The 52491-nt window shown below is 70.6% G+C and carries 42 protein-coding genes and 1 pseudogene; 29 read left to right on the top strand and 14 right to left on the bottom strand.

Going from position 1 to position 52491, the window contains the following annotated elements:
* From P3G67_RS33810 to P3G67_RS33795, 4 genes and pseudogenes are all read left to right on the top strand, one after another.
* Positions 1–133, top strand: a pseudogene (locus P3G67_RS33810) (flavodoxin-dependent (E)-4-hydroxy-3-methylbut-2-enyl-diphosphate synthase); the annotation flags it as partial.
* 62 nt (positions 134–195) lie between these two features.
* Positions 196–1041: a GNAT family N-acetyltransferase gene (locus P3G67_RS33805; RefSeq protein ID WP_276096913.1), complete on the top strand. Its 846-nt coding sequence runs from the start codon at positions 196–198 to the stop codon at positions 1039–1041.
* Positions 1042–1286: 245 nt separating this feature from the next.
* A complete protein-coding gene (locus P3G67_RS33800; protein ID WP_276096912.1) occupies positions 1287–1823 on the top strand; it encodes a GNAT family N-acetyltransferase in 537 nt (178 codons plus the stop codon).
* A gap of 96 nt (positions 1824–1919) precedes the next feature.
* Positions 1920–3593 (top strand): proline--tRNA ligase, encoded by a 1674-nt coding sequence (locus P3G67_RS33795; RefSeq protein ID WP_276096911.1) that lies wholly within the window; start codon positions 1920–1922, stop codon positions 3591–3593.
* Between the two features lie 3 nt (positions 3594–3596).
* Here the strand turns inward: P3G67_RS33795 and P3G67_RS33790 are convergent, their stop codons facing one another.
* Genes P3G67_RS33790 through P3G67_RS33780 form a run of 3 tightly spaced genes read right to left on the bottom strand, consistent with a single transcriptional unit; the run spans position 3597 to position 5564 of the window.
* Positions 3597–4520, bottom strand: a complete 924-nt coding sequence (locus tag P3G67_RS33790; RefSeq protein ID WP_276096910.1) for an aminoglycoside phosphotransferase family protein — start codon at positions 4518–4520, stop codon at positions 3597–3599.
* Positions 4521–4561: 41 nt separating this feature from the next.
* Complete coding sequence (locus P3G67_RS33785) at positions 4562–5044, bottom strand: ferritin-like domain-containing protein (RefSeq protein WP_276096909.1); 483 nt, start codon at positions 5042–5044, stop codon at positions 4562–4564.
* A 31-nt stretch (positions 5045–5075) separates the two neighbouring features.
* Positions 5076–5564: a hypothetical protein gene (locus P3G67_RS33780; RefSeq protein ID WP_269859485.1), complete on the bottom strand. Its 489-nt coding sequence runs from the start codon at positions 5562–5564 to the stop codon at positions 5076–5078.
* Positions 5565–5802: 238 nt separating this feature from the next.
* Here P3G67_RS33780 and rimP point away from each other — a divergent pair, with 238 nt between their 5' ends.
* From rimP to P3G67_RS33735, 9 genes are all read left to right on the top strand, one after another.
* Positions 5803–6366: a ribosome maturation factor RimP gene (gene rimP / locus P3G67_RS33775; protein ID WP_276096908.1), complete on the top strand. Its 564-nt coding sequence runs from the start codon at positions 5803–5805 to the stop codon at positions 6364–6366.
* 2 nt (positions 6367–6368) lie between these two features.
* A complete protein-coding gene (gene nusA, locus P3G67_RS33770) occupies positions 6369–7373 on the top strand; it encodes a transcription termination factor NusA (RefSeq protein ID WP_276096907.1) in 1005 nt (334 codons plus the stop codon).
* A gap of 85 nt (positions 7374–7458) precedes the next feature.
* The gene (locus tag P3G67_RS33765; protein ID WP_276096906.1) at positions 7459–7746 is read left to right on the top strand and encodes a YlxR family protein; all 288 of its coding nucleotides are present in this window, start codon (positions 7459–7461) and stop codon (positions 7744–7746) included.
* A gap of 163 nt (positions 7747–7909) precedes the next feature.
* Positions 7910–10936, top strand: coding sequence for a translation initiation factor IF-2 (gene infB / locus P3G67_RS33760; RefSeq protein WP_276096905.1), 3027 nt, complete (start codon positions 7910–7912; stop codon positions 10934–10936).
* 177 nt (positions 10937–11113) lie between these two features.
* Positions 11114–11407, top strand: a complete 294-nt coding sequence (locus P3G67_RS33755) for a DUF503 domain-containing protein (RefSeq protein WP_269859480.1) — start codon at positions 11114–11116, stop codon at positions 11405–11407.
* Positions 11408–11442: 35 nt separating this feature from the next.
* Positions 11443–11892 carry a 30S ribosome-binding factor RbfA gene (gene rbfA, locus P3G67_RS33750; protein ID WP_269859479.1) on the top strand — a complete coding sequence of 150 codons (450 nt, stop codon included), beginning with the start codon at positions 11443–11445 and terminating at the stop codon, positions 11890–11892.
* Between the two features lie 20 nt (positions 11893–11912).
* Positions 11913–12800: a tRNA pseudouridine(55) synthase TruB gene (gene truB, locus P3G67_RS33745; RefSeq protein ID WP_276096915.1), complete on the top strand. Its 888-nt coding sequence runs from the start codon at positions 11913–11915 to the stop codon at positions 12798–12800.
* Between the two features lie 221 nt (positions 12801–13021).
* Positions 13022–16462, top strand: coding sequence for a S1 family peptidase (locus tag P3G67_RS33740; protein WP_276096904.1), 3441 nt, complete (start codon positions 13022–13024; stop codon positions 16460–16462).
* A 318-nt stretch (positions 16463–16780) separates the two neighbouring features.
* A complete protein-coding gene (locus P3G67_RS33735; RefSeq protein ID WP_269859477.1) occupies positions 16781–17722 on the top strand; it encodes a bifunctional riboflavin kinase/FAD synthetase in 942 nt (313 codons plus the stop codon).
* Positions 17723–17781: 59 nt separating this feature from the next.
* On the opposite strand, the gene P3G67_RS33730 is transcribed toward P3G67_RS33735, so the two are convergent.
* The 3 genes from P3G67_RS33730 to eccE form a co-directional block, all read right to left on the bottom strand.
* The gene (locus tag P3G67_RS33730; protein WP_276096903.1) at positions 17782–20361 is read right to left on the bottom strand and encodes an SCO5717 family growth-regulating ATPase; all 2580 of its coding nucleotides are present in this window, start codon (positions 20359–20361) and stop codon (positions 17782–17784) included.
* Positions 20362–20684: 323 nt separating this feature from the next.
* Positions 20685–21446: a hypothetical protein gene (locus P3G67_RS33725; protein WP_391858407.1), complete on the bottom strand. Its 762-nt coding sequence runs from the start codon at positions 21444–21446 to the stop codon at positions 20685–20687.
* Positions 21446–22792, bottom strand: coding sequence for a type VII secretion protein EccE (gene eccE, locus P3G67_RS33720; protein ID WP_276096902.1), 1347 nt, complete (start codon positions 22790–22792; stop codon positions 21446–21448). The genes P3G67_RS33725 and eccE overlap by 1 nt, the downstream gene beginning before the upstream one ends.
* Positions 22793–23068: 276 nt before the next feature.
* Between eccE and eccB the strand changes: the two genes are divergently transcribed.
* Both eccB and mycP read left to right on the top strand, forming a co-directional pair.
* Entirely contained in the window at positions 23069–24631 is a 1563-nt protein-coding gene (eccB, locus tag P3G67_RS33715) for a type VII secretion protein EccB (protein ID WP_276096901.1), read from the top strand.
* A 35-nt stretch (positions 24632–24666) separates the two neighbouring features.
* Positions 24667–25851, top strand: a complete 1185-nt coding sequence (mycP, locus tag P3G67_RS33710) for a type VII secretion-associated serine protease mycosin (protein WP_276096900.1) — start codon at positions 24667–24669, stop codon at positions 25849–25851.
* Positions 25852–25881: 30 nt separating this feature from the next.
* On the opposite strand, the gene P3G67_RS33705 is transcribed toward mycP, so the two are convergent.
* Together P3G67_RS33705 and P3G67_RS33700 are read right to left on the bottom strand one after the other, a co-directional pair.
* On the bottom strand, positions 25882–27009 hold the full coding sequence (locus P3G67_RS33705; RefSeq protein WP_276096899.1) for a hypothetical protein: 1128 nt from the start codon (positions 27007–27009) through the stop codon (positions 25882–25884).
* Between the two features lie 65 nt (positions 27010–27074).
* Positions 27075–28619 (bottom strand): beta-N-acetylhexosaminidase, encoded by a 1545-nt coding sequence (locus tag P3G67_RS33700; protein ID WP_276096898.1) that lies wholly within the window; start codon positions 28617–28619, stop codon positions 27075–27077.
* 415 nt (positions 28620–29034) lie between these two features.
* Between P3G67_RS33700 and P3G67_RS33695 the strand changes: the two genes are divergently transcribed.
* The 5 genes from P3G67_RS33695 (at position 29035) to P3G67_RS33675 (ending at position 32989) form a co-directional block, all read left to right on the top strand.
* On the top strand, positions 29035–29463 hold the full coding sequence (locus P3G67_RS33695; protein WP_276096897.1) for a DUF2563 family protein: 429 nt from the start codon (positions 29035–29037) through the stop codon (positions 29461–29463).
* A 14-nt stretch (positions 29464–29477) separates the two neighbouring features.
* On the top strand, positions 29478–30896 hold the full coding sequence (locus tag P3G67_RS33690; RefSeq protein ID WP_276096896.1) for a WXG100 family type VII secretion target: 1419 nt from the start codon (positions 29478–29480) through the stop codon (positions 30894–30896).
* Between the two features lie 40 nt (positions 30897–30936).
* Complete coding sequence (locus tag P3G67_RS33685) at positions 30937–32127, top strand: S8 family serine peptidase (RefSeq protein WP_276096895.1); 1191 nt, start codon at positions 30937–30939, stop codon at positions 32125–32127.
* Between the two features lie 155 nt (positions 32128–32282).
* The gene (locus tag P3G67_RS33680) at positions 32283–32618 is read left to right on the top strand and encodes a WXG100 family type VII secretion target (RefSeq protein WP_269859468.1); all 336 of its coding nucleotides are present in this window, start codon (positions 32283–32285) and stop codon (positions 32616–32618) included.
* A gap of 71 nt (positions 32619–32689) precedes the next feature.
* Positions 32690–32989 (top strand): WXG100 family type VII secretion target, encoded by a 300-nt coding sequence (locus P3G67_RS33675; protein WP_276096894.1) that lies wholly within the window; start codon positions 32690–32692, stop codon positions 32987–32989.
* A gap of 86 nt (positions 32990–33075) precedes the next feature.
* On the opposite strand, the gene P3G67_RS33670 is transcribed toward P3G67_RS33675, so the two are convergent.
* The 4 genes from P3G67_RS33670 to eccCa form a co-directional block, all read right to left on the bottom strand.
* Positions 33076–33543, bottom strand: coding sequence for a hypothetical protein (locus P3G67_RS33670; protein ID WP_276096893.1), 468 nt, complete (start codon positions 33541–33543; stop codon positions 33076–33078).
* Positions 33544–33697: 154 nt separating this feature from the next.
* A complete protein-coding gene (locus P3G67_RS33665) occupies positions 33698–35914 on the bottom strand; it encodes a DUF6571 family protein (RefSeq protein ID WP_276096892.1) in 2217 nt (738 codons plus the stop codon).
* A gap of 8 nt (positions 35915–35922) precedes the next feature.
* A complete protein-coding gene (locus P3G67_RS33660; RefSeq protein ID WP_276096891.1) occupies positions 35923–36312 on the bottom strand; it encodes a hypothetical protein in 390 nt (129 codons plus the stop codon).
* An 89-nt stretch (positions 36313–36401) separates the two neighbouring features.
* Complete coding sequence (gene eccCa / locus P3G67_RS33655) at positions 36402–40355, bottom strand: type VII secretion protein EccCa (protein WP_276096890.1); 3954 nt, start codon at positions 40353–40355, stop codon at positions 36402–36404.
* A 167-nt stretch (positions 40356–40522) separates the two neighbouring features.
* Here eccCa and eccD point away from each other — a divergent pair, with 167 nt between their 5' ends.
* From eccD to P3G67_RS33625, 6 genes are all read left to right on the top strand, one after another.
* Positions 40523–41965, top strand: a complete 1443-nt coding sequence (eccD, locus tag P3G67_RS33650; RefSeq protein WP_269859462.1) for a type VII secretion integral membrane protein EccD — start codon at positions 40523–40525, stop codon at positions 41963–41965.
* 121 nt (positions 41966–42086) lie between these two features.
* Positions 42087–42374: a 30S ribosomal protein S15 gene (gene rpsO, locus P3G67_RS33645; RefSeq protein ID WP_269859461.1), complete on the top strand. Its 288-nt coding sequence runs from the start codon at positions 42087–42089 to the stop codon at positions 42372–42374.
* Between the two features lie 392 nt (positions 42375–42766).
* Positions 42767–44989: a polyribonucleotide nucleotidyltransferase gene (locus P3G67_RS33640; RefSeq protein WP_276096889.1), complete on the top strand. Its 2223-nt coding sequence runs from the start codon at positions 42767–42769 to the stop codon at positions 44987–44989.
* The gene (locus tag P3G67_RS33635; RefSeq protein WP_276096888.1) at positions 44986–46368 is read left to right on the top strand and encodes a M16 family metallopeptidase; all 1383 of its coding nucleotides are present in this window, start codon (positions 44986–44988) and stop codon (positions 46366–46368) included. Before P3G67_RS33640 ends, P3G67_RS33635 begins: the two co-directional genes overlap by 4 nt.
* Positions 46369–46412: 44 nt before the next feature.
* Positions 46413–47168, top strand: a complete 756-nt coding sequence (gene dapB / locus P3G67_RS33630) for a 4-hydroxy-tetrahydrodipicolinate reductase (RefSeq protein WP_269859458.1) — start codon at positions 46413–46415, stop codon at positions 47166–47168.
* 5 nt (positions 47169–47173) lie between these two features.
* A complete protein-coding gene (locus P3G67_RS33625; protein ID WP_276096887.1) occupies positions 47174–47626 on the top strand; it encodes a hypothetical protein in 453 nt (150 codons plus the stop codon).
* Positions 47627–47673: 47 nt separating this feature from the next.
* On the opposite strand, the gene P3G67_RS33620 is transcribed toward P3G67_RS33625, so the two are convergent.
* Both P3G67_RS33620 and P3G67_RS33615 read right to left on the bottom strand, forming a co-directional pair.
* Entirely contained in the window at positions 47674–48237 is a 564-nt protein-coding gene (locus P3G67_RS33620; protein ID WP_276096886.1) for a hypothetical protein, read from the bottom strand.
* Positions 48238–48374: 137 nt separating this feature from the next.
* Positions 48375–48617 carry a hypothetical protein gene (locus tag P3G67_RS33615; protein ID WP_276096885.1) on the bottom strand — a complete coding sequence of 81 codons (243 nt, stop codon included), beginning with the start codon at positions 48615–48617 and terminating at the stop codon, positions 48375–48377.
* Positions 48618–48790: 173 nt separating this feature from the next.
* Between P3G67_RS33615 and thyX the strand changes: the two genes are divergently transcribed.
* The 3 genes from thyX to P3G67_RS33600 all read left to right on the top strand — a co-directional run bounded on the left by thyX (position 48791) and on the right by P3G67_RS33600 (position 52439).
* Complete coding sequence (gene thyX, locus P3G67_RS33610; RefSeq protein WP_269859454.1) at positions 48791–49528, top strand: FAD-dependent thymidylate synthase; 738 nt, start codon at positions 48791–48793, stop codon at positions 49526–49528.
* Between the two features lie 224 nt (positions 49529–49752).
* A complete protein-coding gene (dapA, locus tag P3G67_RS33605; protein ID WP_276096884.1) occupies positions 49753–50652 on the top strand; it encodes a 4-hydroxy-tetrahydrodipicolinate synthase in 900 nt (299 codons plus the stop codon).
* Positions 50653–50753: 101 nt separating this feature from the next.
* Positions 50754–52439, top strand: a complete 1686-nt coding sequence (locus P3G67_RS33600; RefSeq protein ID WP_269859452.1) for a ribonuclease J — start codon at positions 50754–50756, stop codon at positions 52437–52439.
* Positions 52440–52491: the final 52 nt, after the last annotated feature.

Here is a 52491-nt window from a genome sequence, read left to right as displayed (position 1 = left end):
GAAGGGTGAGGTGATCAAGACGGTTCCGGAGTCGAAGATCGTGGAGACCCTGATCGAGGAGGCGATGAAGCTCGCCGCGCTGATGGAGGCCGAGGGCGTGCCCTCCGGCGAACCCGCCGTCACCGTCTCCTGACACCTCAGTCGCAGCCGCACGGTAAAGTGCGGAGATCAGCCCCGTACTGGTGAGGCGCCCACGTGTTGACGACGACCACCACCAAGGTCCTGGAACCGGCCGAACTCGACGCGGCGCTGGCCGTTCTGGAGCGGGAGCCGGTCGTCAACGCCTTCGTCGCCGCCCGCGTACGCGTCGCCGGTCTGGACCCCTGGCGGCTCGGCGGCGAGATGTGGGGCTGGTACACCGGTGGACGCCTTGAGTCGCTGTGCTACGCCGGGGCGAACCTGGTGCCGATCTGCGCGGGCCCGGAGGCGGTGCGTGCCTTCGCCGAACGGGCCCGGCGCAGCGGACGCCGCTGTTCCTCCATCGTCGGGCCGGCCGAGTCCACCGCCGAACTGTGGTCGCTGCTGGAGCCCAGCTGGGGCCCGGCCCGCGAGGTCCGCGCCCACCAGCCGCTGATGGTCACCCGCTCGCTGCCCGCCGACGTGCCTCCCGACCCCCTGGTGCGGCGGGTCCGGCGGGACGAGCTGGACCTGATCATGCCCGCCTGCGTCGCCATGTTCACCGAGGAGGTCGGTGTCTCCCCGCTGGCGGGCGACGGCGGGCTGCTCTACCAGGCCCGGGTCGCCGAACTCGTCACCTCCGGGCGGGCGTTCGCCCGCATCGAGGACGGCCGGGTGGTGTTCAAGGCGGAGATCGGCGCGGTCACCCAGCACGCCTGCCAGATCCAGGGCGTCTGGGTGGCCCCCGAGTACCGCGGCCGCGGACTGTCGGAGACCGGTATGTCCGCGGTGCTGCACTACGCGCTGCGCGATGTCGCCCCGGTCGCCAGCCTCTACGTCAACGACTTCAACGCCGCCGCCCGGGCCGCCTACCGCCGCGTCGGGTTCGCCGAGGTCGGCTCGTTCATGAGCGTGCTGTTCTGACTTTTTTGTGTTCGCTCACGTCCTTTTTGTGTTCGCTCGCCTCCGGGCGCTTGTACCCGGTCTCGACACTCCTCGTCGAGCGGTCGCTTCGCTCCCTCCTCCTCGTCGCTTTCGAGACTGGCGCGCCCTTTGGCTCGCTCACCTCGCGGAAGCGGGGTGCCCCGGCGCGTTCCATCACGGGCGGGGCGGGCAGCAAGGCTCAGGCGCCGTGGTTGCCGCGGCCGTGCCGCTAGTACGCTCCGGTCATGGACGACGTGGCGGTGGGGCCGCTTGATCTGGCGAGCAGGGTGGACGACGCACTCGCGGTGCAGGCACTCGCGTTCGGGCTCACCGACGATGAGATCGCGGTCCGCCGCCAGATCGTGCTGCGCCACCTGACCCTGCCGGGAGTCCGGGCACTGGGCGCCACCACCGCCGACGGCCGCCTGGTGGGCTTCGTCTACGGGATGCCCAACGACCGCGGCCACTGGTGGTCCACCGTCGTGGAACCGTATCTGCGCAGAGGCGGCCACGACGACTGGCTGGACGACTCGTTCGTCATCGTGGAACTCCACGTCCTGCCCGCCTACCAGGGCGTCGGCATCGGCCGCCGGCTGATCACGGAGATCACCGCCCCGGTACCGCAGCCGCGCACGATACTGTCCGCGCTGGACCTGGACAGCCCCGCCCGCCGTTTCTACCGCGGCCTCGGCTACCGCGACCTGGCGCACCCGGTGCACTTCCCGAGCGCCAGGACCCCGTACACGGTGATGGGCGCGATGCTGCCGCTGCGCGGACGCTGAGCCGCGAAAACCCGTACGGCACCGGCCGCGCCGCGCAGTATCGTCGGCCGCGGCACACTGACAGCGTCCGTACGGAGAGCCACCATGGTCCTGCGCATGTCCCGAATGCTCCTCAAGACACTGCGCGACGCCCCGGCCGACGCCGAGACCGCCAGCCACAAGCTGCTGGTGCGCGCCGGATACGTGCGCCGTACGTCGGCGGGTGTGTGGACCTGGCTGCCGCTGGGCAAGCGGGTGTTGGACAACGTCTCCCGGGTGGTGCGCGAGGAGATGGACGCCATCGGCGGCCAGGAGGTGCTGCTCCCGGCGCTGCTGCCGCGCGAGCCCTACGAGACCACCGGCCGCGCCGACGAGTACGGCGACCTGCTGTTCCGGCTCAGCGACCGCAAGGGCGCGCAGTACGTACTCGGCCCCACCCACGAGGAGATCTTCACCCAGGTGGTGAAGGACCAGGCCACGTCCTACAAGGACCTGCCGGTGATCCTCTACCAGATCCAGACCAAGTACCGGGACGAGGCCAGGCCCCGGTCGGGCGTGCTGCGCGGCCGTGAGTTCCAGATGAAGGACGCCTACTCCTTCGACACCGACGACGAGGGCCTGGCCGCCTCCTACCGGCTGCACCGCGAGGCGTATGTGCGGATCTTCGAGCGGCTCGGCTTCGACTACCGGATCGTCTCGGCCGTCTCCGGTGCCATGGGGGGCTCGGCCTCCGAGGAGTTCCTGGCTCCCGCGGCGGCGGGCGAGGACACCTTCGTGGACTGCCCCAAGTGCGACTACGCGGCCAACACGGAGGCGGTCACCGCCGTCGTCCCGCCCGTCCCCGACGTCGAGCACCCGCCGGTCGAGGAACTGGACACCCCCGACACCCCCACCATCGAGACGCTCGCCGCACACCTGGGCGTGCCCGCCTCGGCGACGCTGAAGAACCTGCTGGTCAAGATCGACGGAGAGGTCACCGCGATCGGAGTTCCCGGCGACCGCGAGGTGGACCTCGGCAAGCTCGCCGAGCAACTGGCCCCCGCCACCGTCGAGTTGGTGACCGCCGAGGACTTCGAGGGGCGCCCGGAACTCGTCCGCGGCTACATCGGGCCGCAGGACCGCGCCTTTCCGTACCTCGCCGATCCGCGGATCGCCGAGGGCACCGCGTGGATCACCGGCGCCAACAAGCCGGGGCGGCACGCCCGCAACGTGGTGTGCGGCCGGGACTTCACCGTCGACCGCTACCTGGACGTGGTCGTGGTGGAGCCGGGCGACCCGTGCCCCAAGTGCGGCGCGGGCCTGGAGATCGGCCGGGCCATCGAGATCGGGCACATCTTCCAACTCGGCCGCAAGTACACCGACGCGTTCACCCTGGACGTCCTCGGCAAGGAGGGCAAGCCGGTCCGGGTCACCATGGGCAGCTACGGCATCGGCATCTCGCGGGCGGTGGCGGCGCTGGCCGAGCAGACCTCGGACGAGCACGGGCTGTGCTGGCCGCGCGAGGTGGCACCGGCCGATGTGCACATCGTCGCCGCGGGCAAGGCCGCCCAGACCGAACTCGCCCTGCAACTGGCCGACCGGCTGCACGCCGCCGGTGTCCGGGTGCTGGTGGACGACCGCACCGCGGTCTCGCCCGGGGTGAAGTTCACCGACGCCGAACTGATCGGGGTGCCCACCATCTTGGTGGCGGGCCGCCGGGCGGCCGAGGGCGTGGTCGAGCTGAAGGACCGCCGCACCGGCGAGCGCGAAGAGGTGTCCGTGGCCGAGGCGTTGGACCGGCTGACCGGCTGACGCCTACAGCCAGCTGGCGAACTCCAGCAGCAGTTCGCCGCCCTCCCGGTCACCGACCGACAGGCTCCACATCCCGGCCTCGACCGCCCGGAAGAACGACCAGTCCCGCAGCCGGTCCCGGTCCACGTCCAGCGCCTCGGCCAGCTTTCCCAGCCGCCGACGCGCCGCGGACCGGGCCGCGGGCGCCGCGGCCAGGGTGTCCAGTCGGTCCCGTACCAGCCAGGCCAGGTCGTAACCGGGGTCGCCGACCAGTGGCTTGGGGTCGATGGCCAGCCACGGCAGCCGGTCGGCGGCGAGCACGTTGCCGTGGTGGAAGTCGCCGTGCAGCAGCACCGGTTCCGGCGGATCGGCCAGCAGCCGGTCGCGCAGCTCCAGCGCCTCGTCGACCAGCGGGCGGGCGTCCGCCGCCCACGGCCGCTCGGCGCGCTCTCGCAACTTACCGGCCAGGCGAGCCGTGTGCTCGGCGACCGAGGTGAACGGATGGCCGGCGGCCGGCACCCACAGTCTGCGCAGCACTCCGGCGGCCTCCAGCATCGCCTTGGCGTCCGGCAGCGAGCGCAGCGAGATGTCACCGTGCAGCCGCTCCAGCAGCAGCACGCCCCGCTCGGCGTCTGCGCGCAGCAGCCGTACCGCGCCCAGCCCGTCCCAGTGCGCCAGGGCGGCGTGCTCCTCGGCGGTCTCGGCGGTCACCAGGCCCAGCTTGAGCGCCGCGGGTGTGCCGTCGGCCTGCCGGACCAGCACCACCATGCTGATGTTCCCGCCGGGCTGCTGCACCCGCTCCGGCGTCAACTCCCAGCGTTCCAGGTACTCCTGGAGCCGCTCGGGAAGTCCGGCCAGCCACTCCCGGCCCGCCTCGCCCTCCCACGCGGTCAGCACGCGGACCAGCCGCTCGGGTGGCTCCAGCGGTACGTGCGGTGCCGAAGCCATGGGTGACGGGTCCTTCCGGTCCGGTTCGGTCAGGTGGCGGTTCACAGGGAGTCGGGCGAGGGCGTGGCGGACGCGGACGAGCCGGCGTCGGCGGTCCGCTCCGGCAGCCCGGGGAAGGCCGCGCCGCTGCCCCGCCAGCGCACCGCCCGTACCGCCGACTCGCGCAGCGCGGCCGCGGCGTCCCGGCGCACGTCGCCGTGTCCGGCCCGCACCAGGTCGGCGTAGGCGGCGGCGACCCGGTCCTCCAGCACCGCGGCCAGCCGGACCGCGGAGGCGGGGTCGGTCACCGGGAACGGCAGCGCGTACCCGGCGTCCGCGGCCACCGGATCGGCGCCGAGGTCGCGGACGGTACGGGTGAGCGCGTCACGGTGGGCGCGGTGCGCGTCGTAGGCGGCGCGGGCGTCGGCGCGCCGCGCGTCGTCCACCCGGGCGCCGACCACCCCGTAGCCGTACAGGGCGGCGTACTCGGCGGCCAGCGCGGCCTGCACGGCCGCGAGTTCGCCACCGGGTGACGGGGTGGTCATCGGGCCCTCCTCAGCTGCGGCAGTGGTCATTTCAGCCACCGCCGCCCTGGAGCAGCGCCGCATGGCAGGCCCCGGCCGCCGCGACCGAGGCGAGCAGCCGGGCCAGTTCCGGCGGGGCGTCCTGAAGCGCGGTGGTACGGGCGTCGGCGGTGCGCCGCTCGGCGTCGGCCAGCGCGGCCAGCGCCGCGTTCTGGTCGGCCGCGACCGCGCCGCCGGACCCGCTGGGGGCCGGGCCCGCCGAGCCGCCCGACGGCGTGAACGCCGCGATGTGCAGGGCGACTTGGGCGCGCAGCGGACGCAGCCGGTCGGCGAGCGCGGGGTGCGCGGCGGCGGTGGCGTCGTACCGGGCGAGCAGTGCGGCGCTGTCCCGCGCGGCCCGGGCGCTCAGCTCGGCCGTCGGGTCGGCCGGGGCGCCGTGCGCGGCGCCGCCCGAGCATCCGGCCAGGGCCGCCAGCGGCACGGCCAGACCGCCGGTGAGGACGGCCCGTCTGCGCGGGCCGCCGGGGGCCTGCGACGTCATGGGGAGCGGCACGTTCCTCTTCCTGGCGGCATGCTGGGGCGGATCCCGGATCCCGGGACGGTCCTGGCGGATCAAGGTCCAGGGCAGGGCAGAGCCTACCCGTGACGGGTAGGCGGGCGCGTGCACCCATCGGGTCTGCTCACGGGCGCCCGAATCGTCAGTCGGGTGCCGGAAACGATAGGCTCATGCCGACACGCGACGAACCCACAACAGCAAACGCGGCCGAGGAGTCACCCGGATGAGCACCACCCAGACCGACAGGCTGCGAGAGATGCTGGAGCCGCTGACATCGGCAGCGGGTCTGGAGCTGGAAGAGGTCGCGGTCACCCCGGCGGGCAAGCGGCGGATGCTGCGGGTCGTGGTCGACTCCGACGAGGGCGTACAGCTGGACGTGGTGGCCGAACTCAGCCGTGAGTTCTCCGCGGCCCTTGACACGTCGGACGTGATGGGCGGAGCCCCGTACGTCCTGGAGGTCAGCTCTCCCGGCACCGACCGGCCGCTGACCGAACCCCGCCACTTCGTACGCAACACCGGCCGCCTCATCAAGGTGCAGCTGGCCGAGGGCGGCGAGCTGGTCGCCCGCATCACGGGGGTGGACGACGAGGGGCTTGACCTTGAGGTACCGGGCGTCAAGGGCCGCAAGCCCACCGCCCGCCGCCTCGCCTTCGCGGAGATCGCCAAGGCCCGGGTAGAGGTCGAGTTCAACCGCAAGGCCCCCGCTGACACCCCCGACCTGGACGACGACGCGGACGGCGACACGGACCCGGCCGCCGACAACGCCGAGAGCACTGAGGAGGCGTAGCCGTGGACATCGACATGAGTGCCCTGCGGGGTCTGGTACGGGAGAAGGAGATCTCGTTCGACCTGCTGGTCGAGGCCATCGAGTCGGCCCTCCTCATCGCCTACCACCGCGAGCCGGGCAGCCACCGCGACGCACGGGTGGAGCTGGACCGCAAGACCGGCCATGTGACCGTCTGGGCGAAGGAGGACGCCTCCGAGGTCCCGGAGGGCGAGGCTCCGCGCGAGTTCGACGACACACCGTCGGGTTTCGGCCGAATCGCGGCCACCACCGCCAAGCAGGTCATCCTCCAGCGGCTGCGGGACGCCGAGGAGGAGATCACCTTCGGTGAGTACGCCGGGCGCGAGGGCGACATCGTCGCGGGTGTGGTGCAGCAGGGGAACGACCCGCGCAACGTCCTCGTCGACATCGGCAGGCTGGAGGCCATCCTGCCGCCGCAGGAGCAGGTCCCCGGCGAGGAGTACAAGCACGGTACGCGGATGCGCGCGTACGTCGTCCGGGTGGTGAAGGGGGTGCGCGGACCGTCCGTGACGCTGTCGCGCACCCACCCGAACCTGGTGAAGAAGCTGTTCGCGCTGGAGGTCCCGGAGATCGCCGACGGCTCGGTGGAGATCGAGGCGATCGCCCGCGAGGCGGGCCACCGCACGAAGATCGCGGTGCGCTCCACCCGCCAGGGGCTGAACGCCAAGGGCGCCTGCATCGGCCCGATGGGCAGCCGGGTGCGCGCGGTGATGGCCGAGCTGAACGGCGAGAAGATCGACATCGTCGACTGGTCGGACGACCCGGCGCAGATGGTGGCGAACGCGCTGTCACCCGCCCGGGTGAGCAAGGTCGAGGTGGTGGACCTGTCCGGTCGCTCCGCGCGGGTGACCGTGCCCGACTACCAGTTGTCGCTGGCTATCGGCAAGGAGGGCCAGAACGCCCGGCTCGCCGCCCGGCTCACCGGCTGGCGGATCGACATCCGGCCGGACACCGAGTCCGAGCCGCAGAACGCCGAAGTACCGCGGTAAGCGGGCAGTGAGCACTTCGTAACGAACAGCCGAGCGCAAACCGACCCGAAGGGGTGAGGTTGGCGCGGGGAGGTAGACTTAAGCAGTGTCTGGCCGGACGCGTGCCCGAGCATGCCCTGAGCGAACCTGCATGGGTTGCCGGAAGCGGGCGGCCAAGAACGAACTGCTGCGCATCGCGGTGATCGAGGATGAGTGTGTCCTTGATCCACGCGGTACGCTGCCCGGCCGGGGTGCGTATCTGCACCCCGACATGGCGTGTTACGACATGGCGGTCCGCCGTCGGGCGTTCCCCCGGGCCTTTCGGAGCCGGGGGCCGCTCGGTACGGCGGAGTTGCAACGGTCCATGGAACACGCGGTACGGAACGCCGCCTAGCACAAGGCGGCACGGAACAGAGAACGGTACGGGTAACCGTGCGGTCAGGTACGAGTCGGAAGTAGGTCGAGATTGCGATGAGCACTCGATGAGTACGCGATGAGTACGCCCATGAAGTAGCGACGGTCCGGCGGACGACCACCCCGGACCTAGAAGGAGCGAAGTGGCTAAGGTCCGGGTATACGAACTCGCCAAGGAGATGGGAGTTGAGAGCAAGGTCGTCATGGCCAAGCTCCAAGAACTCGGCGAATTCGTCCGTTCGGCGTCCTCGACGATCGAGGCGCCGGTTGTTCGCAAACTGACTGACGCTTTCCAGCAGGGGAACGGCGCCGCCGGTTCCACCGCTGCCAAGCCCTCGGCGCCGCGCAAGCAGGCGCCCACCAAGCCGGCCGCGCCCAGCGCAGGCGCGGCTCGTCCCGCCGCCCCCAAGCCGTCCGGCGCGCCCGCGCCGAAGCCGGCCGCCGCGACGCCGCCCCCGGCCGCCCCGGCGCAGCCCGGCCCGCGCCCCGGCCCGCGTCCTGGCCCCAAGCCCGCCCCGGCGCAGCCCGCGCCCGCGGCGGAGTTCTCCTCTCCGGCCGCCGCCGCGCCGTCTCCGGCCGCTCCCGAGCGCCCGGCGCAGCGTCCTGGCCCCACGCCTGGTCCGCGCCCCAGCCAGCGTCCCGGTTCGCGGGACGGCGGTCGTGGCGAGCGCGGTCCGCGCTCCGGTGGCGAGCGCGCGCCGCGTCCCGCCCAGGGCGGCGCCCGTCCGGCCGGTCCGCGTCCCGGCAACAACCCCTTCACCTCGTCCGGTAGCACCGGCATGCCGCGTCCGCAGGCCCCCGGCGCTCCGCGTCCCGGTGGCCCGCGTCCCGGCGGTCCGGGTGCGCCCGGTGGCCCGCGTCCGCAGGGCGCGCCGCGTCCCGGTGGCGCTCAGGGCGGCCCGCGGCCCACTCCGGGCGGTATGCCGCGTCCCGGCGGCCAGGCCGGTCCCGGTGGCCCGCGTCCGAACCCGGGCATGATGCCGCAGCGTCCCGCCGCGGGCCCGCGTCCGGGTCCGGGCGGTGGCGGTCGTGGCCCCGGTGGCGGCGGTCGTCCCGGCGGTGGCGGCGGCGCTCGTCCCGGCTTCGCCGGTCGTCCGGCCGGTCCGGGCGGTGGCGGTCGTCCCGGTGGCGGCGGCTTCGCCGGTCGCCCCGGTGGTGGCGGCCCGGGTGGCGGTGGCGGCGGCTTCGCCGGCCGCCCCGGCTTCGGCGGTCGTCCCGGTGGTCCGGGTGGCCGTGGCGGTACGCAGGGTGCCTTCGGGCGTGGCCCGGGCGGTCGCCCGGCGCGCGGCCGTAAGTCGAAGCGGGCGAAGCGCCAGGAGTACGAGGCCATGCAGGCCCCGTCCGTGGGCGGTGTGATGCTGCCTCGCGGCAACGGCCAGACGGTCCGGCTGTCGCGCGGTGCGTCGCTCACCGACTTCGCGGAGAAGATCAACGCCAACCCGGCGTCGCTCGTCCAGGTGATGCTGAACCTCGGCGAGATGGTCACCGCGACCCAGTCCGTCTCCGACGAGACGCTTCAGCTGCTCGCCGACGAGATGAACTACGTCATCGAGATCGTCAGCCCGGAGGAGGAGGACCGCGAGCTGCTCGAGTCCTTCGACATCGAGTTCGGCGAGGACGAGGGCGGCGAGGAATCGCTGGTCGCGCGTCCGCCGGTGGTGACCGTCATGGGTCACGTCGACCACGGTAAGACCCGACTGCTGGACGCGATCCGCAAGACCAACGTGGTCGCGGGCGAGGCCGGTGGCATCACCCAGCACATCGGTGCCTACCAGGTCGCGACCCAGGTCAACGGCGAGGACCGGAAGATCACCTTCATCGACACCCCGGGTCACGAGGCGTTCACCGCCATGCGTGCCCGCGGTGCGAAGTCCACCGACATCGCGATCCTGGTGGTCGCGGCGAACGACGGCGTGATGCCGCAGACCGTCGAGGCGCTCAACCACGCCAAGGCGGCCGACGTGCCGATCGTCGTCGCGGTCAACAAGATCGACGTCGAGGGCGCGGACCCGACCAAGGTGCGCGGTCAGCTGACCGAGTACGGCCTGGTGGCCGAGGAGTACGGCGGCGACACCATGTTCGTCGACATCTCCGCCAAGCAGGGGCTGCACATCGACGACCTGCTGGAGGCCGTCGTCCTCACCGCGGACGCCGCGCTCGACCTGCGGGCCAACCCCCACCAGGACGCGCAGGGCATCGCGATCGAGGCGCACCTCGACCGCGGTCGCGGCGCCGTGGCCACCGTGCTGGTCCAGCGCGGCACGCTGCGGGTCGGCGACACCATGGTGGTCGGCGACGCCTACGGCCGCGTCCGCGCGATGCTGGACGACACCGGCAACAACGTGGAGGAGGCCGGTCCTTCGGCCCCGGTCCTGGTGCTCGGTCTGACCAACGTGCCGGGTGCCGGTGACAACTTCCTCGTCGTCGAGGAGGACCGCACCGCCCGGCAGATCGCCGAGAAGCGTGCCGCCCGTGAGCGGAACGCGATGTTCGCCAAGACCCGTCGCCGGGTCAGCCTGGAGGACCTGGACAAGGTGCTCAAGGCCGGCGAGGTGCAGCAGCTCAACCTCATCATCAAGGGCGACGCCTCCGGTTCGGTGGAAGCCCTGGAGTCCTCGCTGCTGCAGCTGGACGTCGGCGACGACGTCGACCTGCGCATCCTGCACCGCGGTGTGGGTGCGGTCACCGAGACCGACGTCTCGCTGGCCGCGGGCTCGGACGCCATCATCATCGGCTTCAACGTGCGGGCCGAGGGCCGCGCCACGTCGCTGGCCGAGCGCGAGGGCGTCGACGTCCGGTACTACTCGGTCATCTACCAGGTGATCGAGGAGATCGAGGCGGCGCTGAAGGGCATGCTCAAGCCGGAGTACGAGGAGGTCGAGCTCGGCACCGCGGAGATCCGCGAGGTCTTCCGCTCGTCCAAGCTCGGCAACATCGCCGGTGTGCTCATCCGCTCCGGCGAGGTCCGGCGCAACACCAAGGCCCGACTCATCCGCGACGGCAAGGTCATCGCGGAGAACCTCACCATCGAGGGCCTGCGCCGGTTCAAGGACGACGTCACCGAGATCCGCGAGGGTTACGAGGGCGGTATCAACCTCGGCAACTACAACGACATCAAGGTCGACGACGTCATCGCCACCTACGAGATGCGTGAGAAGCCGCGCGGTTGATCCACGCGGTGAAACCAGCCCGCGCGTAGCCCGGTCCACCGCTGCGGTGGCCGGGCGAGGGCTGGCAGGCCGGGGCCGGTCGGCGGAAAATATCCCGTCGATCGGCCCCGGCCGTTCCCGGTACTGTTGTGGTTACTGTTCACACGAGGCCTCACGGGTCGGCTTGACCCGCTGCCCATGTATGTAGGGACGTTGTCCTTCGACCTGCTCCTCGGCGACGTGCGGTCGCTGAAGGAGAAGCGCTCCATCGTCCGGCCCATCGTGGCCGAGCTGCAACGACGGTACGGCGTCAGCGCCGCCGAGGTCGGCGCCCAGGACCTCTACCGCAGGGCCGAGCTCGGCATCGCGGTGGTGTCCGGGGACCTCGGGCACATCAAGGACGTGCTGGGCCGCTGCGAGCGCTGGATGGCCGCCCGGCCCGAGGTGGACCTGCTGTCCTCCCGGGAGCGGATCCACGGCGAAGACGACTGAACCGAACGAAGACCGAAGAAGAGAGAAGATTACGCATGACCGACACCGCGCGGGCGCGCAAGCTGGCGGACCGCATCCGGGTCGTGGTCGCCGAGACCCTGCAACGGCGGATCAAGGATCCGCGGCTGGGCTATGTGACGATCACGGACACCCGGGTCACCGGTGACCTGCGGGAGGCGACCGTCTTCTACACGGTCTTCGGCGACGAGGAGGAGCGCGCAGCCTCCGCCGCGGCGCTGGAGAGCGCCAAGGGAGTGCTGCGCTCCGAGGTCGGCCGCCAGACCGGCGTACGGTTCACCCCCACTCTCACCTTCGTCCTCGACGCGGTCCCGGACACCGCCCGGACCATCGACGACCTGCTCGCCAAGGCGCGCGCAGCCGACGCCCAGGTCCGCGAGACCGCCGCGGGCAAGGGCTTCGCGGGCGACGCGGACCCGTACCGCAAGCCCGCCGCGCAGGACGACGAGGAGTCGGACGAAGCGTGAGCCAGGCACGCACAAGGCCCATGGGTCCGGACGGGGTCGTCATCGTCGACAAGCCCGCCGGGCTGACCTCGCACACCGTGGTCTCCCGGATCAGGAAGCTCGCCGGAACCCGCCGGGTCGGCCATGCGGGCACCCTCGACCCGATGGCCACCGGGGTGCTGGTGATCGGTGTGGAGAAGGCCACCCGGCTGCTCGGGCACCTGGCGCTGACCACCAAGACGTACCAGGCCACCGTCCGGCTCGGTCAGTCGACGGTGACCGACGACGCCGAGGGCGAGGTCACCGCCACCGCCTCGGCGGCCGGGGTGACCCGGGAGGCGCTGGACGCCGCGGTGGCCAGGCTCACCGGGGACATCCTCCAGGTGCCGTCCAAGGTCAGCGCGATCAAGGTGGACGGCAAGCGCTCGTACCGCAGGGTGCTCGACGGCGAGGACGTGGAGCTGGCTGCCCGGCCGGTCACCGTCTCGTCCTTCGAGGTGCATGCCGTACGTGAGGCGGTCGCCGACGACGGCACCGCGTTGCTGGACGTGGACGTGACCGTGGACTGCTCCTCCGGCACCTACATCCGCGCCCTCGCCCGCGACCTCGGCGCCGACCTGGGCACCGGCGGGCATCTGACCGCGCTGCGCCGCACCCGCGTCGGCCCGTACGACATCGAACAGGCGCGGACCCTGGAGGAGTTGGCGGAGTCCTTCACCGTGCTGCCGATCGGGCAGGCCGCGTCCGAGGCGTTCCCACGCTGGGACGTCAGCGCCGAACAGGCCCGACGTCTGATCAACGGTGTACGGCAGAAGGCCCCCGGACTCGGCGCCGGACCGATCGCGGTCTTCGGGCCGGAAGACCGCTTCATCGCCCTGGTCGAGGAGCGGCGCGGGGAGACCAAGATCCTCGCGGGCTTCGTCTCCTAGCGCCACCGTGAGCGCGGGCCGGGGCGGTTGGCAGCCCGGGCCCGCACTCGACGATTCCCCTCCGATCTTCTCTTATCCGCTCCGAGCTGCGGATTCACCCCAACGGGCAGGCGCTCGGAGTGAATCCCGTGGTGTCCGGGGGCGCTTTCGCCGCACGCCCTGTCCTGTCGATCACCACCCGCCTACCGTCGACGGTGAAGTGCTCGGTGGGAGGTTCGTGGATGGCGCTTGGGGTCCCCCCTACCGCGGGGCACGGGAAGGCCGATCCGGACGAGTCGCTGGTGCGGCTGTGCGATCTGGCCGGTCGGCCACGCGGCACCGGGTTTCTCATCGACACCGGCGGCACGCTGCTGACCAGTCATGAGGCGGTGGACGGGCTGCGTCGGCTGGTGCTGCACGCACCCGGCGAGCAGACCTGCCTGGTCGAGGCCGAGGCGATCACCCCGCTGCCCGAGCAGGGCCTCGCGCTGGTGGCCACCGAGGGCCTGGTCGTACCGCCGCTGCCGGTCGCCGAGAGCGGCCCCGCCGATCCGGACGGCTGGGTGCGGCTGCACGCCGAGGGCTGGGTGCACGCGGCCGTGGTCGGCACGGTGCCCGCCACGTACACCGCCACCGACCGCTTCCATCTGCTGGGCCGGGTCTACGAGTTGGTCACCGGCACCCCGGAGGCGCTGCGCGGCGGGCACCTGGTCTCCGGCAGCCCGCTGGTGGACACCAGGACCGGCGCGGTGCTCGGCGTGGTGGCCACCGCCGTGCACGCCGCGCACGCCGCGACCGGCTTCGCCATCCCGCTGCGCGCCGAGGGCCCACTGGCCGAACCGCTCGCCCGCAACGCCGCCACCGTGCCCGCCTACGGCGCCCATCTGAACCTGGCCGGTGCGCTGCAGCTCACCGCCACCTCGGTCGGCTCGGCAGGCGCCGGACGGCCGCGCGACTGGCGGGAACCGGAGCACCGGCCGGCCGTCGAGGCCGAGTTGCGGAACTTCCTGGGCACCGCCGACGAGCGCGGCCCCCTGGTGCTCGGCCTGGTCGGTGACCCCGGCTGCGGCCGCACCACGGAACTGGGCACGCTCGCCGCCCGCCGCGCCCGGGGCGCCCGCCCGGCCCCCACGGTATGGCTGCGCGGCGCCGAACTGCGGCCCGGCGACGGCGGGTTGAAGGAGGCGGTGGAACGGTCGCTGAGGGCCGCCGGGCGGATCATCGACGCCTCGGGCGGGGTGGGCGAGGCCGGGCAGGCGGAGGGCGTCACACCGGACGCGGTGGCGCATCTGGCCCGGGCCGCGGGCCGCCCGCTGCTGGTGCTGCTGGACGCGCCCGAGGAGATGCCCCCGGTACTGGCCCACGCGCTGCCCGACTGGACGGCGGGTACCACGAGTTGGCTGCGCGCCGCCGGAGTACGGCTGGTGGTGGCCTGCCGCCCGGAGTACTGGGAGCGGGCCGGTGCGCTGTTCCCCGCGGAACTGCTGTTCCGGCCAGAGGCCGCCGCGCCCGTGCCGGGCGGCCCGGCACGGGCGCTGCCAGCCTGCGTACGGCTCGGTGACCTCACGCCGGAGCAGGCCGAGCGGGCCCGTGAGCGGTACGGGATCCCGGACGACGCGATCGACCCGGCGGACGCCGCGCATCCGTTGGCGCTGCGGCTGCTGGCCGAGGTCCGCGCGGCCACCCCGGACGTGGCCGGGGCGCCGGACCGGTACGCGATCTTCTCCGCCTACCTCGACCTGGTGTGCCTGCGGATCGCGGTACGGCTCGCGGTGGCCGGTTCCGAGCAGCTCACCGGCACCGCGCTGCGGCGGCTGGCCGCCCGGGTCGCCGGGCAGGTGCACGAGGCGGCGCGGCAGTGCCTGGGGCCGGGGCAGGGTGAGTTGGACCGGGAGGCCTTCGAGGAGATCTTCCCGTGGCGCAGCGGCTGGGCGTCCGCGGTGCTCACCGAGGGGCTGTTGGTGCCCGCGGGCGCCGGATACCGGTTCGCGCACGAGGAGTTCGGGGACTGGCTGCAGGCCGGGCACCTCGATCTGGACGCCGCGCTGCACGCCCTGGTCCACCGCTGGCAGACGGCGCCCCCAGGGCACGAGGAGGCCCCGGTACGGCTGCCGTCCCGCCCGGCGACTACGGTGCGCACCGGCGCCCACCACGACCGGGTGCCGCCGCCCCCTCCCGCGCCCTCCGTCGCCCCCACGCATCCGCCGCACGCGCTGCCGGTGCCACGGCACCGCATCGGCCCGGTCGTACAGGCCCTGCTGCTCGCCGGACGGCGGGACGGAGCCGCCGAACTCGCCCACCGGCTCGACGACTTGGCCGGCGCGCTGGACGCGGGCGCGGCGGAGCCCACCCGGCTGGTGTCCGACGGCGAGCCACCGGACCGCGCGGGGGGCGGCGGCACCGACGCGTCCGACGAGCGGCGCGCGGACGCCGCGTGGTGGGCGGCACATCTGCTCGGCGAGGTGCTGCTGCGCGTTCCCGACGCCGGGCCGTTCCGCGATGTGCTGCGGCGGCTGGCGGAGCGGATCACCGTGCGCTCACTGCAACGCGGTGGGTTCGGCGCACCCCAACTACCGGCGGGAATGGCCGACTTCGGCCCATGGTTCTGGCTGCGGCTGCCGCTGGAGACCGCGGACCGGCTGGATCTGCTCCGGCTGCTGCTGCCCGCCGACGGGCCGCCCCCGGCGAAGGGTTGCGGCGCGGGCGAGGACCGGTTCCTGACCGCGGCCGGTGAACTGCTGTGCGCTGACACGGACGTCGCGCTGCCGTTGATCTGCGGCTGGTTCGACGACGACCGGCCGCTGCCCGCCGCCCCCGGGCCGGGCCGCACCACCACGGTGGCGTCCGCCGCGCAGGCGTTGCTGCACACCCACCGGCACCGCGCGGTCGACTCGCTGACCGAGGCGCTGGTGGCGGCCGCCCATCCGCGCGCCGACGAACTCCTCGCGGCGCTCGCCGAGGACGAGCCCTCAGCGCTGTGCCGTGCGGTGGACCGCTGGGCACACGACGACCGTCCGGAACGCCATGTGGCCGCCGCGGCCTACGGGTTGCGCGCCGCGGCCCATGTGACCTCCGAGGCGGACCGCCAACTGCTGCGCTACGCGGCCCTCGCCCTGCTCGGCCGCAGCGACACCTGCTCGCTGCACGGCGCGGCGCTCGCCCTGCTGGTACGGGATCCGGTGACCCGTAACCGCCATCTGGAGCGGGCGCTGGCGCGCTTCGCGGCGGCGGACCCGTACATTCCGGCGAGCGTGCTGGGTACCGCGCTGGCCACGCATCCCGAGCCGGTACTGGCCGCCTTCCAGGCCCGGCTGCGCGAGTCGGGCCCGCGCGCCGCCGAGGTACTGGCGGAGCTGGCCCGGGTCACCACCCCGGCGCTGGCCCGCCGCGCCGCGGCGCTCGTACGCGGCTACGCGGAACACTGCCCGGAGGGCGCCCGCTACGTGGCCGACTACCTCGACCTGCGCCTGGAGCAGGGCCCCGGCGCCCGCGCGGTGCTGTTCCCCCTGGCGGTGGGCCTGCTGCGCGACCCGCGCGCCGAGGTACGCAGAGCACTCGCCCCCGTACTGACCGCCACCGGCTCCGCCGTCTCCCGCCCCCTGCGCCGGGAACTCCTCCAGGTCCTCCTCGAAGGCGAACACGATGCCGCGGTCCTGGAAGCGGTCCGCCGCGGCACGGCATAACCCACCACCCGTCCATCGCCCCACACACCGGGCGCGTGCCCACCCACGGCCCGGCATCTGCGGCCGACCGCGCATGTCCTCGCCGCCCGGCGCGTGGCCGCACGCCCGGCCCGGCTTCTCCGGCCGACCTCCGCGTACCCCTGCCCGCCCGGAGGGCGCGGTGGCGAAGAAGGAGCGCCGAGCCCCGGACGAGCCCCCGCCCCGCCGCAGCCAGGGCGGGAAACCCCAGTACAGGAACCCGAACCCACAGCCAGCGCGGCGACATGGCACTCTTGGACCGGCACACTGGATTTCTGTTGCGGGCGAGGAGCGGTCACTGTGGAGCGCTGGCGGGGCTTGGAGGACGTTCCCCAGGGGTGGGGGCGCAGCGTCGTCACCATCGGCTCGTACGACGGCGTCCACCGCGGGCACCAGCTGATCATCGGCCGCGCCGTGGAGCGCGCCCGCGAGCTGGGTGTCCCCTCGGTCGTGGTCACCTTCGACCCGCACCCCAGCGAGGTGGTCCGCCCCGGCAGCCACCCCCCGCTGCTGGCCGCACACCACCGCCGCGCCGAGCTGATGGAGCAGCTGGGCGTCGACGCGCTGCTGATCCTTCCGTTCACCACCGAGTTCTCCCAGCTCTCTCCGGGCGACTTCGTCCGCACCGTGCTGGTCGAGACACTGGGCGCCAAGCTCGTGGTGGAGGGCCCGAACTTCCGCTTCGGTCACCGGGCGGCCGGTGACGTGGAATACCTCTCGGCGCTCGGCCTGAAGCACGACTACCAGGTCGAGGTCGTCGATCTCTACATGCGCGGCACGGCGGGCGGCGGCGAGCCGTTCTCCTCCACACTGGTGCGCCGACTGGTCGCGCAGGGCGACGTCACCGGTGCCATGGAGATCCTCGGCCGCCCGCACCGCGTCGAGGGCGTGGTGGTACGCGGCGCCCAGCGCGGCCGGGAGCTCGGCTACCCCACGGCCAACGTGGAGACCCTGCCGCACTCGGCGATCCCCGCCGACGGCGTCTACGCGGGATGGCTCGTGGTGGACGGCGAGTCGATGCCCGCCGCCATCTCGGTCGGCACCAACCCGACCTTCGACGGCACCCAGCGCACCGTGGAGGCCTACGCCATCGACCGGGTGGGCCTCGATCTGTACGGGCTGCACGTGGCCGTCGACTTCTTCGCCTTCCTGCGCGGCCAGGAGAAGTTCGACTCGATCGACGCGCTGCTGGAGCGGATGGCGATCGATGTGAAGCGGGCCCGCGAACTCGTGGAGGCGTAGCCTTCCAACTGCCGTACAGGGAAGGGCCGGACGGTCTCGTCCGGCCCTTCCCCATGTGCTCACTGCGGCGGCGGGTAACCGTACCCCTGCTGCTGCTGCGGCCAGCCGGGCGGCGGGGTCTCGCCACCCGCAGCGGGCGGCTGGCCCGGACCGGGCTGCGGCGCGCCGGCGGGGCTTGGCGCGGACTGGGCCTGGGTCTGGGACGGCGGCTGCTGCGGCCAGCCCTGCGGCGCGCCCGGCTGACCGTACGGCTGCTGCGGCGCCTCACCGTACGGAGCGTAGCTGTTCGGCGCCGGGTAGTAGCCCTGCTGCGGCTGGCCCGGGATCGGCGGGGCCATCTGCGGCGGCATGCCGCCACCCTCGCCCTGGGTCCACAGGCCCTGCGCCTGCTGGGCCCGGGTGAAGTCCTCCGCGACCATCGCGGCGAGGTTGAAGTACGCCTCGCGGGTCTTCGGCCGCATCATGTCCAGGTCCACCTCGGCGCCCGCCGCCAGGTGCTCGTCGAACGGGACGACGACCACGCCACGGCAGCGCGTCTCGAAGTGCGCCACGATGTCCTCGACCTTGATCATCTTTCCGGTCTCGCGGACCCCGGAGATCACCGTGATGCTGCGCTGCACCAGGTCGGCGTAGCCGTGCGCGGAGAGCCAGTCGAGCGTGGTGCTCGCGCTGCTCGCGCCGTCCACCGACGGGGTGGAGACGATGATCAACTGCTCGGCGAGGTCGAGCACCCCGCGCATCGCGCTGTAGAGCAGACCGGTGCCCGAGTCCGTGAGGATGATCGGGTACTGCCTGCCCAGGACGTCGATCGCCCGGCGGTAGTCCTCGTCGTTGAACGTGGTCGACACGGCCGGGTCCACGTCATTGGCGATGATCTCCAGCCCGGAGGGCGCCTGTGAGGTGAACCGGCGGATGTCCATGTAGCTGTGCAGATGCGGAATGTGCTGCACCAGGTCGCGGATGGTCGCACCGGTCTCCCGGCGCACCCGGCGGCCGAGCGTTCCCGCGTCCGGGTTGGCGTCGATGGCCAGGATCTTGTCCTGGCGCTCCGAGGCGAGGGTGGAGCCGAGCGCGGTGGTGGTCGTGGTCTTGCCCACCCCGCCCTTGAGGCTGATCACCGCGATCCGGTAGCAGGACAGCACCGGCGTACGGATCAGTTCCAACTTCCGCTGCCGCTCGGCTTCAGCCGCCCGGCCGCCCAGCCGGAACGGCGAGCGGCCCGGGATGTTGCCGCCGGGCTTCTTCGCCTTGGGCTGATGGCGCAGCAGCCGGTCTGACGACAGCTCCACCGCCGCGGTGTAACCCAGCGGCGCCCCGCCGACGGTGCGCTGCCGCTGGTCCGGCGTGACCGCGGGCCAGCCAGCGGTACGCGGGTCGGCGGGCTGGGCCGCCTGCTGCTGCTCGGGGTTGGCGGGCGGCGGCATCGGTGCACCGGTCTGCGGAAAGCTGTAAGAGGACTGCGGTGTCGGCGAGTTGGGCGCGTTGGGCACCGGCGGCTGCGGGAAGCCGGGACCGGGCTGCTGCGGGGGCAGCGGTGCTCCCTGGCTCGTCGGCGGGCCGTAAGGCGCGGGCGGCGGCAGCGGTGCGCCCTGGCCGGTCGCCGGGCCGTACGGCGGGGGCGGCAGCGGCGCGCCGCTCGCCGGGTTCGGCGCGTTCGGTACGGGCGGGTGCGGGAAGCCGTATCCGGACTGCGGCGGACCGGGCTGCTGGGGTCCGGGCTGCTGCGGACCGGGCTGCTGGGGTGCCTGGAACTGCGGCGGCAGCGGTGGCACGGCGTGCTGCGGCGGGGTCTGCGGAGGCGGCACCTGCTGCGGCCACGGCGAGTTGCCCATCGGCTGCTGCGGCGCGGGCGGCTGGTGCACGGGCTGGTGCGGCGCGGGCGGCGACCACGGCCGGGCGCCGGTGGGCGCGGCCGACTCGCCAGTGGTCGCAACGGGGGCCGCCGGGCCGGAAGTTGAGGTCTGCGGCGCCGGGGGCTGGGGCGCGGCGTCGCGTGGTTCCTCGGCGGCGGGGTTCGCGTCCGCGGGCTCGCCCTCGGGCTGCGCGGGGGCGGCTTCGGCGTTCGGGCCCACGTTCCGCGGGGAGTTGTCGGTGTCCGCCGCTGTGGACGCGGTGTCCTCCGCGGACTTGGCGGCCTGGGCGGGGATGGCCGAGAAGCGCATGGTGGACTCGCTGCGGATGGCGCCCTGTAGCGGCTCGTCCCCGCTGTCCGGCTCCCGCTCGGCGTCCGCCTGCTGGGCGTCGGGTGCGACGGGTGCGCCGCTGGCCGGGCCGTCGGGGGTGCCGTGCGCGGCGCTGGCCGCCGGGTCCCGGTGCGTCTTGGCCAGGCCCGGGAAGGAGGGCTCGGCGTCGGCGACGGCCGGGGCGCTCGCGGGCGTCGACCAGCCGGGCCCGCCCGTGGCCGGCCCCGGTGCGGACTGCGGCGCGGCGCTGACCGAAGGCGGCGTGGCCATGTCGGGGGCGGGCAAGGGAGGTTGGGGCGCCGGAGGCTTCGGGGCCGTGGCGGGCGCGGGCGACCCACTCTCCTCGCTGCTTGTCATGTACCAGGCGGGCGGCGTGTAGTCGATGGTGAACTCGCCGGTGTGGTCGGCGTCGGTCGACCGCCCGTCGCCGCGGTTCTCGTCCCGGTCGGTGCTCACTGTGCCTCCTGGATTGCTGTCATGCTCGCGAACGGCATGTCGTACGCCGGGGCCTGCGGCACGGGTGGGGTGGGCGTCGTAGCGCAGGCTCGCGCCATCGATGGTTCCTCCCCGTACCGCGGCAGCCCATCCGGCCCGTTGCTGCGGTCCCCTCGGTCTCAGGGGCCGCGGAGGCTGATTCGGGATACCTGCCCTCGTGTGCTCCTGCCGCTCTGGAGGACAGCCTAATCATCAGGTGCCCCTCCGCGTCAGGCCCGCCCCCGCCGTCCGCGACGCATCGGCCACCGGTCGCCGCACCGCCCCCCGACCCCTGCCAGCCGGTGTCAGTCCACCCGGCGCGCCGTACCCAGCAGCCCGGTCTCGGCATCCGTGGGCTGGGTCATCACGAACTGGCGGTGGGTACGGGTGCACCACAGCGCGAAGTTGTCGCCCAGCCCGGACAGCGCACCGACGTCCGCCGCGGGCAGCGCCATGGTCCGCCCGACCACCTCGGCCTCTTCCGGCGAGACCCGCTGCACCCCGACGAGTGTGGCGCTCTCCAGGAACCGAGGGGCCGTCGGCCCCAGATACGGCAGCAGTGTCAGCACCGACTGCCACGGCGCCGCCGCCACCCTTCCGCGCGGCGGCCGGGTCCCCGCGTCGCGCACCACCAGCACCGGGGAGCCCACCGACGGACCCTGCGGTGGCACCCGCCCCACCTCGTGCACCGTCACACACTGCTGGCCGCCACCGGCCGCCTGCGCCAACGGCGCCCACACCTGGGGCCGTCCGGTCTCCACCGCGATCCGCGCTCCCGTGGCCGCCGCGCGCAGCGCGACCACCTGGGCCATCCACAGGCCGCCGACCAGCACGACCTCCAACGGCGTGGGCCGGTTGAGGCCGAGCACCGCGGGCCGGTTCTGCGCGTCCACGCCGATGACCACACCGTCGTCACCGACCGGCACGCCCACCGCCGCCAACTGCCCGGCGGGCAGCACATGCCGGGAGCGGCGCGGCCCCAGCAGGCCGAACCCCAACCTGGCCCGTCCGCCGCGCGGTTCACGCTCCACGCCCGTACCGACCTCGGTCATCCCCGAAGAGGACATCAGCGGGCACCTCCCAACGGCAGCGTCGCCAGCACACCGGGCAACTGCTCACGGTCCAGCCGCACCAGATCCACCTTCACCCCGCGCGCCGCACGCTCCAACTGCCGCCGCGCGGTGGTCAGTTCGGCGTCACTGCGGCCGGTCACCCGGACATGCCCGGCCACCGCGGCCGCGCCCGCGGTTCCCCGGCTCACGGTGAGGCTGAACGTGGAGACCAGCGCGGGCATCGAGGTGAGTAGCGCCACCAGGTTCGGCGCCGACGTGCCACCCGGTCCCAACTGCGGCCAGCGGCCTATCCAGTACGTGGTGTGCCAGCGGTCGTCGCAGCGCCAGGCGCGAGCCGTCTCCGCGGTGCGGCGGGGCGGCGAATCCGAGCGGCCCGCCTGCGCGTTGGCCAGTGGGTTGACGCAACTCGACGTGCCCACGGCGCTGATCAGCGCGGGCTCGTCCAGCAGCGTGGCCTCGAAGCCCGCACCGGCCAGCCTGCTCGCCAGCTGGTCGGCGGCGCGCAGCAGGGCGCGCTGCGCTCCGGCTGTGCCGCCGCCACGGGCCCGTACCGCCTCGGGGCACAGCTGCGGGTCGAGCTTGAGCGCGACCCAGGTCAGTCGGACCGCCGGAGCACCGGACTGCGCCTGCAACGGCGCGTAACTGCGCGCCGCGACGGCCTGCTCCGGCAGGTGCGGCGCCGGGGCGGGCTGGGTGTGCTGCACCACCTGCACCGACTCCAGCCGTATCCCGTCCACCTCCAGCGCCTCGTGGAGCAGCTCCAGCGGCAGGGGGCGGGCGGTGCGCAGCGGGCGCAGCGGTATGTCGTCGGCCTGCACCTGGAGCACCGCGGTCAGGAACGTGCCGTCCCCGACCATGCCCACCGCGCGCCGCTCCCGGGCGGTGTAGGTGTAGGTACGCAGGCTCGGGTCGCACTCCACGGCGGGCGCGAACGCCGGGTCGGTGCCGGACGGCACCGGCTCACCGGCCCGTCGTCTGCGGGCCCGCAGCGCCAGGGCGGCGGCCAGCCACTCCGGCGCGGGCCGCCGGTGTCTGCGCACCACGGCGAGCACCACCAGCGCCGCGGCGACCACGCCCGCGGGCGCGAGCAGCAGCGGATCGGTGACCCAGGCCGCCAGCAGCAGCGCGGCGGCCACCTCTATCAGTACCAACTGCCGTACGCCGAACGGGCCGATGCGGCCAGACTGCGGATGCGGCCTCAGCACCGCACCAGACTGCGGTCCCGCGCCGCCCCGCCGCCCTCCGTCGGGGAGCGGTGCACCGGCCGCGCGTGCCGCACCGCGCGAGCGCGTGCCGGAGGGCGGCTGCCCTTCCGTACGCGTCGTGGTCGCGCTGGCCATCCCCGTCGCCCCCTTGTTCCACTCTTGCGGTGAATGCCGGTTTCCCTCCGGGTGGTTGACGTGCTGCCTGCCCCACCCGCACGACCGTTGTCGATCGTCACCCGGCATAGTAGAGGCCCAGTCCGACAAGCGCGGGCGCCCGCCCCAGCCTGTGGATAACCGGGGTGCACCGCCGACGAGTTCCGTCGGCGCGCACCGCGACCGCGGCGGCCAGCGGGCGTGAGAGCGCACACCGACCAGATCGTGAACTGATCACCGGGGGAGAAGAAACAGCCGATGGCCTCACGGCGGGACGAGCTCAACGCCTACACCTTTGCCAGAAAGCGGACCTTGGCGGCGTTCCTCCAGCCGTCCGCGTCGGGCTCCGAGGAAGGTGCACCGCGACCCCTGCGCGCCTTCGCGCCGAGCCTGGTCGTCGGCGCCCTGCTGCTCGCGGGCTTCGGCGCCTGGGGAATGATCAAACCGGGCGCCCCGCTGGGCTGGGACACGCCCGGTGCCAAGGTCCTGGTCGGCAGTGAGTCCACCACCCGCTACGTGGTGCTGAACACCGACGGCAAACCGGAACTGCACCCGGTGCTCAACCTGGCATCCGCCAAACTCCTGCTGGATCCACAGAAGTTCGGGGTGCTGAAGATCCCGGAGTCGGTGCTCGACAACGGCAAGATGCCGCACGGCCCGACCCTCGGCATCCCGTACGCCCCCGACCGGCTGCCCAGCAGCGCCGATGCCGGAACCGCCAAGCTGTGGGCCGTGTGCGAGCGGCCGGGCCAGGGGCCGGGAGACGTCCAGAAGGCCGCCTTCGTGCTCGCCAGCCGGGACGCGGCCAAGGTCGACGGCGCCGGACGGTTGAGCGGCGACCAGGGGCTGTTCGCCCAGGGGCCCGACGGCACCGAGTACCTGATCGACCCGAACGGCACCAAGTACGTCATCGGCAATCCCGACTGGCGCAACTCCAGCAAGGCCGGACAGGACGCCCAGAAGCTGCTGGTGAGGATCCTGTTCGGCGGCGACCGGACGCCCCAGTTGGTCACCGAGGACTGGCTGGCCACCTTCAACCAGGGCAAGCCGGTCGAGTTCCCGCAGCTGGCGGGCCTCGGTGGGGCGGCCAACGTGCCGGGCCTGAGCCCGCAGCTGAACCGGGTCGGCATGGTGCTGGTCGCTCCCAGCGGCACCGGCTCCCAGAAGTACGTGGTGCTGGCCGGCAAGGTCCAGCGCGTCTCCGACCTGGTGGCGAAGCTGCTGCTCAACATGCCGGGCGTCACGTCGATGTACCCGGGTGTGCCGGCGCCGCAGCAGGTCGCCGCCCAGGACTTCACCCCCGATGACGCGGCCTTCCCGGACGACAGCGGATGGCCGCAGGAGCCGCCGCAACAGGTGAACGACGGAGTCTCCGGCGCCTCGTGCAGCGTCTACCGAGGCACGGTGGACGGCAGCAACAGGCCCCAGGTGAGCGTGTGGACGGGCGCGCACTTCCCGGCCACCGTCGTGGACGGCGGAACCAGCGCCTATGTGACGCCGGGTTCCGGCCTGCTCTACCGGCAGACCGTCGGCGGTTCCACGGACACCGGCAGCGTCTTCCTGGTCACCGACACCGGCCTGCGCTACGCCGTGCAGTCGAACAACGACAGCGACTCCCACAAGTCGAACATCGGAACCGATCCCTCCGCCTCCCCGGGCTCCCAGAGCGCGGACCAGAGCCAGCAACAGGCCAACCAGGCCCAGGTGCGGCTCGGTTACGGACAGGTGCAGCCGGTTCCGGTTCCGCAGGCGTGGTCGTCCTTCCTGCCCGCGGGCCCGACGCTGGACGCCAACGACGCCGCCCAGCCCCAGGGTTCGTGATGCGCGTACTCCAACTCACCCGTCTCGTACGGTACATGACCGCCTCAGGCGCGGCCTGCGCGCTCGCGCTCGCCCCCGGACTGGTACCGGTGCACCAGCCGGTACCGGCCCACCTCCGCCTTGACGACGCGGGCGAGTGCACCTACCCGGCGCAGCCCATCAAGAGCGAACCCTGGTCGCTACAGCGGGTGATGCTCGACCAGCTGTGGCAGAACAGCCAGGGCAAGGGCGTCAGCGTCGCCGTCATCGACACCGGTGTCGACGCCCGCAACCCGCAACTCAAGGACGCCGTCGACAGGCGCGACGGCTTCGACCTGATCGACAACAAGGGTGACGGCACCAACGACACCGTGGGCCACGGCACCAAGGTGGCGGGCATCATCGCGGCGCGCCCGGCCGCCGGTACCGGATTCGTCGGCCTGGCACCCCAGGCGACGATCATCCCGGTGCGCCAGAACGACGACCAGGGCAACGGCAACGCCGGGACGCTCGCCCAGGCCATCCGCAAGTCGGTGGCGGCGGGCGCCAAGGTCATCAACATCTCGCAGGACACCACCGGCGGCCCCGACGCGCAGCTGGCCCAGGCCGTGCAGTACGCACTGGGCCAGGACGTGGTGGTGGTCGCCGCCGCGGGCAACAACGGCACGGGCGGGCAGCAGAACACCACCTATCCGGCCGCGTTCCCCGGGGTGCTGGCGGTCGGCGCGTCCGACCGCGACAACGAGCGCGCCGACTTCTCCCAGTCCGGCCCGTTCGTGGGGGTCGCGGCGCCCGGCGTCGACATGGTGTCCACGGTGCCGATCGGCGGCCAGTGCGTCGACAACGGAACGAGCTTCGCGGCGCCCTATGCGGCGGCCGTCGCCGCGCTCATCCGCGCCAAGCACCACGACTGGCATGAACAGCAGGTCGTCGCCCAGATCGAGCAGACCGCCGAACGCGTGGACCCCGGGCACAACAACTTCATCGGCTGGGGCGTGGTCGATCCGGTACGCGCCCTCACCGACGACGCCAAGCCGATCGACGAACCCGTCGCGGACAAGGGCCTGACGAAGGGCGGCGCCAAGGTGCAGCCCGCCGCGCTGACCCTGGGAGAGACCCCGCAGCACCGCGCGGAGCGCACCGCGACCTACGCCCTGGGCGCCGCGGCCGTCCTGGTGGCGGTGATCGCGGGCGGCGCGGTGGTCGTACGGGACGCCCGGCGCCGCCGCACGACCACCTGAGCTGACCGCCCAAGTCGCTGGACAGCGCGTTCAGTTGGCGTTGGCCGGACGGACGGTGCTCATGATCTTGTCGATCTCGGCCGAGGTCAGGGCGTTGGGTACGCCCTGGTCCGCGTAGAGGATCCAGATGCCCGTCGTGCCGTCCTTGAGGCGCATCGCGATGGCGCGCGCGGTGGCGGTCGGCGGGACGCAGGGGCTCGGCCGGTAGATGCCGGTTGCCGTCGCGGTGGCGAGGTAGCCGTCGATGCCGTTGTGCTTCCACGGGGTGACCTGGTTTACCGTCACCTTCGGCTTGTGGCCGTCCAGCCCGCCGTAGGCCCCGAACAGCCAGTTGTTCGCGGCGATTTTGGCGCTGTCCTGGAGCGTGCCGCCCTGGTTGCCCTGGGAGCCGACGGTGGCGAGCTGGCCCTTCCCCGCCTGGATCGGGCCGGTCTGGCTGCCCGCCGAGGCACAGCCGCCCTGGCGGTAGTACGAGACACCGGTCATGCCCAGCATGGGCTTGCCGTTCTGGTCGGTGTACGCGTTCTCCAGGTCGGGCTTGTCGACGCTCCACTGGTCGGACGCCGGTGGCACGTCATAAGTGAAGCCGTGCCGCTGCCAGGTCTGCGTCTGCCAGCCCGCGATCACCGGCTTGGCGGCCTGGCTGTTCCCGGTGGAGTTGGGGCCCTGCTCGGTGGGCGACGGCGCGGTCCGGGTCGCCGCGGCGGCGGGCGGCTTCGAGCCCTGCGGCTTCGAGCCGCCGCCCCTCATCGCGAACGCCACGCCGCCGCCGATCACCGCGAGCGCGACCACGGCGCCGGCGACGGTGAGCAGCGTCCTGCGGTTGCGCGCGGGCTGCTGTGGTTCCGGCTCCGGCGGCGTGAAGGGCGGCTGGCCCTGCGGCGCGGCGGCGTGCTGCGGGAACCCGGCGGGCGGCATGGGCGGCGGCCCCTGGGGCGGCTGTGCGGGCTGTCCGTACGGGGGTTGGGCCTGCGGCTGCGGCGCGGGATGCGCGGCCGGTGCGGGCGGCCCTGGCCAGCCTGGCGGCTGTATTTTCGGCAACTCACCGGTGGGAGTCCAGGCGGGCGCCGGGCCGAATCCCTGCGGCGGCTGCTGGGGTTGCTGCTGGGACTGCTGCTGGGACTGCTGCGAATCGTGGGGGTTCTGGGGCCAAGACATGGCCGATACCCTATGTGCCGTCCGCCGCCGCTCGGACATGGAACGGCGGCGGACGCCGACAACGGCTACTCGTCCGCGGGCCAGGGGACTTGCGGAGAGCGGTAGTAGTCGATCCCCAGGACGTCCCAACGCGGTCCCTGCGCCGCCAGACGCGCCCGGAACGCGTCCCAGTCATGCGATGTGGCCGGTGACCAGCCCAGTTCGGCGGTGGCCGGCAGTCGAGGGAACGCCATATACCCTATGTCGTCGCTTGTCGAGATGGTTTCCGACCAAAGTGGCGCCTCGACCCCGAGTACGGCCGAAGCGGGCGCACCGTGCAGGAACGTCGCCGGGTCCCAGCCGTACGCGTCCTTGACCTCGGTGTAACCGGCCCAGCTGAGGCCCAACTTGGTGGACCGGTTGTACTTCATGTCCAGATATGTGTGGTTGGCGGGCGACATCACCAGCCGCGTCCCCGCCCTGGCCGCCGCCACGACGCCCTTCTCCGTACCGGCCGTGCCCCAGTACTGCGCGACCGCGCCCGCGATGGGATGGGCGTTGGTGATCTCGTGCCAGGCCAGCACGGTCTTCCCGTGCGCGGCTACGAGCGGCTGCACCCGGTCCATGAAGGCCGCGTAGTCGGCGGCACTGGTGGAGTGCGCCTCGTCACCACCGATGTGCAGATAGGGGCCAGGAGTGAGCGCCGCCAACTCCCGCAGCACATCGGCGATGAAGCCGTATGTCACCGCCTTCGGTACGCACAGCGAGCTGAAACCCACGTTCGTCCCGGTGTACAGCGGGGGAGCCACCCCGTCGCAGTTGAGCGGCGCATAGGAGGCGAGCGCCGCGTTGGTGTGCGCGGGCATGTCGATCTCCGGAACGACCGTCATGTAGCGGCTCGCCGCATAGCGCACGATCTGCTCGTACTGCGCCTCGGTGTAGTAGCCGCCGGCGCCGCCCCCGACCTCCGTCGACCCGCCATAGGTGGCCAACCGCGGCCAGGACCGGACGGCGATCCGCCACCCCTGGTCGTCCGAGAGGTGCAGATGAAGATAGTTGATCTTGTAGAGCGCCAGCTGGTCGATGTACCGCTCCACCTCGGCGACGGTGAAGAAGTGCCGCGAGACGTCGAGCATCGCCCCGCGGTAGGAGTACCGCGGGGCATCGGTGACTGTCCCGCCGGAGACCGTCCACGGCCCCGGCTGCGGCGTCCGCGCCTCCACCGCGGCGGGCAGCAACTGCCGCAGTGTCTGCACCCCGTGGAACAGCCCCGCGGGCCGCTCGGCGGTGATGGCCACGCCGTGCCTGGTGACGTCCAGCCGGTAACCCTCCTCGCCCAGCCCCTCGGCGTGGCCGCTGAGGGCCAGCACGATCCCGTCACGCCCGCCCGCCGCCAGGGGCCGTACGGGCAGCGGATACCCCGTCGACGGCCGCAGCAGCGCCGCCAGATACCGCCCGACGCGCACCGCCTCCGGTGAGCCCTCCGGCACCCGGATGGCGGTGCGCTCACCGATCGAGTACGGCGCACCACCCTCGTGCACGGCCGCGGGCACCGGCACCACCTGGGACAACGGCCGCGGGGCCGCGTCCCTGGGCGCCGCCGAGGTGGCCCCGGCGGTCACCCCCACCATCAGGAGCAGCGCACCCAACAAACACGGCAACCGCCACACGGCCACCGCAGAAACCCAAGCACCGCGTCGTCTCACGAACGATCCCTCCGCCGAGGACCAAGGCCCAACCGACACCTGCGACCGAACTCCGATAGACCGACCAAATGCGCTTCCTGGGTACCGTGAGTCTGACGAGGCGTCAAGTACGCCGTGCGACGGGACGCGATGTGTCGGCTCGGTTGGCTCGACCGGACCACGGGCATGGGAGATCGGCCTGGCCGCTGGTGGTCGTCGCGCCGGATCGGGCGGGGCTGATCGGAGTGGTGAGCCAAGTCACCTTGGGCGACACGTGGTTGGCTGCAACGCGGTTGGGGCTGTCAGTGGCACTCGATAGGGTGGTAGGCAGTGTTAAAGGCGTTGTAAGGGGGAGCGGACCGTGGCTGTGTCTGACAACGGCACGTCGGGATTCGGGCGCAAGCCCGACGCGCTGTTGGATATCCAGAAGCGCATCAACGACCTGCTGACCAAACTGGAGCAGTCCGCGGCCTCGCACACCAAGCTCGGCGGCCAGGCGGTCTCGCGAGCGTCGTTCGGCGGGAAGTTCGCCGAGGCCGACGATCTGCACGCGCTCTACGACAACGTGCACAAGCAGTTGGTCACCCTGTCGCAGACGTTCAGCGACCAGCTCGAAGCGTTGGGTATCACCGTCCAGATCATCGACCGCGGCTACGACGGCATCGATCAGGAGCAGGCGGACCGGCTGCGTGAGATCCAGAAGAGGACCGCGCAGTACTACACGGCGCCGAAGCCGAGCGGACCGGCCGCCCCACCGCCTGACGGCCACGGCAAGTCGGTCGTTGCGTAGGACGGGGGAGTCTCATGGGTCAGTATGACGACGCGAAGGCGGGCCAAAGCGACGTCTTCGAGTGCTACGCGATGGAGAGCCACAACTTCGAGGGCATGTCCGTGAAGGATCTGCGGGCACTGGTGGAGAGTGGCAACCCGAGCGACATCACCAGCGTGGGGCACGCCCTGCTGGACGCGCACGGTGAGATCACCGACATCGCGAACCAACTCAAGCACTATGTGGCGGTGGCGGGCGGACAGTGGCAAGGAGCAGGCGCCACCGCGTTCCAGGACTGGGGAAACCAGTTCGCGAACCAGAGCCTGAAGCTGGCTCACGTCGCCTATGTGGCGGGTGACCACATGAGCGCCGCCGGGTACGCCCTCGGCCAGGCGCAAAGCGTGGTGCGGACACTGTCCCCCGACGCCAAGCCGAACTCCTCGGACCACAATGAGGCCATCACCCAGGTGAGCAAGGTGGCCTCGACATATGTGACGGCGAAGGAGGTGATCCAGGGGGAGCCGATGCCGAACTTCCAGCCGTTGCCGGCGCAGGTGGCGTCGGGGGGAAGCAATGACAGCTTTCTCAGCGACCGACCTTACGGTTCGTCGAGCCCTACATCCAGTGTCGGTAGTCCGGACGGTGGCTCGTACGGGGGAGCGACATCGCAGGGTGAGCGCACGGATGGTTCCACAGCGGGAACGGCTTCGCCGCGCGGCACATCAACAGCACCGCACATTTCCGGGGTGCCGGAGGGCGATACCACTCCACATACGTCTCTTGATTCAACGGCCCCGGTTGCTACTCCGCCACCGCCCGTGGACCACGGCATGGAGACGCCCAAGGGGCCGTCCACCCCTCAGCCGGGTGGAATGCTGGTCCCTCCGCCGCTTGGCGGTTCGGGGAGCGGTCTGGGCGCTGTGGCCCCGCGTGGCCCGGTCGGCTCAAGCAGCGGACCCGCGAACGTCGGTGGTCTGGGCGACGATCGCCCGCCAGTGTTGGGGAAAGCGCCGAGTGAACCTGGCGGCGATGGGATCGTGGGAGGTATCCCCAGTCGTAATGGCACTTCCACACCCTCTACTCGCATGCCCCGGGCGACTGTGATCGGCGGAGAAGGAGAGTCCACGACACCGCGTGGCTCGATGTTCCGAGGGCCGATGGGGGCAGGCATGGGCGCTGCGGAAAGAGGCCTGATAGGGCCGGGACGTCGACTGGCCTCTGAGCCGGGCGGTGTGGTTGGCGAGGTGCGCGCCTCAGCCTCGGGTGCACGGGAGTTCACGCCGGGCGGATCCGGACTGGTGCGGGAAGGCCGGGGGACCGGGATGTTGCCTTCCGCCGGGGACCGGTCGGTGACCAGGCGACGCACGTCTACCGCGCGACCCGACTACCTCGAAGAAGACGAAGAGACTTGGGACGTGAGCCGACAGGACGTCGTGCCGCCCGTCATCAACTAGGCCGAACGGAACCATAGGACCAGGTGGAGGCAACGGCGCAATGCGGACGTTGACTAGTAGTACGACACGACGTCGGCTTGCGCCATTGCTCGTGACTTTCAGCGCTTGTGCCGTGCTTTCCGGTGCCATGACTCCGGCAGCTTTTGCCGATGATGCGCGCTCTCACGAGTGGTACCTGGACGCCATGCAGGCGGACAGCATGTGGAAGGTGAGTTCGGGACAAGGCGTGACGGTCGCCGTCGTTGACAGCGGAGTTGACCCCTCGGCGCCTGAACTTCAGGGGCAGCTCGTACCTGGCGAAGACCTCAATGATGGAAAGGCCGGTGAGACCGAGGATCGCACTGGCCACGGCACGGAGATGGCGGCGCTGATCGCCGGAACAGGCGCTGGTGGTGGAATCCAGGGGCTCGCACCTCGCGCGAAGATCCTTCCTCTGAGGTACAACGTGAAGGCCCCCTCCATGGACACTGCCCCCAGGGGAATCCGGTATGCGGTGGATCACGGCGCCCGTATCATCAACATGTCCTTCGGAATTGAACTGCCTGGTGAAATACCCGGGTTGCGTGAGGCCATTGACTATGCCGACCGTAAGGGCGTGTTGATGTTTGCTTCCTCGGGGAACGCAGGCGACAAGGACAATGTGATTACGGCCCCGGCATCGATGGCAGGCGTCGTAGCGGTGGGTGCCGTGGACAAGAGCCTCACAGTTACCAAGTGGTCCAACCACGGGTCGGAACTCGCCCTCGCAGCGCCAGGGGACGACATTCCGATGCGGTGTGCCAATGGTGAGGGCTACTGCTCCAGTGGGGGCACCAGCCAGGCAACTGCCCTCGCCTCTGCCTCCGCTGCCCTTGTCTGGTCCGCTCACCCGGGCTGGACCGGGAACCAGGTGCTGCGCGCCCTGATCGAGACGGCTGGCAGGCCGACGGAAGGCAAGGTGCCGAGCGAGTACGTCGGGTACGGGTTCGTGCGTCCCCGGATGGTCCTGCTCGAGCACCAAGGCGACCCCGGCGCGGCCAACGTCTACCCACTGCCGAACGGCCCGGCGTCGGCGTCGTCCTCTCCGGCGCCCTCGAAGGCCGGGCAGGCCGTGTCGTCGGCACCGCAGCACGGGGAAGCCGAGGCCGCCGCAGGGAGCGGCAACACGACCCTGTGGGTCCTGCTCGGTCTTGGCGCGGCCGTTGTCGTAGGAGGGGTGGCGGCATTCGTGGTGCGACGTAGGTCGGCCTAACTTGCCCAGCATATAGGCGTGTTGGGATTGTCGTGTCCACCTACTAGAGTGACGCGAGAGGCTTACGTCCGCGCTTACTTCCGCGCGTGTGTCAGATCGACGCGAGTCGCACATGGTGACCCGCGGAGTCCGAAAAATCATGGGGGAGGCAGTTAATGACCCAGCAGACGTCGCTTAACTACGAGCGGATTCACAAGCTCGAACGGAGGATTGAGGACACCAGCCACTCGATGACCAAGCAGCTGGGCGACCTGTCGAACATGCTCGCCCAGCTGCAGGCGGACTGGAAGGGCCTCGGTGCCTCGGCGTTCACCAAGGCGCAGCAGGACCTGAATGACGATCACCTCGCGCTGCGTAAGGCACTGGACGTCATCAAGCAGGCTGTGCACGACACCAAGGTCGGCACCCATGCCAACGACGAACAGGTGACCGACGACTTCAAGCGCGTCAACCTGTCCGGGGACCTGAGGAGCGGCCTCGCCGGTTACTAGGCCGGTTCCGGCTTGACGGGATCAAGCCACGTAACGCCGCACTCAAAGCAATTGACTTCACATCAGGGGGCATGATGTCTGACCTCGATCTCAAGGTTCATTACTCCTCGCTGCAGGAGGCCGCCCAAACTCTGAGGAACGCCGCGAAGGTTCTGGCGGGCGAGCTGGACGGCCTGCGTGCCGAGGTGGAGAGCGTGTCCCAGACCTGGGACGGCGAGGCACGCCAGGCGTTCGTCCAGGCCGACACTGTTTGGCGGCAGCGGACGGAACACATCAAGAACGTCCTGAACGACGTCGCGGGCAGGGTCGAGAAGGCTCACGCCAGCTACCACGCGACGGACAAGAAGGCGTCGGGCTACTTCCACGCCTGAGCGAGACCTCAAATGACTGCGGGGTGGGCACCATGGGTGTCCACCCCACAGCTTTGATGAGCGCTTGCGGCCGTACCCGGCGCCTATTAATTCTTCTGGCATGGACGCAGGTCAAGCAAAGCCTGCATCGCAGGATTGATGAGCTTCCTCAGAACTTGCTCATCTTCATCAGTGGCGTTGTCCTTGTTGATGAACAGAGCGTAACGCCATTTTGTGGAAATGCCGGGAGCTGAGCAATTGACGATGCTCCCAACCGTCGCCCCTGTATCATTATGCCACGAGGCGGCTTCATACTTCCCCTCGATTTTTTTGAAATTACTTACAGGGCCATCCGAGGACTGGCGTGCGGCATCGCCTATGGCTACCCTTGACCGAGGGTCTACGGTGTACCATTTCTCCTCCAGCCCCAAGGTCTCCTTGCTGTCAATCCTATAGGAGCATCCTTGGTTTGCGTCCCCCTTGAGGGACGCCGGCCCTTCCTTGGTGAATCCGGAATTCCATTGTTCGACGCTCTTTCCGGTTGGGAACAGCGGCGAATACAGGGACTTTTCCACTGTGAGGCCGCACAGTGTTTGCGGTACAAATCGTGCTTGGCTGCCGCAGCTAGTTAGTGTTGCGCCTAGTGCGACGCACAGCAAGGTGGCGATTGCCCCCTTGGGGCAAGGAGCGGATCTTACACCCACAGCTGTGAACCTTTCAGTGGACCTGTCACCCGTTACGTGATTTCTGCCAGCTTGTTCCTGCGCCGAAGTGTGTCGAGACGGCACCCCCAGCCGAATCCTGCAGAGACCTGATGGTGTCTTGTGAGAGGTGATTCTGCGCACCTGCGCGCGCGACTGCAGCTCTAGCTGCATCAACTGCGGCGAATCGGCCGTTTGCGTACGTGTCCCCGGCGTCGTGTTGTGCCACGACAGTCGTGTCACGATGAATGCTGTTCATGATGTTCTGATTTATGTCGTCTTGCAACCAACCCTCGACAGTGCTGACGCCGGAAAGTTCCTCCGGGATCTTAGCTGCTCCCATGCCTACCCCCAGCACGCGGAGAGCCCATTGGTCGGCGATATCAACCTTGTCGTTAAAGGCTTTGTCGCTTGCGGTGTGAGCCGAGTGAATTGCTTCGGAGCGCGCTTCACTCATGATGCCGGAGATTTCGGCGCCGGGGCCCACGGCATTCGCTATACGGCCGTCAATGGAATTTCCGGAGTCCGAATGACCCTCGTTGATGGCCTCATTTACGAGGTTGCTGGTATATGCTTGTTGTGCGCCCGTGATGGCAGCGTAGGCGTGTGGGTCTTGCCCGATGGTGGCGAGGAAGGGAGCCACGTTTTGGCCGTCGAAGTTTGCGCTACTGCCGAATGTGGGTAGGTCGTAGGAATGGTACATGCTGCGCTGGAAGTCGCCCATGTATTCCGCAGTCATGTCGCCCAGGGTGCTTCGCATAGACGAGAACCTGCCACCATCCGAGATAAGGCTTGGGTTGTCGCCGAATAGATTCACGGTGTGCCGCATGATCGCGGCACTTGCGTCCGAGTGCCTGATCGGGGGGCCGTCATCGCCGTACGGTCGCCCGGTGACCGCGGCTTCAAGTGCTGCCGCGAACCCCTTGGGTCCGTTGGGGTCCATGGACGGAGACGTCGGAATCTCTATGTTTCCCTGCCAGCGAGTGTGATCCACGATGTTCCAGTCGCGGTCTTTGACTAGGTAGTCGAAGCGGCTTTGGCCCGCGCTGGTTCGCGTGTCAAGAAATGAGGTCGCGGCGCCCGGATCGTGGCTCATGATGCCGAGAACGCCGTCGAGCGGATCGTTTGCGAGACCCCATGCACGGCCGGCGTCCACATACGAATCCTTCAGGTGCCATATGTCCTTGTTCTTCTTCTCGGCGCTGATCAGATCGTCGCCCAGGTCGTCAAGGAACTGATGAGAGTAACCGCTCCCGTGCTCCATGAGGGACACCAAACTCTGGTATCCGCGGACGTTGTACCACCCGGGAACGTCGTCGATGGGGAGCCGGTACTCCCGGACTCCCGCCTTCTGTAGATCATCGCGCCACCGCTTGTAAAAGGAAGACCCAGGATCCTTGGTGGCCGCCGCGAGGCTGTCTGCGAAGCCGGTCTCCAGTCTCAGGTACTGCGTCTGGTTCCGTTTGTCGGTGGAGTACGCGAGGTCGTTGAGCCGGTTGGTGAGTTGGATGGTGCCGCCGGCGCCGAGGTCGGTGAGAAGCGTCTGGCTGAAGTCCTTGTCATGCGAATTGGCGCGCATGAGCTTTTCCAGGTTCTGCATGTCCTCGCTGGATAGCTTTCCCTTGGAGTCGAGTTCCAGGGCGAGGTTGGCGGCCTGGTGGCCCTCGTCGCGTTCAAGGTCGCCGTCGGCGTTGGCGTTGAAGGCGACGCCGTTGAGGTTTAGGGGCTGGTAGTTGGAGGCGTCCCGGAGGGCGAGCTTGATGCCGTAGTCCGCGTCGTTGACGGCCTGGACGGCGTCGGCAACGCGGCGGGTCCACTGGCCTTCCACCTCGTGGAGGTCCGGGTCGTGCGCGATGGAGTTCTGCTCGTGTGCCGGCACCTTGCTGTAGTCGAAGGACGCGATGCCGTTCTCGTCCACCTTCATGCCCGCGTGCTCGGCGTCCGAGACGACCTTCTTGACGTTGCCCTGGAGCTCGCTGAGCTTGCCCTCCGCCTGGCGCAGTAGCGAGGCGACGGCCGTGGCTTCCTTCTTGGCGGCGTTAATGTCAGCGAGGGTCTTGATCGATGCGGGGGCGTACGCCTGCTGGCTGAGACCTGACCAGCTGCCGTCGACACCCGTGCTCTGCACCTTGTTCTTGTAGGTGGTCGCCATGGTGTCGAACTTGCCTGCCATCTCGTCCCACTTCTTGGCGGCATCGGTGAGCTTCGACAGGTCCGCGCTGATGACCTGCTGGTACGTAGGCACGGCTACCCCTAGTAGTCCGACAGTTTCGAGGTGGGGCTGGGGTTGAGGACCAACGGCGGGTACTGGTCCTGCGGTGACAGCGGCATCCGCGGCTGTATGGAGAACTGGCCGGAGGTGTCACCGTCGTTGCCCACGAAGAGCGTGTTGGTCTTGCCCAGGGCCGTCTGCTCTCCCAGGAAGCGGTTGCGTAGGTCATTCACCTGCTGGCCCCATTCGGTCAGCGCGTCTTTGAGCCCTGTCGCGGTGTCCCACCCCTTGAGCGTGTTGACGGCGTCGTGCGTAGAGCTGTCCGCCCAACTGCCGTCTGTCTTGAGGTCCTCTTCCAGTCCCTTCAGCGCCGATACGGCGTCCTTCTTGCTCTGGGAGCTCGACTTCAAGTCCCCCTTGTCGCCGGACATCCCGGTCCCCCTCCTGGTGGCAGACGATCAATCGACGCTAGCAAACGGCGCTGACCATCGCATCGTGGCGATGGTCAGCGCCGCGGTGGCTACTGCTCGGGCAGGAAGCCCAGTTGGACCAGTGGTGTGCCGCGCTTGCGTGAGACGAAGAAGCCACGGCCGGTCGGCATCGGGCGCGGGCGGACGTTGCCCAGGATCTCCCCTTCTCCCGGGTCGCCTGACAACACCACGCCCTGGGCGCCGAGTTCCTTGAGGCGCTGCATGAACGGCTCGTACATCGAGCGGCTCGCTCCCGCGGAACTGCGGGCGATGATGAAGCGGATGCCGACGTCCCGGGCGAACGGAAGGTTCTCCACCAGAACCGACATCGGGTTGCTTGGCCCGGTGGAGACGAGTTCGTAGTCGTCGATGATGATGAAGAACTGCGGGCCCTGCCACCAACTGCGGTCACGCAATTGCTGCGGGGTTACGTCCGGTTTGGGCGCACGCCGCTGCATCAGGGCGTTGAGCTCGTTCATGTGGAGTTCGAGCGAGGACGCCATCGGGGCGTATTCCAGCAGATGGCTTTCCGGCAGCGCACCGAGCAGCGAACGCCGGTAGTCGCCCGCGACGATGAGTGCCTCCTGCGGCGTGTACCGCTCCGAGATCTGCTTGGCGATGAGCCGCAGGAGAGAGGACTTTCCGGACTCGCTGTCTCCGAAGACCACGAAGAGCGGGTCGGTCTCGAAGTCGACGAAGACCGGAGCGAGGTTGTTCTCGTCCAGGCCGATGGCGAAGCCCTGGTCGGGGAACTCGAACCCCTTGGGCAGTTCGTCGGCCGGGAGCATGCGCGGCAGCAGCCGGACCTTGGGCGCGTGCGGGCCGGCCCAAGCGCCGTCGACGGTGCGGACCATGGCCGCGGTGGCGTCCGACAGGCCCTCCACCGTGCTGGCTCCGTCGATCCGCGGTAGCGCAGCCATGAAGTGCAGCTTCTCGGGGAGCTGACCGCGACCGGCGACCCCCGCCGGGACGTTCGCGGCGACCTTGCGGTCGAACTCCGAGTCCAGTGGGTCGCCAAGGCGGAGTTCGAGGCGGTTGAGCATCTGGTCCTTGAGCGCGGGCCGCACCTCCATGTACCGGGAAGCGCTGATGACCACATGGATGCCATAGCCGAGGCCGCGTTGCGCGATGTCCGTCACCACCGGCTCGTACATCTCGTAGTCCTGCTTGAAGGCGCCCCACCCGTCGACGACGAGGAAGACATCGCCCCAACTCTCGTCGGGAAGGTCTCCGGCGGCGCGGCGGCGACGATACGTGGTGATCGAGTCGATGCTCTGGGCGCGGAAGAACTCCTCCCTGCGCGCGAGGATTCCGGCGACCTCCGCCACCGTACGGCGCACCCTCTCCGGGTCGAGACGCGAAGCGGTACCGCCGACATGCGGCAGATCGGCGATGGAGCTCATCGAGCCGCCACCGAAGTCCAGCCCGTAGAACTGCACTTCCCGCGGAGTGTGGGTGAGCGCGAAGGCACTGATGAGCGTGCGCAGCAGCGTCGACTTGCCGGACTGCGGACCACCGACCACCAGCATGTGGCCCGCCGCACCGGAGAAGTCCCGGTAGAGGGTGTCGCGCCGCTGCTCGAACGGCTTGTCCACGACGCCCAGCGGAACGACCAGTCCGCCGGGGCGCGGGTACTCCCGAGCCGTCAGGCCACGGCCTTCCACCGGAGCCAGCGGCGGGAGCAGTTCGTCGAGCGAGGGCGCCTTGTCCAGCGGCGGCAGCCAGACCTGATGGGCCGGTGGACCCTGTCCTTCGAGCCGCTGAACTATCACGTCGAGAACGGTGTCGGTCAGCGAGGAGTCGTCATCGTTTCGCGGGGCCAGGGAGAATCCGGGTTCGGGCATCGCGTAGGTCACGGGCACGTGCGCCGCCGTGAACAGCACGGGACGCTTCTCCACCGGCAGGGACTCGGTGCCGGAATGGGTGACGCCGGAACGGTAGGCGCCGGAGACGTAGGCCGCCTTGAAGCGCACCATCTCGTCCGTACCGAACTTCAGATACCCCGAACCCGGAAGCGACGGCAGGTGGTAGGCGTCCGGGACGCCCAGCGCCGCCCGGGACTCCGCCGCGGAGAAAGTGCGCAGACCGATGCGGTACGACAGGTAGGTGTCGAGCCCGCGCAGTCGTCCTTCTTCCAGGCGTTGGGAGGCGAGCAGCAGATGGACACCCAGCGACCGGCCGATTCGGCCGATCTGGATGAACATGTCGATGAAGTCCGGCTTGGCGGTGAGGAGTTCGCTGAACTCGTCGATCACCAGCAGCAGGGAAGCCAGCGGCTCCAGCGGTGCGCCCGCCGCCCGGGCCTTCTCGTAGTCGTGGATGTTCGCGTAGTTGCCCGCGGAGCGCAGCAACTCCTGGCGGCGCTGCAACTCGCCGGTGATCGAGTCGCGCATGCGGTCGACCAGTGTCAGGTCGTCGGCCAGGTTGGTGATGACGGCGGCTACATGCGGCAGTTCGGACATACCGGCGAATGTCGCGCCGCCCTTGAAGTCGGCGAGCACGAAGTTCAGCGTCTCGGAGGAGTGCGTGACGGCGAGGCCCAGCACCAGTGTGCGCAGCAGCTCCGACTTGCCCGAACCGGTTGCCCCGACGCACAGGCCGTGCGGTCCCATGCCTTCCTGGGCCGCCTCCTTGAGGTCGAGCATCACCGGCTGGCCGTCCTGGCCCACGCCGATCGGAACCCGGAGCCGCTCATGGTGGGAGCGCGGCCGCCAGGTCCGTGCGGCGTCCACCGAGGCGGCGTCGCCGAGCCCGAGCAGATCGGTGAACTCCAGGTTCGTCAGCAGGGGTTCCTCACCGTCCCCGCTGCCCACCCGCAGCGGTGCGAGCTGCCTGGCCAGTGCGGTCGCCTCGGTGTCACTGAGGAAGTCGGGGGAGCCTTCGTACACGATGCCGTCGGCGGTCTCGGTGCGCAGCCGCCCGGGTTGCACGATCACCGACAACGCCCCACTCGGCTCGTACAGTTCACCCGCCACCACCTCCACGACGGTGACGCCCTGGAGCCCCTCGGGGCTGGCGATCAACGACTCCGCGGGCACCGTGGCGTTGTCCACGACGATCACCACATGCGCCTGGTCGAGGAGAAGTTCACCACTGCGGTGGAACCGCGGTCGGCCCTCCAGGTGCTTGGACAGCAGCTCCTCCAACTCGCCCAGGTCGTCGGAGAACAACCGCCGCGCCCCCGCCCCGTCCAACGCCCCCGGCAGCTGCGTGTGCGGGAGCCACTTCGCCCACTCCCACTCCGACGCCGCGCCGCGGCCCGCCACGACCGCGATGACCAGGTCCTCGGGGGAGTGGAGGGCGGCGAGTTGGGCGAGCAGGGCGCGGGCGCTGCCGTAGACCGAGTCGGGGGCGCCGGAGACGGTCAGGTGGTAGAAGGAGCGCAGGCTGACCGCCATCGGCAGGCCGTCGAGGGCGCCGTGGGCGGAGAGGAACTGGCGCATCGCGGCGGCGGTCAGCGGTTCGAGTTCGTCCACCGGGGCGGTGGTCGGCGCGACCAGCGGGGTGGCCAGCTGCTGCGGGCCGAGGCCGATGCGCACCTGCGCGAAGTCCTCGTCGTTGATGCGGCGTTCCCACACCCGCTTGCCCTCGGCGACCAGTGACCACAGCTGGTCGGGGGAGGGGTGCTGGTGGAACTGGGCGGCACGCTGGGTCACCGCCGTCCTGCGGACCTGCTTGCGCACCTGCGCCAGGTACTTGAAGTAGTCGCGGCGGGCCTGCGACATCTGACCGCTGGGGCCCTGGCGCATCTTGACCGCCTGGGCGATGGCCATCGCGCCCGTGGAGGCCACCATCAGTCCGCCCATGACCTTCATGAACGCCTGCTGGCCCGGCATGAAGAAGAAGGCGGCCGACGAGGCCATGCCGAGCATCGGCAACAGGGCCATCAAGATGCCCTGGTCCTGGGTTCTGGGCAGTTCGGGAGGGGTCTCCAGTCGCACTTCCTCGGTCGGGACCTCGGGCGGCACCGCCCGGGGCGGGCGCTTGACGACGACCACACTCACCGATGCATCAATCCTCAATGCGGAGACGAAAGTTCCGCACCGGCGCCCCCGTGGCGACGGCCTCCCTCCGCGCGACGGCCGATCCTACTGGGCATGCCAACTCGCCATCCCGATAGGGTGACCACCCGCACCTGCCGCACCGTACGCACGCTAGGGGGAACCGCGAGGTGAGCACGACCGCAGGGACCGGCTTCTGCCGGGTCACCGTCGTCGCACCCGACAGCCGTATCGATGTCGCCCTTCCGGAGGACATCGCGCTCGCCGACGTGTACCCCGAGATCCTGCGACTGTCCGGACAGACGCAGCCGGACGGCGCGCCCACCGGCTGGCACCTGGTGCGGCGGGACGGCACGGTGCTCGACGGCGCCCGCTCGCTCGCCGCGCAGCGCGTGCTGGACGGCGAACTGCTCTCCCTGCGCCCGTTCGCCGAGTCGCTGCCGCCCGCGGTCTACGACGACGTGGTGGACGCCGTCGCCTCCGCCGTCACCCGAGACCGGCGGCGCTGGAACGACGACCTGATGCGGGCGGCCGGACTGGTCGGCGGTGTGCTGCTGCTGGTCCTGATGGGCTTCGTGCTGTGGTTCGCCGACCCGGTACGGCACGACATGCACAGCCTGCCCGGCGTCATCGCGGGCGCGGCCGGGGTGCTGCTCACCGCGTTGTCGGCGGTCCGTGCCCGGGTCTACGACGATCGCGGCTCCGCCGTCGCGCTCGGGCTGGCCGCGCTGCCGCTGCTGATGATCGCCGGATCCGGCATCGTCGCCGCCGACCCCGGACAGGGACAGGGGCGGCTGCAGTTCCTGCTGGGCTGCGTCACCGTGCTGGTGGTGTCAGCGCTGCTCATCGCGTTCACCCCGCAAGGTGATGCCCCGTTCGTGGCGGCGGCGTTCGTGTCCGGCGTCGGCACCCTGGCCACCTTCGTCGGGATCCTCACCGAGGCGTCCGCCAGCGACACCGCCGCCACGTGCGCCGTCGCGGCGATCGCGGTCACCGCCTTCCTGCCCTCGCTGTCCGCCCGCTTCGCCCGGCTGCCGATCGGCTACACCGCGCCGCGCGCCGAGGGCGCCGACGGCCGGGACGAGCCGGTGGACGAGGAGCGGATCGCCGCCCGCGCCCGGCGCGGCCACGAGATGCTGCTCGGACTGGTCGGCGGCTGCTCGGCGGTCGTGGTGGGCTGCGCCGCGGTGCTCGGCTTCACGCACTCCCTCTGGGCGCAGCTGCTGGCACTGGCCGTCGGGGCGGCCACGCTGCTGCGGGCCCGGCTCTTCCGCTACACCGCACAGGTGACCTGCCTGCTGGTGGCCGGGATCGCCGCGATCGGCCTGCTGGTGCTCGGGCTGTCCCTCAACCCCCCGTCGAGCCTGGTGCGCGACCTGCTCACCGGTAACAGCGCCCAGGTCGACATCCGTACCGTGTGGCTGGCGGCCAGCGTCGCCGCGGGCGCCGGGCTGCTCACCGCGATCGCGCTGATCGTGCCGAAGAAGGGCGTCTCCCCGTTCTGGGGCCGACTGCTCGACCTGGTGGAGGGCGCCGTGCTGCTCTCCCTGGTACCGCTGTGCCTTGCGGTGCTGAACGTGTACGCGGCGGCCCGCGGGATGACCTCCGGGTAGCGGCTGGTACTCTGGGTGATCGCTGCATGCCCGCATGCGGCCTGTCCGCCGAGTCATCCAAGACCCGTCTGTGATGAAGACCAGGGGCACTCGCGGACAACGACCACTCGAAGGAGTACGCGTGTCGCTCGACGCCGCCACGAAGAAGCAGATCGTCACCGAGTTCGGTTCCTCTGAGAGCGACACCGGCTCCCCCGAGGTCCAGGTCGCGCTGCTGACCCGCCGCATCTCGGACCTGACCGAGCACCTGAAGACCCACAAGCACGACCACCACTCCCGCCGTGGTCTGCTGCTGCTCGTCGGCCAGCGCCGCCGCCTGCTGCAGTACCTGGCGAAGAAGGACATCACGCGTTTCCGTACCCTGGTCGACCGCCTCGGCATCCGCCGTGGTGCGGCGGGCGCCAAGTAAGACGTCGTGGAGGGAGCGGTTCCCAGACCTGGGGGCCGCTCCCTTTGCCGTATGTGTGACCACGCCACGCATGTGACCGGACCGCAAGCTTTGTAGGCTGGCCCCGGTACCACCTGACGAAGGCGACTTCGCACAGAAGACAACTTCACACCGGAGAAGCCTCGGGTAGAGGCTTCGGAAGAAGGAGGAGCGCCCGCGCCAGCCGACCGCCGAGTCGGTGCCAGAGGCGCCGGTCCTCGGTAGTGGCCCCCGGGCAGCGCGCGAGCGCGGCACCCGGTGGCTTCGATCGAAGACCGGCCCGGCCGGGACCGTGGGTCGGCACACGTGCGGCGCTCCACCGCAGAGGGTCCCCGGGCGGTTGCCCGGGGGCAGACACAAGGAGAATCCCCATAGTGGAGAACGAGACCCACTACGCCGACGCCGTCATCGACAACGGCCCCTTCGGCACCCGTACCATCCGCTTCGAGACGGGCCGCCTCGCCCGCCAGGCCGCCGGCTCCGCCGTGGCGTACCTGGACGACGAGACCATGGTCATGTCGGCCACCACCGCGTCGAAGCACCCCAAGGACCAGCTCGACTTCTTCCCGCTGACGGTGGACGTCGAGGAGCGGATGTACGCGGCCGGGCGGATCCCCGGCTCGTTCTTCCGCCGTGAGGGCCGCCCCTCCGAGGACGCCATCCTCACCTGCCGACTGATCGACCGCCCGCTGCGCCCGTCCTTCAAGAAGGGCCTGCGCAACGAGATCCAGGTCGTCGCCACGGTGATGGCGCTCAACCCGGACCACCTCTACGACGTGGTCGCCATCAACGCCGCCTCCGCCTCGACGCAGCTCGCCGGTCTGCCGTTCTCCGGCCCGATCGGCGGCGTGCGCGTCGCGCTGATCCGCGGCCAGTGGGTGGCGTTCCCGACCCACAGCGAGCTGGAAGAGGCCGTGTTCGACATGGTCGTCGCGGGCCGCACGCTCGAGGACGGCGACGTCGCGATCATGATGGTCGAGGCCGAGGCCACCGAGAAGACCATCAAGCTGGTCGAGGGCGGCGCCGAGGCGCCGACCGAGGAGGTCGTGGCCGCCGGTCTTGAGGCTGCCAAGCCGTTCATCAAGGCGCTGTGCAAGGCCCAGTCGGACCTCGCCGCCAAGGCCGCCAAGCCCACCGCCGAGTTCCCGATCTACCTCGACTACCAGGACGACGTCCTGGAGGCGCTCACCGAGGCAGTCCGCGACGAGCTGGCCCAGGCCCTGACCATCGCCGGCAAGCAGGCCCGCGAGGCCGAGCTGGACCGGGTCAAGGCGCTGGCCGCCGAGAAGCTGCTGCCGCAGTTCGAGGGGCGCGAGAAGGAGATCTCCGCCGCCTACCGCGCGCTGACCAAGAAGCTGGTCCGCGAGCGCGTCATCAAGGACAAGGTCCGCATCGACGGCCGCGGTGTCACCGACATCCGCACCCTGTCCGCCGAGGTCGAGGTCGTGCCGCGGGTGCACGGCTCGGCGCTGTTCGAGCGCGGCGAGACCCAGATCCTGGGCATCTCCACGCTGAACATGCTGCGCATGGAGCAGCAGCTGGACACGCTGTCGCCCGAGACGCGCAAGCGCTACATGCACAACTACAACTTCCCGCCGTACTCCACCGGTGAGACCGGCCGCGTCGGCTCGCCCAAGCGCCGCGAGATCGGCCACGGCGCGCTGGCCGAGCGGGCGCTGATCCCGGTGCTGCCCACCCGCGAGGAGTTCCCGTACGCCATCCGCCAGGTCTCCGAGGCGCTGGGCTCCAACGGCTCGACCTCGATGGGCTCGGTGTGCGCGTCGACCATGTCGCTGCTGAACGCCGGTGTGCCGCTGAAGGCCCCGGTCGCCGGTATCGCCATGGGCCTGATCTCGCAGGAGATCGACGGTGAGACGCACTACGTGACGCTCACCGACATCCTGGGCGCCGAGGACGCGTTCGGCGACATGGACTTCAAGGTCGCCGGTACCAAGACGTTCGTCACCGCGCTGCAGCTCGACACCAAGCTCGACGGCATCCCCGCCTCCGTGCTGGCCGCCGCGCTGAAGCAGGCCCGGGACGCGCGACTGCACATCCTGGACGTGATGAGCGAGGCCATCGACGTTCCGGACGAGATGTCCCCGAACGCGCCGCGGATCATCAGCATCAAGATCCCGGTCGACAAGATCGGCGAGGTCATCGGCCCCAAGGGCAAGATGATCAACCAGATCCAGGAGGACACCGGCGCCGAGATCGCCATCGAGGACGACGGCACGGTGCTGATCGGCGCCTCCGAGGGCTCGGCCGCCGAGGCCGCCCGCGCCACCATCAACGGCATCGCCAACCCGACGATGCCCGAGGTCGGCGAGCGCTACCTGGGCACCGTCGTCAAGACCACCACGTTCGGCGCGTTCGTCTCGCTGATGCCGGGCAAGGACGGTCTGCTGCACATCTCGCAGATCCGCAAGCTCGCCGGCGGCAAGCGGGTGGAGAACGTGGACGACGTGCTGGGAGTCGGCGCCAAGGTCCAGGTCGAGATCGCCGAGATCGACCAGCGCGGCAAGCTGTCGCTGATCCCGGTCATCGAGGGCGAGGACGGCGCGGACGAGGACGCGAAGGACGAGTCCGCCAAGTGACCTCGGCAACGCACCGTGGGACGGCCCGCACCTCTTCCGAGGGGCGGGCCGTCCCCCGTACCACCACCCGCACCGTGCTCAAGGGCGAGGACGGCGGCGGCACGGTCCGCAGGACGGTCCTCCCCGGCGGCCTGCGGATCGTCACCGAGACCCTGCCGACCGTCCGCTCGGCGACGTTCGGGATATGGGTCGGCGTCGGCTCGCGGGACGAGACGCCCAAGCTCAACGGCGCCACGCACTACCTGGAACACCTGCTCTTCAAGGGCACCGAGCGGCGTACCGCGCTGGACATCTCCGCGGCGGTCGACGCGGTCGGCGGCGAGATGAACGCGTTCACCGCCAAGGAGTACACGTGCTACTACGCGCGGGTGCTCGACACCGACCTGCCGCTGGCCATCGACGTCATCTGCGACATGCTCACCGGCTCGCTGATCACCGCCGAGGACGTGGACGCGGAGCGCGGCGTGGTCCTCGAAGAGATCGCGATGACCGAGGACGATCCGGGCGACCAGGTGCACGACCTGTTCACCACGGCGGTCCTCGGCGACTCCCGGCTGGGCCGTCCGGTGCTCGGCACGGTCGACACCATCAACGCGCTGACCCGGGACCAGATCGCCCGCTTCTACGACCGGCACTACGGCGCGCCGAACCTGGTCGTCGCGGCCGCGGGCAACATCGACCACGGCAAGGTGGTACGCCAGGTGCGCCGCGCCTTCGAGCGGGCGGGCGCGCTGGGCGACCCCATGGCGCTGCCGGCGCCACCGCGCTCCGGCGCCCGTACGGTGCGCAGCGTCGGACGCGTCGAGCTGCTGGACCACCGCACCGAGCAGGCGCACGTCATCCTCGGCATGCCCGGCCTGTCCCGCACCGACGAGCGGCGCTGGGCGCTCGGCGTGCTCAACACCGCGCTGGGCGGCGGCATGAGCTCCCGGCTGTTCCAGGAGGTGCGGGAGAAGCGCGGGCTGGCCTACTCGGTGTACTCGTACACCACCTCGTTCGCCGACTGCGGACTGTTCGGGGTGTACGCGGGGTGCGCGCCGAACAAGACCGGCGAGGTGCTCAAGATCTGCCGCGACCAGCTGCACGACATCGTGGAACACGGTCTGTCGGACGAGGAGCTGCGGCGGGCCGCCGGGCAGATGTCCGGCTCCACCGTGCTTGGCCTGGAGGACACCGGGGCCCTGATGAACCGCATCGGCAAGAGCGAGCTGTGCTGGGGCGAGCAGTTGTCGGTGGGCGAGATGCTGGCCAAGATCGCCGCCGTCACCCCGGACGACGTACGGGCGGTGGCGCGTGATGTGCTGGACGCCCGCCCGTCGCTGGCCGCGATCGGCCCGCTGGGCAAGCAGGCGGCGCGGCTGCACGAGGCCGTGGCCTGAGCGCGGCCGGGACTGAAGCCCCCTAACCGGAGGAATCGCGAAAGATGAGCAGCAAGCTGCGGGTAGCCGTCATCGGCGCGGGCGGACGCATCGGCTCCGAGGCGGTACGTGCCGTCGAGGCCGCCGACGACATGGAGCTGGTGGCCGCGCTCGGGCGGGGCGACTCGCTCGACGTGCTGACCGCCGCGGGTGCCGAGGTCGTCGTGGAACTCACCCACCCCGACTCGGTGATGGGCAATCTGGAGTTCTGCGTGCGCCACGGCATCCACGCGGTGGTCGGCACCACCGGATGGACCGAGGAGCGCCTCGCCACGCTGCGCGGCTGGCTGGCCGAGTCGCCGTCCACCGGTGTGCTCATCGCGCCGAACTTCTCCATCGGCGCGGTGCTCGGCATGAAGTTCGCGCAGCTTGCCGCCCGGTTCTTCGAGTCCGTCGAGGTGGTCGAGCTGCACCACCGCGGCAAGGCGGACGCCCCGTCCGGTACGGCGACCCGCACCGCCCAACTCATCGCCGCGGCACGGGAGAAGGCGGGCATCGCGCCCCAGCAGGACCCGACCACGCACGGCCTTGAGGGCGCCCGTGGCGCGGACGTGGACGGGGTGCCGGTGCACGCGGTCCGGCTGCGCGGGCTGCTGGCCCACCAGGAGGTGCTGTTCGGTGACACCGGCGAGACGCTCACCATCCGGCACGACTCGCTCCACCACAGCTGCTTCATGCCGGGCATCCTGCTGGCCGCCCGCCGGGTCGGCGAGGTGCCGGGGCTGACCTTCGGGCTCGAACACTTCATGGATCTGGACTGAGGGACGTGCGCGCCAAGATCACGTATTTCGTCCTGGCCGCCGTCCTGGTCGTCTACTTCGTGCTGGCCGGCGACCGGGGCGTGGTGCTCATCGAGCAGGGCACCCCGATCACCGTCGTGTTCGGCGTGGCCGTGCTGATCATTCCGCTGATCGGCGCCTGGTTCCTGTGGCAGACCACCCGCTTCGCGCACCGGGCTGACCAGCTCGCCAAGGAGCTGGACGCCGAAGGCGGCCTACCGGTGGACGAGTTGGTGCGCACCCCCGGTGGCAAGATCGACCGAGACTCCGCCGACGCGGTGTTCGCCAAGCGGCAGGCGGAGACGGAGGCGTCTCCGAACGATTGGCGTTGCTGGTTCAGGTTGGCGGTCGCGTACCACGATGCGCGGGACACCCCGCGGGCGCGCAAGGCGATGCAGCGGGCCATCGCCCTGCATGACGGCAAGGCGGTACGGGGGTAGGGCACCCGCCCGGGGTGCGGCGGCCCGGTGCCGCCGCACCGCCTGGTTCAGCCGCGCGAGCGGGTCGCCCAGTCCTCCACCACGTCCGCCGCGAGGTCGAAGGCGTCGGAGCGGCCGAGGAAGTCCGCGTTGTGGTCGGTGATCAGGGTGCGCGGCTCCGCGCCGTCAGCAGCCTGGAGCACCAGCGCCTGGCCCTGCACGGTGCGCGGCAGCGCCAGCCACTTCACCGGCTGCTGCGCGGTGCGTACCGCCCCGACCCGCCCCCACGGCACCGTCACCGTACGCAGCAGGCCGACCTGCCGCAGCCCCCGGCCGCTCACCCAGACGCCCATCCGCAGTGACCGCAGCGCCCCGGCGATCACCAGCACCGCGGTGCCGACGCTCAGCCCGGCACCGGTCAGGCCGCCCGCCGCGGCCACGATCACCCCGGCGAACAGCAGGTACGAGGCGATCACCAGCAGCAGCGAGGCGATCGCCACCCGCCATGGGCCCGGCCGGTACGGCCGCCACCAATGGTCCTCGGAGTCCCTGGCGGCATGGTGCCGTGCGGTGGGAGCGGCGTCAGAAGGCTGGTCGTGGCCGCCGTCGGCGGTGAGGAAGGACAGGGGCACGGCGTCGACGTCCCTTCCGTCGGACAGGCATGGGTGGCTCTGTGACGGGTGAGGCTACCAGCGCCGTTCAGCGGCCGGTCAGGCGCGGCTGGGCGCCAACGCCTGCTCTGCGACAGCGGGCGCGGCGCCGGGTGGCGCTAGCGGTGCTGGGCGGCTGTCGCCGAATGCTGGCCGGTGGTGCCCGGCTGGTGCACTTCCAACGCGGGCATGCCGAGGACGACGGCACCCACCAGGGAGGCGACCACGGTGACCGTCGCGAGTATGCGCCCGGCGAGCTGGACGCGGGTGGCACGTTCTCGCGGGGGAGGGGCCACATTGCTTCGGAAGCGGTCCGCCTCGGCGACGAAGGCGAACGGAACCGGCTCTCCCCGGCGGAACATAGGGCACCCTCCCTGGTCGTGGGCTCGCACCTGCTTCGGCGTCTGGCCTGGAAACGTACGAAGCCGCCCGGTAGTGCCCGTTTCCCCCGGAATCTCCGGGGATTTTTCGACGTAAGCTTGGCGCCGCCCCCTGGGCGTCCCCAGGCGACAACCGCAGGCAGGAAGGACCACTGGTGACCGACACCTCCACTGAGACCGCTGTACGGTTCCGCAGCGACATGACCGTGGAACTGGTCAAGCACAACGCGGCGGACTCGGACGTGCTGTGGGCGGCGCGAGTGTCCACCGCGGGGGAGCAGTCCATCGACGAGCTGGCCAAGGACCCCGAACGGTCCAAGGGGCTCATCAACTTCCTGATGCGCGACCGGCACGGCAGCCCGTTCGAGCACAACTCGATGACCTTCCTGATCAGCGCGCCGATCTTCGTCTTCCGGGAGTTCATGCGGCACCGCGTCGGCTGGTCGTACAACGAGGAGTCCGGCCGCTACCGCGAGCTGCAGCCGGTCTTCTACGTCCCGGACGAGAGCCGCAAGCTGGTGCAGGAGGGCCGTCCCGGCAAGTACGTGTTCGTGGAGGGCACCCCCGCGCAGCAGGAACTGACCGGACGCGTGATGCAGGACTCCTACCGCCAGGCGTACGAGGCCTACCAGGAGATGCTGGCGGCCGGTGTGGCCCGCGAGGTCGCCCGCTCGGTGCTCCCCGTCGGCCTGTACTCCTCGATGTACGCCACCTGCAACGCCCGTTCGCTGATGCACTTCATCGGTCTGCGCACCCAGCACGAGCTGGCCAAGGTGCCCTCGTTCCCGCAGCGGGAGATCGAGATGGTGGGCGAGAAGATGGAGGCGGAGTGGGCCAAGCTCATGCCGTTGACCCACGCGGCCTTCAACGCCAACGGACGTATCGCCCCGTAGTGCGGACACCAGTTGACGTGCGCTGACGCACGGGCCGTCGAACCAGTGCCTCAAGTGTCCAAATTGCGGGTATTGGTGAAGTTCATCTAGGCTGCAGAAACGGATTCCGGTGCTGCTTGGACCCCCGAGCAGGCAGCGCCGGAATCCTCTGAGCAGCCTCTTGGGGCAGCCGCGAAGGTCCCCGAGGGGACACCCCCGTACTCGCTACGAGTAGCGTTGGACCCATGGCTCCGACCTCCACACCGCAGACCCCCTTCGGGCGGGTCCTGACCGCAATGGTCACGCCGTTCACCCCGGACGGCGCCCTCGACGTCGACGGCGCACAGCGCCTCGCCGCCCATCTGGTGGACGCAGGCAACGACGGCCTGATCGTCAACGGCACCACCGGCGAGTCCCCGACCACCAGCGATGCGGAGAAAGAGCAGCTGGTGCGGGCGGTACGGGAAGCGGTCGGCGACCGCGCCTTCGTCGTCGCCGGTGTCGGCACCAACGACACCCGGCACAGTGTCGAACTCGCCCGCCAGGCCGAACGGGCCGGAGCCCACGGCCTGCTCACCGTGACGCCGTACTACAGCAAGCCCACCCAGGAGGGCCTGTACCGGCACTTCACCGCCATCGCGGACAGCACCGACCTCCCGGTGATGCTCTACGACATCCCCGGCCGCAGCGGTGTCCCGATCCAGACCGAGACCATCGTCCGGCTCGCCGAGCACCCGCGCATCGTCGCCAACAAGGACGCCAAGGGCGACCTCGGGCGGGCCAGCTGGACCATCGCGCGCAGCGGCCTGGCCTGGTACTCCGGCGACGACATGCTCAACCTGCCGCTGCTGTCGGTCGGCGCGGTCGGCTTCGTCTCGGTCGTCAGCCACCTGGTCACGCCCGAGCTGCGCTCCCTGGTCGAGGCCTACCTCGCGGGCGACGTGGCCAAGGCCCTGGAGGTCCACCAGCGGCTGCTGCCCGTCTACACCGGCGTGTTCCGCACCCAGGGCGTCATCACGGTGAAGGCCGCCCTCGGCCTGAAGGGCCTGCCCGGCGGGCCGCTACGGCTGCCCCTGGTGGAACTCTCCGAGGACGAGACCGAGCAGCTGAAGAGGGATCTCGCCGCGGGCGGGGTACAGCTCTAGCAAAAGACTTCACAACTGAATACCGGACCGGAAACACAGCACGACGCACTCGCGCCACGAACCCGCGTAGGGCACGTGGCGCGAGTGGTAAGGAGATACTTTTGAGCCATCCGCACCCTGATCTCGCGGCGCCCCCTGCCCTGCCGCAGGGCGGCCTGCGCATCACCCCGCTCGGCGGCCTCGGTGAGATCGGCCGCAACATGACGGTCTTCGAATTCGGTGGCCGGCTGCTGATCGTCGACTGCGGGGTGCTCTTCCCGGAGGAGGAGCAGCCCGGAATCGATTTGATCCTGCCCGACTTCACCTCCATAAGGGACCGCCTCGACGACGTGGTGGGCATCGTCCTCACCCACGGTCACGAGGACCACATCGGCGGCGTGCCGTTCCTGCTGCGCGAGAAGCCCGACATCCCGCTCATCGGCTCGAAGCTCACCCTCGCCCTGATCGAGGCCAAGCTCCAGGAGCACCGCATCCGGCCGTACACGCTGGAGGTCGAGGAAGGCCGCCGGGAACGCATCGGCCCCTTCGACTGCGAGTTCGTCGCCGTCAACCACTCCATTCCGGACGCCCTGGCCGTCGCCATCCGCACCCCCGCGGGCATGGTCGTGCACACCGGCGACTTCAAGATGGACCAGCTTCCGCTGGACGGCCGCCTCACCGACCTGCCCGCCTTCGCCAGGCTCGGCGAGGAGGGCATCGACCTGCTGCTGTCGGACTCCACCAACGCGGAGGTCCCCGGCTTCATCCCGCACGAGCGCGACATCACGCCGGTACTGCGTCAGGTCTTCGCCAAGGCCGAGCGCCGCATCATCGTGGCCAGCTTCGCCAGCCACGTGCACCGCATCCAGCAGGTACTCGACGCGGCCTACGAGTACGGGCGCCGGGTGGCGTTCGTCGGCCGCTCGATGGTCCGCAACATGGGCATCGCACGTGACCTCGGTTATCTGCGCGTTCCCGGCGGCCTGGTGGTGGACGTCAAGACGCTGGACGACCTGCCGGACGAGGAGATCGTGCTGATCTGCACCGGCTCGCAGGGCGAACCGATGGCGGCGCTCTCCCGGATGGCCAACCGCGACCACCAGATCCGGATCGTCGAGGGCGACACGGTGGTGCTCGCCTCCTCGCTGATCCCCGGCAACGAGACCTCGGTGTACCGGGTCATCAACGGGCTGACACGCTGGGGCGCCAACGTCGTGCACAAGGGCAACGCCCGGGTGCATGTCTCCGGCCATGCGTCGGCCGGTGAGCTCCTGTACTTCTACAACATCTGCAAGCCGCGCAATCTCATGCCGGTGCACGGTGAATGGCGCCATCTGCGGGCCAACGCGGATCTCGGAATCGCCACCGGCGTTCCGAAGGAGCGCACGGTCATCGCCGAGGACGGCGTGGTCGTGGACCTGGTCGACGGCGTCGCCAGGATCACCGGCAAGGTGCAGGCGGGATATGTGTACGTCGACGGTCTGTCCGTCGGCGATGTCACCGAGACCTCGCTCAAGGACCGCCGCATTCTCGGCGACGAGGGCATCGTCTCCATTTTCGTCGTCGTGGACAGCACGACGGGCAAGATCGTTGGCGGCCCCGACATCCAGGCGCGCGGCTCGGGCATTGAGGACGCGGCGTTCGCACCGGTGGTGGCGAAGATCGAGGAGTCGCTGCTCAGGTCCGCCGAGGACGGCGTTCTGGAACCGCACCAGGTGCAGCAGCTCATCCGACGGGTCGTCGGCAAGTGGGTCTCCGACACCTACCGCCGTCGCCCGATGATCCTGCCTGTGGTCGTAGAGGTCTGACGGATCGTCAACGAGCGGGGCGCCCCGAATTGACAAACTGAGCCCCCCACAC

It is taken from the genome of Streptomyces silvisoli (genome assembly GCF_029269905.1).
GTDB lineage: Bacteria > Actinomycetota > Actinomycetes > Streptomycetales > Streptomycetaceae > Streptantibioticus_A > Streptantibioticus_A silvisoli_A.
The sequence above is the reverse complement of the archived record's forward strand: the minus strand, read 5'-3'. Positions and strand labels throughout refer to the sequence as shown.

What these genes read in the sequence shown, in the direction of transcription:
- P3G67_RS33800 (WP_276096912.1), top strand. Translation starts at nt 1,287, where the DNA reads ATGGACGACGTGGCGGTGGGGCCGCTTGATCTGGCGAGCAGGGTGGAC.
- P3G67_RS33795 (WP_276096911.1), top strand. Translation starts at nt 1,920, where the DNA reads ATGTCCCGAATGCTCCTCAAGACACTGCGCGACGCCCCGGCCGACGCC.
- P3G67_RS33790 (WP_276096910.1), bottom strand. Translation starts at nt 4,520, where the DNA reads ATGGCTTCGGCACCGCACGTACCGCTGGAGCCACCCGAGCGGCTGGTC.
- P3G67_RS33785 (WP_276096909.1), bottom strand. Translation starts at nt 5,044, where the DNA reads ATGACCACCCCGTCACCCGGTGGCGAACTCGCGGCCGTGCAGGCCGCG.
- P3G67_RS33780 (WP_269859485.1), bottom strand. Translation starts at nt 5,564, where the DNA reads ATGACGTCGCAGGCCCCCGGCGGCCCGCGCAGACGGGCCGTCCTCACC.
- rimP (WP_276096908.1), top strand. Translation starts at nt 5,803, where the DNA reads ATGAGCACCACCCAGACCGACAGGCTGCGAGAGATGCTGGAGCCGCTG.
- P3G67_RS33755 (WP_269859480.1), top strand. Translation starts at nt 11,114, where the DNA reads ATGTATGTAGGGACGTTGTCCTTCGACCTGCTCCTCGGCGACGTGCGG.
- rbfA (WP_269859479.1), top strand. Translation starts at nt 11,443, where the DNA reads ATGACCGACACCGCGCGGGCGCGCAAGCTGGCGGACCGCATCCGGGTC.
- truB (WP_276096915.1), top strand. Translation starts at nt 11,913, where the DNA reads ATGGGTCCGGACGGGGTCGTCATCGTCGACAAGCCCGCCGGGCTGACC.
- P3G67_RS33740 (WP_276096904.1), top strand. Translation starts at nt 13,022, where the DNA reads ATGGCGCTTGGGGTCCCCCCTACCGCGGGGCACGGGAAGGCCGATCCG.
- P3G67_RS33725 (WP_391858407.1), bottom strand. Translation starts at nt 21,446, where the DNA reads ATGTCCTCTTCGGGGATGACCGAGGTCGGTACGGGCGTGGAGCGTGAA.
- eccE (WP_276096902.1), bottom strand. Translation starts at nt 22,792, where the DNA reads ATGGCCAGCGCGACCACGACGCGTACGGAAGGGCAGCCGCCCTCCGGC.
- eccB (WP_276096901.1), top strand. Translation starts at nt 23,069, where the DNA reads ATGGCCTCACGGCGGGACGAGCTCAACGCCTACACCTTTGCCAGAAAG.
- mycP (WP_276096900.1), top strand. Translation starts at nt 24,667, where the DNA reads ATGACCGCCTCAGGCGCGGCCTGCGCGCTCGCGCTCGCCCCCGGACTG.
- P3G67_RS33705 (WP_276096899.1), bottom strand. Translation starts at nt 27,009, where the DNA reads ATGTCTTGGCCCCAGAACCCCCACGATTCGCAGCAGTCCCAGCAGCAG.
- P3G67_RS33700 (WP_276096898.1), bottom strand. Translation starts at nt 28,619, where the DNA reads ATGGTGGGGGTGACCGCCGGGGCCACCTCGGCGGCGCCCAGGGACGCG.
- P3G67_RS33690 (WP_276096896.1), top strand. Translation starts at nt 29,478, where the DNA reads ATGGGTCAGTATGACGACGCGAAGGCGGGCCAAAGCGACGTCTTCGAG.
- P3G67_RS33685 (WP_276096895.1), top strand. Translation starts at nt 30,937, where the DNA reads ATGCGGACGTTGACTAGTAGTACGACACGACGTCGGCTTGCGCCATTG.
- P3G67_RS33680 (WP_269859468.1), top strand. Translation starts at nt 32,283, where the DNA reads ATGACCCAGCAGACGTCGCTTAACTACGAGCGGATTCACAAGCTCGAA.
- P3G67_RS33675 (WP_276096894.1), top strand. Translation starts at nt 32,690, where the DNA reads ATGATGTCTGACCTCGATCTCAAGGTTCATTACTCCTCGCTGCAGGAG.
- P3G67_RS33660 (WP_276096891.1), bottom strand. Translation starts at nt 36,312, where the DNA reads ATGTCCGGCGACAAGGGGGACTTGAAGTCGAGCTCCCAGAGCAAGAAG.
- dapB (WP_269859458.1), top strand. Translation starts at nt 46,413, where the DNA reads ATGAGCAGCAAGCTGCGGGTAGCCGTCATCGGCGCGGGCGGACGCATC.
- P3G67_RS33615 (WP_276096885.1), bottom strand. Translation starts at nt 48,617, where the DNA reads ATGTTCCGCCGGGGAGAGCCGGTTCCGTTCGCCTTCGTCGCCGAGGCG.
- dapA (WP_276096884.1), top strand. Translation starts at nt 49,753, where the DNA reads ATGGCTCCGACCTCCACACCGCAGACCCCCTTCGGGCGGGTCCTGACC.